Source organism: Pseudomonas sp. PDM02 (assembly GCF_014852285.1).
Lineage (GTDB): Bacteria > Pseudomonadota > Gammaproteobacteria > Pseudomonadales > Pseudomonadaceae > Aquipseudomonas > Aquipseudomonas migulae.
Window position 1 is genome coordinate 399156 of record NZ_JACVBL010000002.1, and the last position, 57671, is coordinate 456826.

Sequence of the window (57671 nt, forward strand, 5' to 3'; positions counted from 1 at the left end):
CTTGAGCGTATCCAGCGATGGCGTCGGTACGCTGAAGCTCTGCGCGCGGCGCTGTGGCACGAAGCCGCCCAGTGCAGTGCGGCGCTCGCTCAGGTAGCGGGCTTCGGCGCTGTTTGGTTCTGGCTTGAAGAACGGCAGGTTTTCCAGCTCGTCGTCTTTGACCGGGATGTCGAAACGATCACGGAACAACTTCAGGCTGTCGACGTCGACTTTCTTGGTGTTGTGCGCAGTGTTTTTCGCTTCGCCGGCACCGGTGCCATAACCTTTGATGGTCTTGGCCAGGATGACGGTCGGTTGTTCTTTGTGGTTGACCGCTTCGTGGTACGCCGCGTAGACCTTGTACGGGTCGTGGCCGCCACGGTTGAGTTTCCAGATCTCGTCGTCGGACAGGTCTGCAACCATCGCCTTGAGTTCTGGCGTGTTGAAGAAGTGTTCACGCACGAACGCGCCGTCTTTGGCTTTGTAGTTCTGGTACTCGCCGTCGATGACTTCGTCCATGCGACGTTGCAGGATGCCGTCGACGTCTTTGGCCAGCAGTGGGTCCCAGAAACGGCCCCAGATGACTTTGGTCACGTTCCACTGAGCACCGCGGAACACGCCTTCGAGTTCCTGGATGATCTTGCCGTTGCCGCGAACCGGGCCGTCGAGGCGCTGCAGGTTGCAGTTGATGACGAAGATCAGGTTGTCGAGCTTCTCGCGGCCAGCCAGCGAGATCGCGCCCAGGGATTCCGGCTCGTCGCACTCGCCGTCGCCCAGGAAGCACCAGACTTTCTGCTTGCCTTCCGGAATGAAGCCACGGGCTTCCAGGTACTTCATGAAGCGCGCCTGGTAGATCGCCTGGATCGGGCCCAGACCCATGGATACAGTAGGGAACTGCCAGAAATCAGGCATCAGCCAAGGGTGCGGGTAGGACGACAGGCCCTGACCGTCCACTTCCTGGCGGAAGTTGTTCATCTGGTCTTCGGTGATGCGGCCTTCCATGAACGCACGGGCGTAAACGCCTGGCGAGGTGTGGCCCTGGAAGTAGATCAGGTCGCCGCCGTGTTCGTCGGTCGGGGCCTGGAAGAAATAGTTGAAGCCGATGTCGTACAGGGTTGCGCTGGAGGCGAAGCTGGAGATGTGACCGCCCAGGTCAGAATCTTTCAGGTTCGTGCGCATCACCATGGCCATCGCGTTCCAGCGTACCAGCGAGCGAATGCGGCGTTCCATGAACAGGTCGCCAGGCATGCGTGCTTCGTGGGTAACGGGAATGGTGTTGCGGTATGGCGTGGTGATGGCGTAAGGCAATTGCGAACCGCTGCGGGTTGCGAGTTCGCCCATACGGGTCATCAGATAGTGAGCACGGTCTTCGCCTTCTTTGTCGAGAACCGATTCCAGGGCGTCCAGCCATTCCTGGGTTTCGACGGGATCGAGGTCTTGCATGGCTTGCTCCAGGGCGGAAAGGCTTCCAGAATCGGTTGCCTGAGTTTGCGACTGGCCTTGTGGGCAGACGATATAAATTCTTGGATTGCCGAGAGGTAGGATTCGGCGGCGTGTAGTTTTACTACAAATCATCGGGCATTTCAGCTATTCGAATGTATATACGAGTAGTAAAACTACAGATGAGCGGCTTGTGGCCTCCGGCTACGTTGTGAGAATAATCGTTAAGGTTGGTCTTTTGCCAACCGAAAAAGGTGAAAGCTTGATGCTGCCTGCCAAAAATAAAGAAATTTCAGCTATTTCTAACCTTTGTTCGACAGTCGATCAGGTAGTGCAATTTGAAAATTCACTACATGCAGCCTCCTACACGCCGATCAAGGATAGACCATGAGCCTCCCTACGCTTGCTGAACTGCCCGGCATTCTCCTGCCGTTTGTCACCCGCGCCGAGCAGTCGTTCCGTGCGGCCGTCGAGGCTCTTGATGATGATCATGGCCTGTCCGCCTGGACGCCTGAGCGCTGGGCGCAATTCGCCCGCGTCACCGCCGCCAGCGACTTCGTGATTGAACAGAGCGTACGTGACCCTTTGATGTTGCTGGCGCTGGTGCAGTCCGGTGAGCTGGATCGTGGCTATGCTCCCGGCGAGCTGTGCGCGCAGATTGCGGCAGCGGTGAACGCGGCTGAAACCGAAGACGAGCTCGGTCGCGCCCTGCGCCGCCAGCGCACCCGACATCAAGTGCGGATCATCTGGCGCGACCTGACCCGTCAGGCCGATCTGGTCCAGACCTGCCGCGACCTCTCGGACATGGCCGATGCCAGCATCGATCAGGCCTATCAGTGGTTGTACTCGCGGCATTGCCAGCAGTTCGGCGTGCCCACCGGCCGGCGCAGCGGCGAGCCGCAGCAGATGGTCATCCTCGGCATGGGCAAGCTCGGCGCGGTCGAGCTGAACCTGTCGTCGGACATCGACCTGATCTTCGCCTACCCCGAGGGCGGCGAAACCGTCGGCGTGAAACGCTCGCTGGATAATCAGGAATTCTTCATCCGCCTCGGTCAGCGCGTGATCAAGGCGCTGGACCCGATGACCGTCGACGGCTTTGTGTTCCGCGTCGACATGCGCCTGCGCCCTTACGGTTCGTCGGGTGCGCTGGTGTTGAGCTTCAACGCGCTGGAGCAGTATTACCAGGATCAGGGCCGTGACTGGGAACGCTACGCGATGATCAAGTCGCGGGTGGTGGCCGGCGACCAGGTGGCTGGTGCGCAGCTGCAAGACATGCTGCGCCCGTTCGTTTACCGGCGTTACCTGGACTTCTCCGCCATCGAAGCGCTGCGCACGATGAAGCAGTTGATTCAGCAGGAAGTCCGGCGCAAGGGCATGGCCGACAACATCAAGCTCGGTTCCGGCGGTATTCGCGAAGTCGAGTTTATCGCCCAGGCGTTCCAGCTGATCCACGGTGGCCGCGACCTGAGCCTGCAACAACGTCCTCTATTAAAAGTACTGAGCACGCTGGAAGGTCAGGGTTACCTGCCGCCGGCGGTGGTCAGCGAGCTGCGCGAAGGCTACGAATTCCTGCGTTACACCGAGCACGCGATTCAGGCGATTGCCGACCGCCAGACGCAGATGTTGCCGGACGGGGCGCAGGATCAGGCGCGCATTGCCTTTATGTTGGGCTTCGCCGATTGGAACGCCTTCCATGAGAAGTTGATGTATTGGCGCGGTCGCGTGGCCTGGCACTTTGGCCAGGTGATCGCCGACCCTGATGAAGAGGAAGGCACCGAAAGCGAAGTGGTGGTCGGCGGTGAATGGCTGCCATTGTGGGAGGAGGCGCAGGACGAAGAGGCCGCTTGTCGCCAATTGGAGGAGGGCGGTTTCGCCGATGCCACCAAAGCGCTGAAGGCCTTGGCCAGCCTGCGCAGCAGCCCGCAATTGCGCGCGATGCAGCGTCTGGGGCGCGAACGCCTTGATGCGTTCATTCCACGGTTGCTGGCCCAGGCGGTCGAGCACGCCAACCCGGACCTGGTGCTGGAGCGCGTGCTGCCACTGGTCGAAGCGGTGGCCCGACGCTCCGCGTACCTGGTGCTGCTGACTGAAAACCCCGGCGCGCTGCGACGTTTGCTGACCTTGTGCGCCGCGAGCCCGTGGATCGCTGAACAGATCACGCGCTTCCCGCTGCTGCTCGACGAATTGCTCAACGAAGGCCGGTTGTTCAAGCCGCCCTTGGCGCCGGAACTGGCCGCCGAGTTGCGCGAGCGCCTGACACGAATCCCCGAGGACGACCTCGAACAACAAATGGAAGCCCTGCGCCATTTCAAACTGGCGCACCGTTTGCGCGTCGCCGCGTCGGAAATCGCCGGCAGCCTGCCGCTGATGAAAGTCAGCGATTACCTGACCTGGCTCGCTGAAGCGATCCTCGAACAAGTGCTGGCCCTGGCCTGGCGCCAGACCGTGGCCAAGTACGGCACGCCGCAGCGCACCGATGGCACCTTGTGCGATCCCGGCTTCATCATTGTCGGTTACGGGAAAGTCGGCGGTCTGGAACTCGGGCATGGTTCGGACCTGGACCTGGTGTTCATTCATGACGGCGATCCGCAGGCAGAAACCGACGGGCCGAAACCGATCGACGGCGCGCAATTTTTCACCCGGCTGGGGCAGCGGATCATTCACTTGCTCACCGCCCAGACCAACTCTGGTCAGCTGTATGAGGTGGACATGCGCCTGCGACCATCCGGTGCTTCGGGCCTGCTGGTAAGTTCGCTCGGGGCGTTTGCCCGTTATCAGGAAAACGAAGCCTGGACCTGGGAGCATCAGGCGCTGGTACGGGCGCGGGTGCTGGTGGGCAGCCAGGATGTCGGCCAGGCGTTCGAGAAGGTCCGCGCGGCGATATTGGGCAAAGTTCGGGATTTGCCGACCTTGCGTCAGGAGGTCAGCGAGATGCGCGCGAAGATGCGCGATAACCTTGGCAGCAAGAGCACCGCGGCCGGCACGGGGGCGAATGCCTTCGAAGCCACGGCGCCGTTCGATCTCAAGCAGGACGCGGGAGGTATCGTCGATATTGAATTTATGGTGCAATACGCGGCTCTGGCGTGGTCCGAAACACACCCGCCATTGCTGCGCTGGACCGACAATATCCGCATTCTGGAAGAGCTGGAACACGAAGGGCTGATGCCCGCCGAAGACGCCAGCCTGTTGCGCGAGGCCTATAAAGCCTACCGCTCCGCCGCGCACCGGCAGGCCTTGCAGAAGGACGCCGGGGTGATACCGGGCGACCAGTTCGCGGACGAGCGGCGGCAGGTATTGCGGATCTGGCGCGAGCTGGGATTGAGCTGAAACCGGACAGTGGCAGCACCGAATACCCCTGTAGGAGCAAGCGTGCTCGCGATGGCGGAGTGTCAGTCACCACCAATGCTGGATGTGATGGCCTCATCGCGAGCAAGCTTGCTCCTACAGTAGATCTGCGTTGTTTTGTAAATTGAGGCAGCTAAGCTGCACCGCACTGGATGTGCACCATTACCCAATGTGGGAGCAAACTCCCACAGTAGATCTGCAGTGTTTTGTAGAATTCTCGAGGCGGGGAGGCGTATGCCTCCCCGGTTCGTTTTTGGAAACCACATGAAAATTCTGATCGTTGGGCCCAGTTGGGTCGGTGACATGGTGATGGCGCAGACACTGTTTCAGTGTCTCAAGCAACGCCACCCGCAATGCGAAATCGACGTGCTGGCCCCCGAGTGGAGCCGGCCGATTCTTGAGCGCATGCCCGAAGTTCGCCAGGCCTTGAGCTTTCCGCTCGGCCACGGCGCGCTGGAACTGGCGACGCGTCGGCGCATCGGCAAATCCCTGGCCGGTCAGTACGACCAGGCGATCCTGCTGCCCAATTCCCTGAAGTCGGCGCTGGTGCCGTTCTTCGCCGGCATTCCGAAACGCACCGGCTGGCGTGGCGAGTTCCGCTACGGCTTGCTCAATGACGTGCGCACACTGGACAAAGAACGTTACCCGCTGATGATCGAGCGCTTCATGGCGCTGGCGTACGAGCCCGGCCTTGAACTGCCGAAACCGTATCCGCGCCCGAGCTTGCAGATCGATCCGGTCACCCGCGAAGCGGCGCTGGCCAAATTCGGCCTGAGCCTCGACCGTCCGGTGTTGGCGCTGTGCCCCGGTGCCGAGTTTGGCGAGTCCAAACGCTGGCCGTCCGAGCATTACGCCCAGGTCGCCGAAGCGAAGATTCGCGAAGGCTGGCAAGTCTGGCTGTTCGGTTCGAAAAACGATCACGCCGTGGGCGAAGACATTCGCGCGCGGCTGATTCCCGGCCTGCGTGAAGAGTCGGTGAACCTCAGCGGCGGCACGTCCCTGGCCGAGGCCATCGACCTGATGTCCTGCGCCGATTCGGTGGTGTCCAACGATTCCGGCCTGATGCACGTCGCGGCGGCACTGAACCGCCCGTTGGTGGCGGTGTACGGCTCGACGTCGCCGGGCTTCACGCCACCGCTGGCCGAACATGTCGAGATCGTGCGCCTGGGCATCGAATGCAGCCCGTGCTTTGATCGCACGTGCCGTTTCGGTCATTACAACTGCCTGCGCCAGCTGATGCCGCAAGCAGTGAACGAAGCCTTGCAGCGGTTGCAGGGCACTGTGGTCGAGGTCAAATAGTTTGCGGGTTCTGCTGATCAAGACTTCTTCGCTGGGCGACGTGATTCATGCGTTGCCGGCGTTGACCGACGCATCCCGGGCGATTCCCGGCATCACGTTCGACTGGGTGGTGGAAGAAGGTTTCGCCGAGATCCCGACCTGGCACCCGGCCGTGGGCAAGGTGATTCCGGTGGCGATCCGTCGCTGGCGCAAGAACATCTGGCAAACCATCAAAAGTGGCGAGTGGAAGCGCTTCAAGCAAAGCGTTCGCGCCACCAAATATGATCTGGTGATTGACGCGCAAGGCCTGTTGAAAAGCGCGTTGCTGACCCGCTACGTCAAGGCGCCGGTGGCGGGCCTGGATAAAGGATCTGCGCGCGAGCCGATTGCTGCGCGTTTCTATGATCGACGCCTGGCGGTCGCCCGTGGTCAACACGCGGTGGAGCGAGTGCGTCAGTTGTTCGCCATCGCCCTGGGTTACGACTTGCCGAAAGGTCTGGGCGATTACGGTCTGAACGTCGAGCGCCTGGTGGAATTGCCGCGCAAGAATCCTTACGTGCTGTTCCTGCACGGCACCACCTGGGACACCAAACACTGGCCTGAAGCCTATTGGCGCGAACTGGCCGAGCGCGTTGGCTATCTGGGCGTCGGCGTGAAGCTGGCGTGGGGCAATCCGGCCGAGAAGGCCCGGGCCGAACGCATCGCCAAAGACATGCGTCACGTTGAAGTGCTGCCCAAGTTGAACCTGGCGGGCATCGGCAAAGTGCTGGCCGGTGCGCAAGCGTGCGTGGCGGTGGACACCGGTCTCGGTCACCTCGCGGCCGCACTCGATGTGCCAACGCTGTCGCTGTTCGGTCCGACCAACCCTGGCTTGACCGGCGCGTATGGCAAGGCACAAATTCACATGGCCAGCGATTTCCCCTGCGCACCCTGCCTGCAAAAGAAATGCACCTATCAACCGACGGCCGAAGATGCCCGCCGGTTTGACCTGAAACGCGAGTCGCCGCTGTGCTTCACGCGTTTGAATCCCGAGCGTGTCGCGACCCGACTGAGCACGTTGTTACTGGCTGAGGAGCTGCGCTGATGCAATTGGCATTCGTCTTGTACAAGTACTTTCCGTTCGGGGGCTTGCAGCGCGATTTCATGCGCATTGCCCTGGAATGTCAGCAGCGCGGTCATCAGATTCGTGTCTACACGCTGATCTGGGAAGGCGACATTCCGCCGGGTTTCGAAGTACTGGTGGCGCCGGTCAAGGCGTTCTTCAATCACCGTCGCAACGAGAAACTCAGCGAGTGGATGGAGGCCGATCTGGCCAAGCGTCCGGTGGACCGCCTGATCGGTTTCAACAAAATGCCAGGCCTGGACGTCTACTACGCCGCCGACGGCTGCTTTGAAGACAAGGCGCAGAACCTGCGCAACTCGCTGTACCGTCGTTGGGGCCGCTACCGGCACTTCGCCGAGTACGAGCGCGCGGTGTTCGCCAAGGACGCCAAGACTGAAGTACTGATGATCTCCGAAGTCCAGCAACCACTGTTCATCAAACATTACGACACGCCGCTGGAACGCTTCCATTTGCTGCCGCCGGGCATTTCTCAGGACCGTCGCGCGCCACCGAATGCGGCTGAGATTCGTGCCGGGTTCCGTCGTGAATTCAACCTGCAGGACGACGAGTTGTTGCTGGTGCAGATCGGCTCCGGGTTCAAGACCAAGGGCGTGGATCGCAGCCTCAAGGCGCTGGCCGCATTGCCCGCTGACCTGAAGAAACGCACCCGGCTGTTTGTAATTGGCCAGGATGACCCCAAGTTATTCCAGGTGCAGAGCGCCACCTTGGGGCTCGGTGATAACGTGACGTTCCTCAAGGGCCGCAGCGATATCCCGCGTTTTCTGCTGGGCGCCGACCTGTTGATCCACCCGGCGTACAACGAAAACACCGGGACCGTGTTGCTCGAAGCCCTGGTGGCCGGGTTGCCGGTACTGGTCAGCGCCGTGTGCGGTTACGCTCATTACATCGCCGAGGCCGACGCCGGCCTGGTGCTGGATGAACCCTTCGATCAGGCGCAACTGACGCAATACCTGACCAGCATGTTGAACGACGCTCAAGCACGGGCGGCCTGGAGCCGCAACGGTCTGGCTTTCGCCGAGACAGCCGACCTCTACAGCATGCCGCAACACGCGGCCGATGTGATTCTGGCGGAGCACGCTAAATGAAGTTGATGCTGGCTGAACCGTTCAAGAGCCTTTGGGCCGGGCGCGACCCGTTCGCCGAAGTCGAAGGCTTGCAGGGCGAGGTTTATCGCGAGCTGGAAGCGCGCCGGACCTTGCGCACCGAAGTGAACGGCCATGGTTTTTTCGTGAAGATCCACCGTGGCATTGGCTGGGGCGAGATCTTCAAGAACCTGCTGACCGCCAAACTGCCGGTGCTCGGTGCGGGCCAGGAGTGGAAAGCCATTCAGCGCCTGCAAGAAGTCGGCGTGCCGACCATGACCGCCGTCGCCTACGGTGAAAAGGGCAGCAACCCGGCGGACCAGCATTCGTTCATCGTTACCGAAGAGCTGGCGCCGACCGTCAGCCTCGAAGATTTCAGTATCGACTGGGTCAAGCAACCGCCGGAGCCCAAACTCAAGCGCGCGCTGATCGCCGAAGTCGCGCGCATGACCGGCATGATGCACCGCGCCGGGGTCAACCATCGCGACTGCTACATCTGCCACTTCCTGTTGCACACCGATAAGCCGGTGACCGCCGACGATTTCAAACTTTCGGTGATCGACCTGCACCGTGCCCAGACCCGTCCGACGATTACCCAGCGCTGGCGTAACAAGGATCTGGCGGCGCTGTACTTCTCGGCCCTGGACATCGGCTTGACCCAGCGCGACAAATTGCGTTTCCTCAAGGGCTACTTCCAGCAACCGCTGCGCCAGGTTCTGTCGGAAGAAGCGGGGCTGCTCGCCTGGCTGGAAGGCAAGGCCAACAAACTCTATGACCGTAAACAGCGATACGGGGATGCGCTCTGATGTCGGGCTGGAAACTGGAACCTGCTTATAGCGAGCTGGCAGAAGATTTCGGCAGCCTTGAAGCGGTGTTTGCGCTTAAGGGCGAGCGACTGACTCACGACCCGTTGTCCGAAGTCATCCGCGTCAATCGCAATGGCGTCAACTATTACGTCAAGCGTTACGTCGGCGCGGGCAAGGGCTTGCGCCGTTATCTGGGCAAGCCACGGGTGAAAATGGAGTGGCAGAACCTCAAGCGCTTCGCCAAATGGGGCATTCCCACTGCTGAAGTGGTGGCCTGGGGGCTGGAGCGGCGTGGTGCGGCGTACGCTCGCGGGGCGATGATTACCCTTGAACTGCCGCATACCGTAGACCTTTCCATTCTGGCTGAACGGCATGATCCAAAACTGGCGGACCGCGCCTGGGTCGATCATGTCAGTCGGCAATTGGCCGGTTATACCCGGACCATGCACGACCACCGTTTCACCCATAACGATCTGAAGTGGCGCAACCTGTTGATCGACGACCAGGCCCGGCTGTTCCTGATCGATTGCCCCAACGGTAATTTCTGGCGCGGCTTCTGGCTCAAGTACCGTATCACCAAGGATCTGGCGTGCCTGGACAAGGTCGCCAAGTATCAGCTGTCGGCGACTCAACGCCTGCGCTTTTACCTGCAATACAGCCAACGGACACGACTCAATGCCGCCGACAAAAAACGGATCCGGCACGTGGTTAGATTTTTCGAGGGACGCGAATGACTGATTTTCTGGCTGCTGAAGACCGTGCGCTACTGGAGCGCCACGGCCTCGGCAACTTCGATGCGCTTTGGGCCAGGCAGCTTGATGCTGTGGATGAGCCCAACACCGTGCGCGGTGGCTGGAGCAGCGTGTTTCGGCTGGATCTCGAAGGTCACGGCTTCTACCTCAAGCGGCAAAGCAACTACCAGATGCGCACGTTGCATGCACCGTTTGGCGAACCCAGTTTTGCCCGGGAATTTCGCAACATCAGTCGTTATGAAAAGCTTGGCATTCCGGCGCTGAAAGCGGCGTTCTTCGGTGAGCGCAAAGTCGATGGCGAAGTCCGGGCGATTCTGCTGACCCGTGCGCTGGACGGTTGGGATGACCTGGATTCGCTGTTGCAGCGCTGGTCGGAGTTAAGTGGCGCGCAGCACTCGGCGATTTTGCAGGCGTGTGGCGAGCTGGCTCGGCGCCTGCACGCGGCGCGTCAGGTTCATGGCTGCTTCTATCCCAAACACATTTTCCTGCGGGCCACCGGCGACGGTTACCAGGCCCAATTGATCGACCTGGAGAAAACCCGGCCGCTGCTGTGGGGCCGACGTGACCGGGTCAAGGATCTGGAGCCGTTGACGCGGCGGGCGCCCGAGTGGAGCGATGCGCAGGTACGTGAATTGCTGGCCGCTTACCTGGATCAATCGCAGGACAGTTCGCTGATCGACAGCTGGCTGGCGCGACTGACCGCGCGGCGCAGCCACAAGGAGGCGCGCTGATGCGTTTGTCCGAACTGAAAAACACCGGCCGTAGCCCGGCTCTGCCGCTGAGCGTTTCACTGGCCGATGCCGCCGGCCCTGCCGAGTTGCAATTGTTGAGCCTGTTGCGGGTGTTGCCGGGCCAGCGTTATGTCGGCGCCGGTGTCTGGCGTGGCCGTCCGGTGCTGGCCAAGTTGTTGGTCGGCCCCAAGGCGGCCCGGCATTTTCAGCGAGAACTGGACGGTGTGCGCTTGCTCGCCGCTCAAGGTCTGACCACGCCGCAACTGCTGGCCGACGGCTTGAAGGACGGCGAGGGCGGCTGGCTGCTGTTCGATTTCCTTGAAGGCGCCGAGAGCCTGGGGGATACCTGGAAACAGGTCGAGCACCTGCCGGTGCTCGCGGATGGGCAAGGGGCCGTGTTGGCCGAGGCGTTGGGCGCGATCGGCCAGATGCACCGCAAAGGGCTGTGGCAGGAAGACCTGCATCTGGACAACCTGCTGCGCCAGGGCGGTCGACTGTATCTGATCGACGGCGCGGGGATCTGCAGCGAAACCCCCGGCCAGCCATTGTCGCGGCAGAAAGTCCTGGAAAACCTCGGGGTGTTTTTCGCCCAGTTGCCCAAGGCGCTGGAGCCTTTCACCGAAGAATTGCTGGTCTATTACCTGCTGAGCAATGGCGAGCATGCCTTGCCCATGGAAGCGTTGCAGAAGCAGATCGACAAGGTCCGCAGCTGGCGCCTCAAGGACTTCCTGATCAAGGTCGGACGCGAATGCACGCTGTTCAGCGTGCAGCGCGGGGCCTTCGGGTTGCGGGCGATTCGTCGCGAGGAAGAAGCAGCGATGTTGCCGGTGCTGGAGCAGGCCGATGCATTGCTCGATCAGGGCCATCTGTACAAGACCGGCGGCGCGGCGAGTGTCGGAAAAGTCGCGGTGGACGGTCGGACGCTGGTAATCAAGCGCTACAACATCAAAGGCTTTGCCCACTGGCTCAAGCGCTTCTGGCGCCCGAGCCGTGCCTGGCACTCATGGCGCGAAGGCAATCGGCTGGCATTCCTTGGTATTGCCACGCCGAAACCGCTGGCCGTGCTGGAAAAACGTTTTCTCTGGTTGCGCAGCCGGGCGTATCTGGTGACCGAGCATTTGGCGGGGCCGGACATCATCGAGCGGTTTGCGCCGTACGTTGAAAGCGGTGAAGCGCCCGAGGCAGAGCTGGTGGCACTGGATCAGTTGTTTGCAGAGCTGATTCGCGAGCGGATCAGCCATGGCGACTTCAAGGGCCACAACCTGTTCTGGCAGGAAGATCGCTGGGCGCTGATCGATCTGGACGCGATGCGTCAGCACGGCTCGCTCGCCAGCTTCGCCCCGGCGTATGCGCGGGACCGGGCGCGGTTCATGCGCAATTGGCCTGAGAGCAGCGCGCTGTATCAGGTTATCGATCAGCGGCTGCCCAAAGAGATTTCCAGCGCTGCTTGAATCGGACCTGCGGTCCTATCGTCGGAACGCCGCCCGGAGCCGGCTCGCTCCCACATTGAAGTGCTGTGAACACAGATCCATTGTGGGAGCGAGCCTGCTCGCGATGGGGCCGGCACAGCCACCGGAGATCAGGCGGACAAGTTCTTATGAAATGTCCTACATGATCCCCAGACCCCATGAACTGTGCCCTGAATAGCCGCAATGCTAGTTTGCCTGACGTTCATGGAGGGCAAATCTTGACGATTAAAACGGCTGTTCTGCTCGGCACATTCTCACTGGCGCTATCTGGCTGCGGCACCGCCGTCACCGTCCTGCAAAATGACGAAGACGCGGCGCGTGACCTGCGCAAACAAAAAACCTACTGCCAGTCCATCCCGCGAATCTACAGCGGGATGGCCTACGATTTTTGTGTGCTGAATGCACCGCCGGACCCCACGGGTTTTCTTGTACCACTGGTTTTGCTGGACCTGGCGTTGTCCGGTGCACTGGACACCGTTGCCTTGCCGTACACGATTTACCGGCAGGGGGCCGATGGCAATCTCAGGATTTACTGGCGGCCGGGTCGCGGATGATCCTGGCCATGCGTCCTGGCCTTGGGTCATGTTTACGCCGCTGATAACCGTAGGGTCATTCCCGGCATGTTTACGCTATAATCCCGCCCTTTAGCTGTCTCTCGCCCCTTGCGAGGGCACATTAATTTTTGAGGCGCGTTGCGCCTGCATGCAGACTAAAGAGGCTAGACCCCTGTGGCATTGACGATTCTTGGCCTGTCCGGCGCCCTTAGCCATGATCCTTCCGCAGCCTTGTACATCGACGGCAAGCTGGTCGCGGCGGCTGAAGAAGAGCGCTTTGTGCGCGATAAACATGCAAAGAACCGCATGCCATACGAATCGGCGAAGTTCTGCCTCGAGCAGGCGGGCATCAAGCCGTCCGACGTTGACGTGGTTGCGATTCCGTTCGCGCCGATCAGCCTGTTCGGCAAGGCACGCTGGCATTACGCCAAGCGTTACTGGTACGCCCCGGACCGCGCCCTCGACGCGATCCTGATGGGCAACCGTCGCTACAAGCGCTATCGCAACAAGATCGTCTGGTGCCTGGAGCAACTGGGCTTCGACCCGAAAAAAATCAAGATCGAGCCCGTCGAGCATCACCTGGCTCACGCTTCCAGCGCTTACCACTGCTCCGGTTTCAAAGAGAAAACCGCGATCCTCGGCATCGACGGCAAGGGTGAGTACGCCACGACCTTCTTCGGTTACGGCGAAAACGGCAAGATCCACAAGATCAAGGAATTCTTCGATCCGGATTCCCTCGGCGGCCTGTACGGTGCGATCACCGAGTTCCTCGGTTTCGAGATGCTCGACGGCGAGTTCAAGGTCATGGGCATGGCGCCGTACGGCGACGCCAGCAAATACGACTTCTCCCGCCTGGCCTCGTTCGAGAACGGCGAGCTGGTGATCAACACCGACTACGCCAACGTCATCGGCCTGCGCCGTTATAAAGAGAAGGGCAAGGGTTTCTACTTCTCGCCGAAGCTGATCGAGTGGCTGGGTCCCAAGCGCGAAGGCGACATCGCCGACGAGCCGTACATCCACTACGCCGCGAGCATGCAAGCGCTGTTCGAGAAACTGGCGTTGCAGATGATCGACCATTACCTGGGCGACGTACTCAAGGAAACCGGCAAGCTCGCCTTCGCCGGCGGCTGTGCGTTGAACGTCAAGCTCAACCAGAAAATCATCGCCCGTGACGACGTCAAAGAGCTGTTCGTCCAGCCTGCGTCCGGCGATGCCGGCACCGCGGTCGGCGCGGCGGCTTACGTGTCTCACGCCCGTGGCGTGCCGGTCGAGAAGATGGAACACGTCTACCTCGGCCCGTCGTACAGCAACGAAGACGTGCTGGCAGCATGCGCCCGTCACCCGAGCAAGCCGGTATGGCGCAAGCTCGATAACATGCCGGAAAACATTGCCAAAATCATGGTCGATGGCAACCCGGTTGCGTGGTTCCAGGGTCGCATGGAGTTCGGTCCGCGTGCCTTGGGCGGTCGTTCGATCATCGGTTGCCCGAGCGCGACCGGCGTGGCTGACCGCATCAACCACCAGATCAAGTTCCGCGAGCGCTGGAGGCCTTTCTGCCCGTCGATGCTCGACACCGTCGCACCGCAGATGATCAAGATCGATCACCCGGCGCCGTTCATGACCTTCACCTTCGAAGTGGCTGAAGAGTGGAAAACCCGCGTGCCGGAAGTCGTCCACGAAGACGGCACGTCCCGGGCCCAGGTGCTCAAGCGCGAATACAACCCGCGCTACTACGACATGATGAAGGCGCTGGAAGTGCTGACCGGCAACGGCGTGTCGCTGAACACTTCGCTCAACCGTCGTGGCGAGCCGATGATCTGCTCGCCGACGGATGCCCTGAACATGTTCTTCGGCTCCGACCTGCAGTATCTGATCATGGAAGACATCCTGGTGGTCAAAGAGGGCGCGGACGCATATGACACGCTCGGCTGAACGCCATGTGCTGCAGTTCTGTCACGGCTATGACGGGCCGTTTCTGGACTGCGCCCGGCAGTACGCCAGCCTGTTCGCGGGGACCGGATATCGAGTGACCACGGTGTTTCTGACCGGGGTTGCAGACAGCGAGGTTGCCGCGGGCTGTGCTTCCGATGAAGTGTTGTTCATGGAATACAGCTCCAAGGCCATTCGTGGCCTGAAGCTGGGTGCCATCGGCGATCTGCGCAAGATCGCCGCTTCGCGCAACTTCAGCTTCTGCATCGCTCATCGTTTCAAGCCGATCTACATCGCCTTGTTGGGCACTTCGTTGCCGGTCATCGGTGTGCATCATGCGTTTGATGACTACAAACGCGGCACTCGCAAGCTCTTCGCCCATATTTTCCACAAGCGCCTGAGCCTGCTCGGGGTTTCCGACGCGGTGCGCGATGACATGCGCGGTTGCTTGCCGAAATGGCCGGCCGGGCGGATTCAGACGCTCTATAACCGCATCGATGTGCAAACCTTGCAAGACAGCCAGGTGTCCGTTCGTGAAGCCCGGGAAACCCTGGGGTTGTCGATGGATGCCTGGGTTGTCGGCAACGTCGGGCGGCTGCATCCGGACAAGGATCAGGCCACGTTGCTGGAAGGTTTTGCGACGGCTCTGCCGGGTTTGCCGGCTAACAGCCAACTGGTCATTTTGGGTACCGGTCGGCTGGAGCAGGACCTCAAGGCCCAGGCCCGCGAGTTGGGCATTGGCGATCGCGTACTGTTCCTTGGGCAGGTACCCGAGGCTCGGCGTTATTTCCGTGCCTTCGATGTTTTTGCCCTGAGTTCCGATCACGAGCCGTTCGGCATGGTGTTGCTGGAGGCCATGGCTGCCGGCGTGCCGTTGCTCGCCACGGCGTGTGGCGGCGCGAAGGAAGTGGTGGAAGGCGTTGGCATTCTGTTCCCGTTGGGCGATGCCGGGCACCTGGCTCAAGGGCTGCACCATCTGGCCGCAATGGATGAGCAACAACGTCGCCAGTGCGCCGAGCTGATGCTCGACCGCCTGCGTGAGCGCTTCTCCGACCGTGCCGTACGCGATGCTTTCTGGCGTTTGCCACACGTTACCGAACTGGCGCCGAGGGGCTGATGCTCAACCGACTACAAGGCTGGCGCGAGCGTGGCTGGGCGGTGGTCGATGCCTCGACATACGCCGAGGCCTGGCACCGTTATGGCGGCAGCGTCGCGACGCATCCGATGGTCGTCGAACGACTGGCTCATTTGGCCGGCATTCCCGTGCGCTATCTGGCCTGGGCGCAAAACGGTGACGTCCAGGCGGCCATCCCGACCTGGGGCCGCGACCTTGCCTTGTCCAAGGACGTGCTCAAGCGCAACGGTAAAAAAGGCCTGTTCGACCTCGGCAATGCCGAGCTCATCCTGCCGGCCGCTGCTGATACGCAAGCGCCCCTGCGCCATCGCGCCCGTTATCTGTCAGCACTGAATGAAGGCCGCTTCGCAGGCATCAGGTTGCAGGCTGAACAATTGGCCATGGCCCGCACTCCGGAAGAGCTGTCGAAGAAGTTTCGCTACAACCAGCGCCGCGAATTGCGCTTGCTGGAGGAGGCGGGCGGCGTGGTGCGGCCGGTCAGCGAGTTTTCCAGCCGCGAACTGGCCGCGATTTATTGCGACCTGTTTCAGCGTCGCTGGGGCTTTGCGGCCACCGGCGCCGAGCGCATGGGCGAAGTGATCGAGTTGTTGCGTGATTTGTTGATCGGCTCGGTGATTTTCCTCAACGACGCGCCAATCGCGATTCAACTGGTTTACCGCGTCGAAGCGCCGCAATGGATCAGTGTCGAGTACATCAATGGTGGCGTGGACCCGCAAACCCGTGAATTCAGCCCTGGCAGCGTGCTGAGCTTTCTCAATACGCAAAGTGCCTGGGAGCATGCGCGAGCGCTGGACAAGCCCCTGCGCTTCTCCTTCGGTCGCGCCGATCGTGAATACAAGGATCGCTGGTGCAATCCTGTGCCAGTCTTCACCGTATGAGCCAATCCATGAGCCGTAAACAGCAATTGCTCAAGCGCCATCGGCGCCAGAAACGCATCGGCCTGCTGGTCGCGCTGGTGCTGTTGATTGCCATCGGCGTGCTGGTGGCCTGGTGGTTGCCGCTGATTCTGGCGGTCCTGGGCTGGATCGCTCACGAAGCATGGTTTGCCGACCATTTGTTTTATTCGCCCAAAGACGATTACGAGTACAGCTTTCCGCCCTATACCCAACAACCCAAGGTTCACCTGGACGGTGAGCATTTGCGGCTGGATGACGGCGTCATGCTGGTGGACGACGCGACCCTGGTGCTGGCGTTACGGATCAAAAGCACCTGGCTGGGGCGCTTTCTCGACCCGATAGTGGAATTGTCGGGTGGCGACAGTCCGGACCGGCAAGTCTTTGAGCGTGGTGTGAGCGGTCTGCGTTACCTCAATCTCAGCGGCCAGGCGCAGGTTCTGTCCAAAGGCGAGTTGCGTTTGCGCGGGCGTTTCTGCCGATTGCTCGGCGAACCGGTACTTTGGGCGTTCGAACATCCGGATTACAGCAATCGGCGGGTGATGGTGATCGCGCCCCATGCCGACGATGCCGAATTGGCCGCGTTCGGCTTGTACAGCAGTGCCAGCGAAAGCTGGATCGTGACCTTGACCGCCGGTGAAATCGAGGCCGAACACTATCAGCAGATGGGGCTCAAAGGCGTCGAAGCATCCCGCTTGAAAGGTTCGCTTCGCGCCTGGGACAGTATCAGCGTGCCATTGTGGGGCGGCGTACCCCAGGAACGCTGTGTCCAGCTGGGCTACTTCTGTCTACAGTTGCCTGCCATGCAAAACGCGCCGGCCGAGGCCGTGTTGTCCCGCGAGGCGCAACTGGGCGATACCCGTTATTTTCGCCGATTCAATCCGTTCGCCCTGGGCAGTGACGTGGATGGCGTGCCGTCCTGGAACAACCTGCTGGCCGACCTGAAAGAGCTGATCGAGCGCATTCAGCCCCAGGTCATTGTCTTGCCGCATCCGCGCTTTGACCCGCACCCGGACCACCTGTGTTCGCAACAAGCAGTGATGCAGGCGCTGGGCGGTACAGCCTGGCAGCCCGAGACTTTGTTGCATTACGCCAATCACCTGCACGATAACGATCGCTGGCCAATGGGCGATGCCGGTGCGGGTGTGGCGATGCCTCCGCAGATCAGTGCCGAAGAGCCATTGCGCCCCTGGTCGCTTTGTCTGTCGACCGAAAAACAGTGGCACAAGGCCATGTCGTTGGGCATGATGCACGACCTTCAGCCGCGACTTCCCCTCAAGCGTTTACTCCGCCGGGCGATACAACGTTGCCTGGCTGCCAGGCAATGGCCGGCTTTCGGCGAAAACGAGTTCTTCCGTAAAGCGGTGCGACGCCATGAATTATTCTGGGTCCATGAGCTGTCGGGAAAGAGAGAGACCAATTGAAAGTTCTGTTTTTGGTGCAGAAAGAGCAGCGAGCGATCCTCGACCGGCTGTATGACGGTATCGCTGAGCAGTGCGAGTGTGACAAGCGCGAATTGACCAGTGAGGAACAGGACGACTTGCGTGGCTACTTTCGCAAGCACGTAGATGTCTCTCGCTATGACCGGATCGTGTTCTTCCTGCGCTTCAAAAAAGAAATCAGACAGGTGAGGTTCATACAGACCCTGCCCAATCTGGTTATTCTGGAACACGATGCGTACCAGAATTACATTCCGTGCAAGTACACCGGAAAGTTCAGCGCCCATTACCGCAAGTTGCCCTGGGCGCGGGTGATCAGCTCGGGTTACATGGTCAGCCAGCGCCTGTGCGATGAAGGCTTTGACGCGCATTTCGTGCCCAAGGGCTACGATCAGGCGCTGTTGCAGAACCGTCAGCGTGAACGTGACATCGAGTTGGGTTTCGTCGGCAGCCTGAACAGTGTTGCCTATGCCGGACGCAGGGCGATGCTCGAGTCCGTGGCCGAAGTCGAAAACCTGCTGATCACGCGCACCAAGTCGGGTGAGGAATACTGCGAGACGTTGAGCCGGATCCGTTGTTTCGTGAGTGCCGATGTCGGCATGGGCGAATACATGATCAAGAATTTCGAGGCTATGGCCTGTGGTTGTGTGTTGTTTGCTTACGATCAGGGCGAAGAAGAGAATCGCGCACTGGGCTTTGTCGATATGCACAACATTGTGCTTTATCGAACGCGCGAGGAGCTGAGGGAAAAACTTGCGGTGTTGCGTGAGTCCCCGCAACTGACCGAGTCCATTTCATTGGCCGGGCAGGCTCTGGTAGAGCAGCGTTACACCTTCCGCGCCGTTGGGCATGCGATTGTCGACGCCTTGCGCGCGCCGCTGCGCGAGCACGTTCCGCTGGGCTGGAAAGAAAAAATACGCTTAACGCTCGGGCTGTGAAGCCGGCGGTAAAACCACTAATGGAGCGGTGTAAATAAATGCTGTTCAGCGAGACTAGCGACATTTCGGTCGTCATCACCAGTTGCGGTCGCTTCGATCTGTTGAAGCGAACCCTGGAGACGTTTGACCGGTTCAATACGGCTCCCATCCGCAGGGTATTCATTACCGAGGACTCCGGCGACAGTGCCGTCGAGGCCTGCATTCCGGAGCACTGGCGGGCGCATACCCGGTTCTTCATCAACAATCCGCGACTGGGCCAGCTACGATCCATCGATGCGGCCTATGCCGAGGTGCAGACCTCGTGGATTTTCCACTGCGAAGACGACTGGGACTTCTACCGCGAAGGCTTTATCGAAGAGTCCCAATGCTTGCTGGAAGAAGATCCGCAAGCCTTGCAGGTGTGGCTGCGCAGCTTCAATCATGACCTCAAGGTTCACAGCCCTTATGTGTTTTTGAACGAGCGCAAAGTCAGCCACGGCATTCCTTTCTATGTGCTGGGCTCGCACAAGGCCGACTGGCAGGGCTTCTCCCTGAACCCGGGCTTGCGACGCCGTGCCGATTACCTGATTCATGCACCGTACTCCGCTTTTTCCGGAGAGAAAGACCTGTCGCGCCTGTATGCCGGCGAAAACCGCTATGCGCTGATTCTGGAGAACGACGCGGTACTGCACACCGGTTTCGGTGAGCACGTGGTGGTTCCACAGGAGCGGCAAAACAAGTTAAGGCGTAAACGTCTCGATCGAATCAAGCTGGTCGTGGCCCTGATTCTTGGTGTGGCAATAGGTTGGGTAGTCAATGGAATTTAGCGGCATGAAGCCAGGAAAAATCACCATCACGTCGTACTTCGGGGCAGCACTTTGCTTGTTCCTGTTGAGTTTTGTGGTGGGCTGGTCTTCGAAGTGGACCAACAACCTGTATTACGGCCTGATGGTTTTGCCTGGGCTGGTCTTTCTGGTCAAGGAGCGCGGTGCAGGCCTGTTCAAGCTCCCGTTGGCGCTGGGGTGGCTGGCTTTCCTGTTGTGGTTTCTGGTTCCGGCGACGATTGCCGGACATGCGCAGTTCTTCAAGCACATTTTCTATGTGCTGATGTTCGTGATGGTCGTGGGCGCCCTCACCAATCCACAGTTTTTCCGCAGCTCGGCCTTCGTTCGTGCGCAGTTCTGGGTCCTGACGTTGTACGTGTTCAGTTCGGCGATCTACGCCTGGGTGACCGGTGAGTATGCCGTCGGCATCCGTGTCGGACTGCTTCCAGGGCGTCTGGAAAATGTCATCTATGCCAGTATCTGGCTGTTCTGCGCATTGGGGCTGGCGCTGCCGATGTGGGTCAAGGAGCGGAGGCTGATCGAAGGTGGCCTGGCTGTCTTCCTGGCGGTGTTCGCCGTGGTCTTTGTCATGCAGACACGCACCGCGTTGGTGGGCGGAGCCTTCCTGCTGGGCGCCTGGCTGCTTTACGCGCTTTACAAGAAGCCGCGGCTGGTGGGCAGTGCGATGGCGGTTGGCCTGGTGATTCTCGGTCTGTTGTTCTGGATGGTGCACAACGAGCTTTGGTTCCTGTCCCTGTGGAACCGGGGTGATTCGTACCGCATCGAAATCTTCCACATCATGATCGGCGAGTGGCGCAACTGCGGTTGGGCGCTGGGCTGCGGCATCGGTTTCCATACTGAACAGTTGCTCGATGGCACGATGCCGATCCAGCATCCGCACAATATCTTCGTGGCCATGGGGCTTTACGGCGGTGCGGTGGCGTTGCTGCTGTTTGTCGGGTTGATGGTGGCTTCGCTGTGGCAAGCCTGGCGTCTGCGCGATGCGTGGGGTGTTTACCTGGCGTGTGCGTTGGTGATGCTGAACTTCGATGGAAGTTTGCTGATCGGCAACCCGGACGAGTTGTGGCCACTGGTGTTGCTGCCTTCGGCGATGATTCTCTCGCGTGTATTGAAAGCGCGACGCCAGGCACTGGCGTAATGCCTGACCTTCGCCTCCTCCCCGGAGGCGAAGGTGTCCAGATCATTTTTGCAGGGCGATGCTCAGTTCTTCCGCAGAGCAAACGCTCTGGGTCTGGCCATAATTCTGCATGAACACCTCACCGCGATCGTCGAGCAACCACTGGCGATCCTGCGGGTAACGCACCATATGCTTGAAGTTGCGCAGCCGCAGGGTCTTGCGCAGCGGACGGCGATAGACCCGCATATCGGCAATGTCGATCAAACCCAATTGATGCTCGGGCGTCAGCACGATGTTGCCCAGGTGCGCCGAGCGGAAATAGATCCCGCGCTCATGCAGGGTCGCCATGAAGGCCCCCAACTGGCCGCGCAGCGGATCAGCGTCGCCTTCGTCGTCCAGCAACTGGCGCAGGGTCTGACCCGGTAACGGATCGTAGTGCACGGCATCGCGCTCGATACTCGCGATGCGGTAGACCTGACGAATCGACGGGCAGGGAATGTGCCGTTCACGCAATGCATCACAATTGTCGGCAAAACGTTTGGCGTACGGATACCAGGCGGCCGACGTCAACAGACGCTTGCGGCGGAACAGCTTGAGGATCGAGCCGTCCGTCAACCGCAGCACCTTGTCTCCCGAACCATCCGCTTCAAGGACTTGTGCACCCTCGCGCAGGGCGAGGTATCGGGTGTGGTCAAGCGCTTGCATCAATACTCCGGGGTCGACGCCGTGAGGCATGGATAGCCGGCCATATTACCGCAGCTCAGCGACTAAAATGGCCTGTGTTACACTCGCGGGCTCTTTTCTCATACAACGGGTTCTCATGACTAGCCCTGATTCGCCTGCGCCGTCGAGCTTGAAGATTTACCTGCGCCTGCTGTCGTATGTGCGCCCGTACTGGGGCCTGTTTGCCATCAGTATCATTGGCTTCGTGATTTTTGCCTCGACACAGCCGATGCTGGCCGGGATTCTCAAATACTTCGTCGACGGCTTGAGCAACCCCGAAGCGGTGCTGTTCCCGAATGTTCCCTACCTAAAAGACTTGCAGTTGCTGATGGCCGTGCCGCTGCTGATCATCCTGATCGCGGCATGGCAAGGCCTGGGGTCGTTCCTGGGCAACTATTACCTGGCCAAGGTCTCCCTCGGTCTGGTCCATGACCTGCGCGTCGAGCTGTTCAACAAATTGCTGGTGCTGCCCAACCGCTATTTCGACACCCATAACTCCGGGCACCTGATTTCGCGCATCACCTTTAACGTGACCATGGTCACCGGTGCTGCCACGGATGCCATCAAAGTGGTCATTCGCGAAGGCCTGACCGTGGTGTTCCTGTTTGCCTATCTGTTGTGGATGAACTGGCAACTGACCCTGGTGATGCTGGCGATCCTGCCGATCATCGCGATCATGGTCAGCAGCGCCAGCAAGAAATTCCGCAAGCAAAGCAAGAAGATCCAGGTGGCGATGGGCGACGTGACACACGTGGCGTCCGAAACCATTCAGGGCTATCGCGTGGTGCGCAGCTTCGGCGGTGAAAGCTATGAAGAGCGGCGCTTTGCCGAAGCCAGTCAGGGCAACACCGACAAGCAATTGCGCATGACCAAGACCGGCGCGGTCTACACGCCGATGCTGCAGTTGGTGATCTACACCGCCATGGCAGTGCTGATGTTCCTCGTGTTGTTCCTGCGCGGCGATGCCACCGCAGGTGACCTGGTGGCTTACATCACCGCCGCCGGCCTGTTGCCGAAACCGATTCGCCAGTTGTCGGAAGTCAGTTCGACCATCCAGAAAGGCGTCGCCGGTGCCGAAAGCATTTTCGAGCAACTGGACGTCGAGCCTGAGATCGACACCGGCACCGTCGAGCGCGATCGCGTCAGCGGTCACCTGGAAGTGCGTAACCTGAGCTTCACCTACCCAGGTACCGACCGTGAAGTGCTGAAGAACATCAGCTTCACCGCGGCGCCGGGGCAAATGATCGCGCTGGTGGGGCGTTCCGGCAGCGGCAAGTCGACCCTGGCCAGTCTGATTCCGCGTTTCTATCACCATGAAACCGGCGAAATCCTGCTCGATGACGTTGAAATCGAAGATTACCGTCTGCGTAATCTGCGTCGCCATGTGGCGCAAGTGACGCAGCATGTGACCCTGTTCAACGACTCCATCGCCAACAACATTGCCTACGGCGACCTCGCCGGTGCGCCGCGTGAAGACATCGAAAAGGCCGCCGCGGACGCTTATGCGATGGACTTCATCTCGCAAATGCCGCAAGGCCTGGACACTCAGGTCGGCGAAAACGGCGTGTTGCTGTCCGGTGGTCAGCGTCAGCGTCTGGCGATTGCCCGGGCCTTGTTGAAGAACGCACCGTTGCTGATTCTCGACGAGGCGACCTCGGCGCTCGATACCGAATCCGAGCGGCACATTCAGGCGGCACTGGATCAGGTCATGAAAGGTCGCACCACGCTGGTGATCGCTCACCGCTTGTCGACCATCGAGAAGGCCGATCTGATCCTGGTCATGGATCATGGGGAAATTGTCGAGCGCGGCACCCACGCCCAGCTTCTGGCGCAAAACGGCTACTACTCGCGCCTGCATGCGATGGGGCTCGATGCACCGGCAGAAAACATCGCCTGACCCGACGCGAGGGTGAGCCTGGCTCACCCTCGCGCTCATCGACGTGCAATGCGTCCGGTGAATTGTATCCAGACCTTTACCTTTCTTGACCAAACCTGAATAAATCTCGGCAACGCGCTTGTTAAGGTTCCTGAACGAACTTTGACTTCAATCGAGGGGGCCATCCCCTTCGCGCGGGTGCTGCAATGTTGCAACGTTATCTCTGGAAGCTGTTGCCCAAGGCGCAACGGCAATTCTTGCTGGGGCGTCTGTCGGTCGTGGACCGTCAGGTGGTCAATCGGTCGATGTCGGCCAACCTGTGTTATCCCCAGCCTTTCACACAGCGTTCCTGTCTGTTCATTCACGTCCCCAAATGCGCCGGGAGCAGCGTCTGTGCGGCGCTGTTCGATGGCTGGAGCCCGGGGCACTTGCCCTTGTACTGGTACGAACAGCAATTTCCCGAGCAGTTTGCCGACAGTTTCAAGTTTGCTTTTGTTCGCGATCCGCTGGAAAGGGCGTACTCGGCCTACGCTTTTCTGCGGGGCAACGAGCTGAGCCTGCGCGACCGGCCCGCGCAGAAACTGGTCAGCCACTACCGCGACTTCGACGATTTTGTCGCACGTTGGCTGCACCCGGAAACGATCCACCGGCAGCTGCATTTCGCTGCGCAAACGGATTTTCTCACCGATTCCTTCGGGCACCTGGCTCTGGATTTCATTGGCTATCAGGAGCATCTGGAGCGCGACTTTCAGCGCGTGTGCGAGCAGGTGGGCGACGCGGTGCCGCTGCCGCACATCAACAGCTCGCAGCAGCGGCGCACGGCGCCTGCCCGTGACTTCTGCTCGGTGCGCACCCGCCGGTTGGTACGGCGGGTGTACCAGCGCGATTACGAGATGCTCGGTTATGAATGAGGCGCTGTCGATGTCAGTCCCCGGGATCAGGCCTTATGCGTTGTCGCTGTCGATCAACGATCGTGCCGCGATCAAATCGCAGCGGCCGCGCTGCCTCTGGCTGACGGGGTTGTCCGGTGCGGGCAAGTCAACGCTGGCCAATGCCCTAGAGCTACAACTCAACGAGCTCGGGCGGCATACCTTTGTGCTCGATGGTGACAATCTGCGCGCCGGTCTGTGCCGTGACCTGGGGATGGGGGCTGAATGTCGTCGGGAAAATATCCGGCGCATGGCCGAGGTGGCGAGGCTGATGGTCGATGCCGGCCTGATCGTGATTGTTGCGGCGATTTCGCCGTTTCGGGCCGAGCGTGAAGCGGCGCGGCGCCTGTTCGCCGAGGGCGATTTTATCGAGGTGTATGTGAGCACCTCGTTCGCGGTGTGCGCGCAGCGCGACCCAAAAGGCTTGTATCGGGCGGCCCGGCAAGGACGGATCAAGGATTTCACGGGGATCGACAGTCCCTACGAGGCACCGTTGTGCGCCGAGTGTGAAATCGACACGCAAACGCTGGAGATGGCAGACGCTTGCCGGCGGTTATCGGGTTTATTGCTCAATAAATGAGCAATAAACCCTGCAAAATCATCCCGTTGCAGCCGCCACACAAGCCCACGCCAACCCTGTGTTAATATCCCGCCCCTGTTCATTCTGTATGTGGGTTGCTCCATGAAGTTGTCCATGCCGCGATTCGATCAAGCCCCTGTCTTGGTGGTCGGCGATGTCATGCTCGACCGTTACTGGCATGGTGGTACCTCACGGATTTCCCCTGAGGCGCCGGTACCCGTCGTCAAAGTCGAGCAAATCGAGGACCGCCCGGGCGGTGCCGCGAACGTTGCCCTGAACATTGCCGCCCTCGGCGCACCGGCCTCACTGGTCGGCGTGACCGGCGACGATGAAGCCGCCGACAGCCTGGCCAACAGCCTCAAGGGCGCTGGCGTACGGGCGTTGTTCCAGCGCATCGCGCACCAGCCGACCATCGTCAAGCTGCGGGTCATGAGCCGTCACCAGCAACTGCTGCGTATCGACTTTGAAGAACCCTTCGCCACCGACGCGTTGGCGCTCAGCGAGCAAGTCGATGAACTGCTCGAAGGCATCAAGGTGCTGGTGCTGTCCGACTACGGCAAAGGCGCGTTGAGAAATCATCAAGTGCTGATCCAGGCCGCCCGTGCCCGTGGCATTCCGGTGCTGGCCGATCCCAAGGGCAAGGATTTCTCGATCTACCGGGGTGCGAGCCTGATCACTCCGAACCTCAGCGAATTCGAGACCATCGTCGGCGGTTGCGCCGATGAGCATGAACTCGTGAGCAAGGGCGCGCAGCTGATGCACGACCTCGACCTCGGCGCGTTGCTGGTGACCCGCGGCGAACACGGCATGACCCTGTTGCGCCCGGATCATCCGGCGTTGCACCTGCCGGCTCGGGCCCGTGAAGTGTTCGACGTGACCGGTGCTGGCGATACGGTGATTTCCACCCTGGCGGCGGCGATTGCCGCGGGCGAGGAATTGCCTCACGCCGTGGCCCTGGCCAACCTGGCGGCAGGCATCGTTGTCGGCAAGCTCGGTACGGCGGCCATCAGCGCCCCGGAACTGCGTCGCGCCATCCAGCGTGAAGAAGGTTCCGAGCGCGGTGTGCTGGGTCTTGAGCAGTTGTTGCTGGCGGTCGATGATGCGCGTGCGCATAAAGAGAAGATCGTCTTCACCAATGGCTGCTTCGACATCCTGCACGCCGGCCACGTGACGTACCTCGAACAGGCGCGAGCTCAAGGCGATCGTCTGATCGTTGCGGTCAACGACGATGCTTCGGTCAGCCGCCTGAAAGGGCCAGGTCGTCCGATCAACAGCGTCGACCGTCGCATGGCGGTACTGGCAGGTCTGGGTGCGGTGGATTGGGTGATCAGCTTCCCTGAAGGCACCCCGGAAAACCTGCTGCGCGAGGTCAAGCCGGACGTGCTGGTCAAGGGTGGGGACTACGGGATCGACCAGGTCGTCGGTGCGGACATCGTGACGGCGTATGGCGGAACGGTAAAAGTGCTGGGGCTGGTGGAAAACAGTTCCACGACCGCGATAGTCGAAAAAATCCGCAAGTCCGAGTGATACCAAACTTTTGTAGGAGCTGGCTTGCCAGCGATGGGCTCAAGGGCGCCGCGTTTACTCAGTAGACACGCGTCATCGTTAACGACCATCGCTGGCAAGCCAGCTCCTACAGGGTTAGGTGTACGCATGCTGGGTTTTTAGGAACTGACCTTCTTGCGCGGCACGATCTTTTTCAGCAATTGCTTCGCCTTCCCGCGCAACCGCGCCAAACCGGAATCTTTCCCCGGCGGGTTCAAGCCTTGCTGGCGCACCCAATCCTTCCAGCGAATCCGCTCATCGCGCACCAGCCAGCCTTGCTGCTGGGCAAAACTCTCTGCCAGATACAAGCCGCGCGTGCTCGCCGGGTAAAGGTGATCCTTTTTCAGGGTATACAACTCGGCCATCGGCTGGCCGTCCTGCAACGGCATCAGGTACAAGTCGGGACGCTTGCGGTCTAGTCGGGCCACCAGTTGATCGCCCTCCAGTCGTTCGTCGACATGAAACAGGCTCAGGGATTTGGCTTCCTTGGGCACGTCCAGGCGCAAGTCATAGATCAGTTGCAGCGACGCGGTCGGCAGGTGCACATAGGCGCGCGGTCGTTCGATCAACTGCAGGTTGGCGCAGCGCACCGGCCGCGCCGAGCCTGATAGCGGCGTCAATCGAAACGGCAACGCCTCGCGATAGTGCAGCGCGGCGGAGTAGGGCGCCGGCAGCCAGGTGTCGTTGAAGCGCCCGCCGAGCCAGCCTTCCGGCGTTTCCAGCAGGCACTCTTCGGCAATCTCCTGGATGGCGGTGTGCAGCGGCAGGTTCAGTTCGTGGGCCGGCACGTAACCGGAGATCAGCTTGAGCACCACATCGCCACGGTCTTGCCGACGCTGACGTACCAACACCCAGTAATCGCGATTCTGCCAATGCAGGGTCAGGCGTACCGAAACCCCGAGATTGGCCAGCTCCACGGCGAACCGTTCGCTGTCAGCCACCGTCACCGGGCGGCGACGTTGCAAGGTCTGGGAAAAATTCAGCGGCATCCCGACGCTTTGATAACTCAGGCCTTCGGGAGTCGCTTCGACGAATAACGGCAGGGTCTTGAAGTTGCTCGGGTTCTTTCTAATGAGCGTACGCGGCATGTCGGCTCCTGCTTAAGGCCGCGTGGGGCGGCATCAGTTGCTACGTAGGACCTGGGCAACGGTCGCGACGTTGTGGGCGAGGTGCAGCGGATTGATGGTCCCGACAATAGCACTGGCCACACCCGGATGTTCAAACAACAACTCGAAACTGGCGCGCACCGGATCCACACCTGGACTCAGGCAGACGTGACCGCTGGCGAGGGCTTTTTTGACCAGGATGGCTTTACCGTGATCAGCAGCATAGTCAATGACCGGCTTCTCGTTTCGTTCGTTCAGATTGTAGGTGACCATCGCGCAATCACCTTGTTCCAGAGCCTTCAAACCGCCTTCGACGGTTTTGCCGGAGAAACCATAGCCGCGAATCTTGCCTTCGGCCTTGAGCGCGGCGAGGGTTGCGTAGACTTCGCTGTCGTTGAGGATCGCCAGATCGTTGCCGTCGGAGTGCACCAGCACCAGATCGATAAAATCGGTTTCCAGGCGTTGCAGGCTGCGTTCCACCGAGAGCCGGGTATGCGCGGCGCTGAAATCGTGGCGGGACTGGCCGTCGGCAAACTCTTCGCCGACCTTGCTGACGATCACCCAGTCCTGGCGTTGACCGCGCAACAACGGGCCGAGTCGTTCTTCACTGCGGCCATAGGCCGGGGCGGTGTCGATCAGGTTGATGCCCAGGTCGCGCGTGAGTTTGAGCAGCATGCGCGCTTCGTCATCGTCGGGGATCTGGAAGCCGTTGGGGTATTTCACGCCTTGATCACGGCCGAGTTTGACGGTGCCCAAGCCCAGGGGCGAAACCATCAGGCCGGTGCTGCCCAGCGGGCGATGCAAGTCGTGCAGGGTCGGTTGGCTCATGGCAGCAGTTGCTCCCAGGCCGGGACGCCCATCGGCGGCTTTGGCAACTCGGGCAGCGGCGCGGGATGGCTTGGCTGGATGCCGTCACGTTGCAATGAGCTGATGACACGGTCGGCAAAGTCCGGCGCCAGCGCCAGTTTGGTCGGCCAGCCGACCAGCAAACGGCCTTCTTCGGCAAGGAAGGCGTTGTCCGGTCGCGTCAGGCCCGATTGCAGCGGCTCGGCGCGGTCCACGCGCAAGGTCGCCCATTGCGCGGTGCTCAAGTCGATCCATGGCAGCAATTGGCCGAGTTCTTTTTGCGCGGTGGCGATTTGCTCGGCGGGTTCGCGGGCAACCCCTTCGGCCTCGGCGATATCGCCACCCAGGTACCAGACCCATTGGCCATCGGCGGCCGGATGGGTGGTCACGGTGATGCGCGGCTTGGTGCCGCCCCCCAGGCAATGGGCGTACAGCGGTTTGAGGCCGGGCCCTTTGGCGATGATCATGTGCAGCGGTCGACGTTGCATGGCGGGCTTGGTCAGCCCCAGGGCTTCGAGTAGCGCTGCCGTCCCGGCACCGGCGCTCAAGATGATGCGTTGGGCGCGGATTTCACGCTCGTCGACCTTCAGGCCGACCAGAACGCCAGCGTCCAGCAACGGCTCGATCGTCTTACCGGCGAGCAAGCCGTCACCGGCCAGGTCGGCGAGGCGCTGAATCAGGCTTGGCACGTCGATCACCAGTTCTGCCAGGCGATAGACCTTGCCCTTGAAGCGCTTGTCTTGCAGGGCCGGCGGCAATTGGTCGCCCTTGACCTGATCGACGCGACCGCGCACGGCTTTGCTGGCAAAGAAACTGGTGAGGTTGCCGGCGATCGTGCCGGGGGACCAGAGGTAATGGGCTTCGGACAACAGGCGCACACCGGACAAATCCAGTTCACCGTCACCGGCCAGGGCTTCACGCCAGCGGCGCGGCATGTCGGCGATGGCTTCCGAGGCGCCGGTCAGGGCGCCATGCAGCGCGTACTTGGCGCCGCCGTGGATGATGCCTTGGGACTTCAGGCTCTGCCCGCCACCGAGGGTGGCGCTTTCCACCAACACGGTCGAAAAACCCTGGCGGCGCAGGCGCGCATTCAGCCAGAGGCCGGCGACACCAGCGCCGACAATCAAAACGTCGGTGGAAATAACGGATGGCATGCAGCGACCTCAGTGTTCAAGACGAGGGCGCAGTATACAGACTCGAAGAAGTGGGGATTTGTTGGTGATCAAACTGTGGGAGCGGGCTTGCTCGCGAAGGCGGTGCGTCAGGCAACTTTTATATTGCCTGACACGCCGCCTTCGCGAGCAAGCCCGCTCCCACAATGGGATTGTGTTTCAGGGCTTAGTGCCCGGCGGTTTTGGAGAAGAGCTGGATGACCACAACGCCAAGCACGATGAGCGCCATCCCGAGCATCGCCGGTACATCCAGCTTCTGCCCGTAGATAAACAGCGCCGCGACGCTGACCATCACGATCCCCATGCCGGCCCACACCGCGTACGCCACACCCACCGGCACGCTGCGCACCACCAGCGTCAGCATCCAGAAGGCAATGCCATAACCGACGATCACCAGAATCAGCGGCAACGGTGTGCTGAAGCCTTTGACCGCTTTCATCGAAACAGTGGCGATCACTTCGGCGCAGATGGCGATGGCCAGGTAGTAGTAAGCGGTCATGGGTGCATCCTCGTGTGAAGTGTTGCTTTATGAGGTCGGCATTTTAGAGGTTGCTCAGATGGGGTAAAGTCATTACCTATCTGTATGGGAGATGGGTTGTCCATGAACATTCAATGGAATCTGGAGCAGTTGCGTTTGTTCGTCAGCGTTGCCGAGCAGCGATCGTTTTCCGCGGTGGCGCGGGACCAGCGCAAGGCGCAGTCGGCGGTCAGCAGTTCGATAGCGCTGTTGGAAGAGGACCTGGGTGTGAGCCTGTTCGACCGCAGCAGCGGCCGGCAGCCCAAACTCACTGAGGCCGGCAATGCGTTGCTGGATGAGGCGCGGGAAGTGCTGCGTCAATGCGAGCGCCTGAATGGCCGTGCGCTGGCAATGACGCGTGGGCAGGAAGCTCGCCTGCGCGTGGCTCAGGATGAGGCGATGCCGTATCAGCCGATCATTGAAAGTTTCGAAGCCCTGGCGGAACAGTTTCCCAGCCTTGAAGTGCAATTGACCAGCGCTGCCCAGGGCGATGTGGCGCGCAAGCTGGTGGAGCGCCGGGCCGATCTCGGTCTGTTGTTTTATCACGATCAGATTCCCGAGGCGCTCGAACGGCGAGTGCTGGGCAGCGTCGAAATGGTCACGGTGTGCGGCGTCGGGCATCCATTGGCAACGCAGGCTCCGGTCGATTGTCAGCAACTGGCGCAGCATCGGCAGTTGCTGATGTCGACCCAGTCCAGTGTGTATCCCGGCAGCGAGCCGGCCAGCCCGCAGGTCTGGCGGGCCGACAGTTTCTACGTGATGGCCGAATGGCTGGTGCGAGGCCTCGGCTGGGCCTGGCTGCCACGGCACGTGGTGCAGTATCCGGCGTATCAGGGGTTGATGGTCGAACTGGCCAGCGAATGGACGCCGCCGGCGCTGGTGGTGGAGCTGGTCTGGCGCCGTGATGAGCCGCTCGGCCCGGCAGCCCGTTGGCTGGCGGAACGTTTTGCCGTGCACTTGCAGGCGATCGGCGAAAAAACCGATAAACTCCGCCGCCATGAATAGAACTCTCTACACCGCGCTGTTTTACCTGGGGCTGCCACTGGTAGCGATTCGGCTGTGGCTGCGCTCGCGCAAGGCACCGGCGTATGCCAAACGCATCGGCGAGCGTTTCTCCTTCGGGCTGCCGGCGATGAAGCCAGGCGGCATTTGGGTGCACGCGGTGTCCGTGGGCGAGAGCATTGCCGCAGCGCCGATGATTCGCGCATTGCTGCAACGTTATCCCGCGCTGCCGATCACCGTGACCTGCATGACGCCGACGGGCTCCGAACGCATCCACGCCTTGTTCGCCAACGAGCCGCGCATCCAGCACTGCTATTTGCCTTACGACTTGCCATGCGCGGCGGCGCGGTTTCTTGACCGGGTCCGGCCAACACTGGCGGTGATCATGGAAACCGAGCTCTGGCCCAACCACATTCATCAATGCGCCAAACGCGGGATTCCTGTGGCGCTGGCCAACGCACGACTGTCCGAGCGTTCCGCCAAAGGCTATGGCCGCTTCGGTAAATTGACTCAGCCGATGCTCGCCGAAATGAGCCTGTTCGCCGTGCAGACCGAAGCCGAGGCCCAGCGCTTCCGCGATTTGGGCGCCCGTGCGGAAACGGTTGAAGTGACCGGTTCGATCAAGTTCGACCTGACCATCGACCCGCAACTGCTCCAGCGTGCGACCGAGTTGCGTGGGCAATGGCGGGCGCAGGAACGTCCGGTGTGGATCGCCGCCAGCACTCACGACGGCGAAGACGAAGTGGTGTTGGCGGCGCATCGTCAGTTGCTTGCCGGTCATCCTGATGCGTTGCTGATTCTGGTGCCACGTCATCCGGAGCGTTTCAACGCGGTGTTCGAGCTTTGCAGGCAGCAGGGTTTCGCCACGGTGCGTCGTTCCTCCGGCGAGCCGGTTACCGCCGATACGTCGGTGTTGCTCGGTGACACCATGGGCGAGTTGCTGTTTTTGTACGCCCTGGCCGACAGCGCTTTTGTCGGCGGCAGTCTGGTGCCGAACGGTGGCCATAACTTGCTGGAACCCGCCGCGCTGGCGAAACCGGTGCTCAGTGGGCCGCACCTGTTCAACTTCCTCGAAATCGCCGCGCAATTGCGCAGCGCCGGGGCGTTGCAGGAAGTGGAAGATGCCGAGGGGCTGGCGCTGGCGGTGCAGCGGTTGTTCGAATTGCCGCGCGATGCGCAGCGAATGGCAGACGCGGGGCTGAAAGTGATGCGCACCAATCAGGGCGCGTTGCAGCGGTTGCTGGATGGGTTGGATCGATTGATCAATCGCTGACTTGTAGGAGCCCGGCTTGCCGGCGAAGGCTTCCTTGAAATCGCCTTCGCCGGCAAGCCTGGCTCCTACGGGTTTTGCGTGAACCCAGAAGCTCCGTCATCCCCGATTCTGTAGGAGCCAGCTTGCTGGCGATGGCGTCTTCGGAATCGCCATCGCCGGCAAGCCGGCTCCTACAAAGAGTCGCGTCGAATACTATTGCCCCGGTTTTGCCTTTAACTGCTCAGCCGCAGCCTTGGCCAGGTCCGGTGGCAGGAAGTCCTTGTCCGGGTTGTAGTCAGCCTTGAGATAGCGTTTCAGGTCCTGCAAATCCCCCGGGTTCAGCGTGCCGGCGGCTTGCTTCAGGCGCAGGTTGTCGAGGATGTAGTCGTAGCGGGTGTTGTTGTAATTGCGCACCGAGGTGTACAGCTGACGCTGCGCGTCGAGCACATCGACGATGTTGCGCGTGCCCACCTGATAACCGATTTCGGTCGCTTCCACCGCGCTCTGGTTGGAGATGATCGACTGCTTGCGCGCCTGTACCTGCTCGACATCGGTGTTCACCGCGCGGTGCAGGTTGCGGGTGTTTTCCACCACTTGCCGACGCAGGCCTTCGCGCTGTTGTTCGGTCTGATCCAGGCGCGAGTACGACTCGCGAACCTGCGAACTGGTCAGCCCGCCGCTGTAGATCGGGATGTTCAATTGCAGTGCCAGCGTGCGTTGCTCGACGGGACCACCATACGGCTGGCCGAAGCCGTTCGGGTTGCTGAAGCCCAAGGCATCGTTGTCGCCTTTCTCATACTTGGCCACCGCATCCACCGTTGGTGCGTGGCCGGCCTTGCGCTGCTTCAGGGTTTCTTCGGCGGCGCTGACCGCGTAGTTGCTGGCCAGCAGATTCAGGTTCTGTTTGGCGGCGGTGTCGACCCAGGCCTTGGCGTCGTTCGGCGCCGGCGGCAGGATCGGCAAGGTGTGAACGATGCCCTGAATCGAGTTGTACTGACGGTTGGTCAGAGTGATCAACGCTTCAAACGCATCATCCACCTGACGCTGCGCAACGATCCGGTTGGCCCGTGCGGTGTCGTAACTGGCTTGCGATTGCAGCACGTCGGTCTTGTCCGACAGGCCGACATCGAAGCGTTCGTTGGACTGGTCGAGCTGACGCTTGAACGCCGCTTCCTCGGCCTTGGTCGAGGCCAGGTTGTCCTGGCTGCGCAGCACGTTGAAGTAGTCCTCGGCGGTTTGCAGGATCAGGTTCTGCTCGGTCGCCGAGAGTTGCAGGGCGGCTTGCTCATTGACGTCCTTGGCGGCCTGGTACTGGAACCAGCGATCGGCACGAAACAAAGGCTGAGCCAACGTTGCCTGATAGGAGTTGGCGCTACGGTTGGCAACGGACGACGGTTGATCGATATCGGTGCGCACGTTGGCCAACTGGGCGCCACCGGAAATATTCGGCAGCAAGCCGGCGCGCGCCTGGGGCACGACTTCTTTCTGCGCGCCATATTGGGCGCGGGCGGCGGCCAGGTCGGCGTTGTTGTCCACCGCTTCCTGGTAGACGCTGACCAGATCGGTCTTGGTCGATAAGGGCGCTTCTGCTGCCCAGGCCATTCCATTGGAAGCACAAGACACGGCAAGGGCCAGTGAGAGTTTGCGCAGCATGAGGCCATCCCTAAAAATTACACTGATAATTTGAGCGCCAAAGGTACGGCGCAGCCCATTCAGCGTCAATGCGCGACATGGCCGTTGCGAGTGTAGTTGCGCATACGTGCGGCAACAATCGTCTGATTGCGCCATTCATCATGGTGTTTACTGCGGTGTTGGCGTTCTTTGTCAGTTGTGTCTAGACTGGCCGGGTTCTTGTCGGGGTGCCTTGCTATGAGGCTGAGATCGAATAATTTCGGATCCCGTTGAACCTGATCAGGTTAGCGCCTGCGTAGGGAACAAGATTTCTCGTCACCCGGCGAGTCCTCTTGTGCTTCGTCCGGGATGTTGTTCGACAATCGAACACCCCTCGAGCACTGAGCACAGCACTGCTGGTTTTCCCAGCGCCCGTGCGTCCATTCGATTACAGGTTCGCTCCGACAAAAAATCCACTGCCTGGATGTGTTCGGAGAGCCCGTGATGACGATAAAACCAAAAAACATAACGAACCTGAGTGACTCGGCCCAAGTCGATCAACAATCGGTTCAACCGTTTACCCGCTCGCAAAAAATCTACGTTCAGGGCTCCCGCCCGGACATCCTCGTGCCGATGCGCGAAATCAGCCTTGATGTGACCCCGACCGACTTCGGCGGTGAGATCAACGCGCCGGTTGTCGTGTACGACACCTCGGGTCCGTACACCGACCCCAACGTGATCATCGACGTGCGCAAAGGCCTGGCCGACATCCGCTCGCCGTGGATCGAAGCCCGTGGCGACACCGAGCGCCTGCCCGGCCTCAGCTCGAACTTCGGCAAGGAACGCCTCGCCGATCCGGAGCTGACCAAGCTGCGATTCGCTCACGTGAACAACCCGCGCCGCGCCAAGGCCGGTGGCAACGTCACGCAAATGCACTACGCGCGTCAGGGCATCATCACGCCCGAGATGGAATTCGTCGCCATCCGCGAAAACATGAAGCTTGAAGTCGCCCGTGCCGCTGGCCTGCTGGATCAGCAACACGCCGGCCACAGCTTCGGCGCCAGCGTGCCGAAAATCATCACCCCCGAATTCGTTCGTGAAGAGATCGCCCGCGGTCGCGCGATCATCCCGGCCAACATCAACCACACCGAACTGGAACCGATGATCATCGGCCGTAACTTCCTGGTGAAGATCAACGGCAACATCGGCAACAGCGCACTGGGTTCGTCCATCGAAGAAGAAGTGGCGAAACTGACCTGGGGCATTCGCTGGGGCGCGGACAACATCATGGACTTGTCCACCGGCAAGCACATTCATGAAACCCGCGAGTGGATCATCCGCAACTCGCCAGTGCCGATCGGCACCGTGCCGATTTATCAGGCGCTGGAAAAAGTCGGCGGCGCTGCCGAAGACCTGACCTGGGAGCTGTTCCGCGACACGCTGATCGAACAGGCCGAGCAGGGCGTCGATTACTTCACCATCCACGCCGGCGTGCTGCTGCGCTACGTGCCGCTGACCGCCAAACGTGTGACCGGCATCGTTTCCCGTGGCGGTTCGATCATGGCCAAGTGGTGCCTGGCGCACCACAAAGAAAACTTCGCTTACACGCATTTCGAAGAGATCTGCGAAATCATGAAGGCCTACGACGTCAGCTTCTCGCTGGGCGACGGCCTGCGTCCGGGCTCGATTGCCGACGCCAACGACGCCGCGCAATTCGGTGAACTGGAAACCCTCGGCGAGCTGACCAAGATCGCGTGGAAGCACGACGTGCAAACCATGATCGAAGGCCCGGGCCACGTGCCGATGCAGTTGATCAAAGAGAACATGGACAAGCAACTCGAGTGCTGCGACGAGGCGCCGTTCTACACCCTCGGCCCGCTGACCACTGACATCGCGCCAGGCTACGACCACATCACCTCGGGTATCGGTGCGGCGATGATCGGCTGGTTCGGTTGCGCGATGCTCTGCTACGTGACGCCGAAGGAACACTTGGGCCTGCCGAACAAGGATGACGTGAAGACCGGGATCATCACCTACAAGATCGCCGCACATGCCGCCGATCTGGCGAAGGGACACCCGGGCGCGCAGATTCGCGACAATGCCTTGAGCAAGGCGCGATTCGAATTCCGTTGGGAAGACCAGTTCAACCTGGGCCTCGATCCGGACACCGCCCGTTCGTATCACGATGAGACGTTGCCGAAGGATTCGGCCAAGGTCGCGCATTTCTGTTCGATGTGCGGGCCGAAATTCTGCTCGATGAAAATCACCCAGGAAGTCCGCGAATACGCGGCCAACCAGCGGATCGAAACCGTCGACGCCGAAGTCGCCCGGGGATTGGCGGAACAGGCTGAGCGGTTCAAGCAGGAAGGCAGTCAGCTGTACAAGAAGGTTTGATCTGATCCGCAGCGTCAGTGCTTCTTGACTGGCGCATACCCTGTAGGAGCGAGGCTTGCCCGCGAAGGCGTTTTACCTGACACACCGCCTTCGCGGGCAAGCCTCGCTCCTACAGGTGCAGTTCAACACAACAACAAATGTTCCTCTGAGATAACACCCTTGAGCATTCAACCCAGCACTTATTCACCCGACATCGCGGTGCCGACCGACAAACGTGTCTTCGGCGGCCGTGATCTGTTTTCCCTGTGGTTCTCCCTCGGCATCGGCCTGATGGTCTTGCAGACCGGCGCATTGCTCGCGCCAGGTCTTGGCCTGTCCGGTTCGCTGCTGGCGATCTTCCTTGGCACGCTGGTCGGCGTTCTGCTGCTGGCCGCTGTCGGCGTGATCGGCAGTGACACCGGCCTGTCGTCGATGGCCGCGCTCAAACTCAGCCTCGGTGCGAAAGGCGCGAGCCTGCCAGCGGTGCTGAACCTGCTGCAACTGATCGGTTGGGGCTCGTTTGAAATCATCGTCATGCGCGACGCTGCCAGCCTGCTCGGCGCGCGTGCGTTCAGCGAAGGCAGTCTGTTCTCCAGTCCGCTGCTCTGGACGTTGTTCTTCGGAGCCTTGGCGACCTTGCTGGCCGTCAGCGGTCCGTTGACCTTCGTGCGCCAGATCCTGCGCAAATGGGGCATCTGGCTGCTGCTGGCCGCGTGCATCTGGCTGACCTGGAACCTGTTCGCCAAAGCCGATCTCGCCGCGTTGTGGGCGCAGGCCGGGGACGGTTCGATGCCGTTCGCCGTGGGCTTCGACATTGCCATCGCGATGCCGCTGTCGTGGCTGCCGCTGATCGCTGACTACTCGCGTTTCGGCAAGCGTGCGAAAAACGTGTTCGGCGGGACGGCGATTGGCTTCTTTATCGGTAATTTCTGGCTGATGAGCCTGGGCGTGGCTTACACCCTGGCGTTCGCGCCGAGCGGTGAAGTGAATGCCTTGCTGTTGGCGCTGGCCGGTGCCGGCCTGGGGATTCCGCTGCTGCTGATTCTGCTGGATGAGTCGGAAAACGCCTTTGCCGACATTCACTCGGCGGCCGTTTCCAGCGGGATTTTGCTGCGCTTGAAAGTCGAACACCTGGCGTTGGCCATCGGTGTGGTCTGCACCCTGATCGCCTTGTTGGCGCCATTGGCCCAGTACCAGAACTTCCTGCTGTTGATCGGTTCGGTGTTTGCGCCGCTGTTCGGCGTGGTGCTGGTGGATCACTTCATCCTGCGCAAGCGTTCGGCTCAAGTGGCCTCCGCCGCATTGCGCTGGCCGGCGCTGCTCGCCTGGCTGGGCGGGGTCAGCACCTATCACTTGCTGGCCAATCTGTATCCGGACATCGGCGCAACCCTGCCGTCGTTGATTCTGGCAGGGCTGCTGCAACTCGTGCTGGGTCGGGCCTTCAGTTACGGCCGGGAAACAGCTCGGGCTTGATGATGCCGTTGAGGCGAGGGTAGGGGATCTTCAGTTCGACGTGGCCCAGCGCGTAAGGCGCGATGGTGCTCACGTCGTACTTGAGGATCACCCCGCCGTAGGTCAGCGCGATGTTCTGGGTTTTCTGGAACGGCCAGCTCTTCACGAACTCCGGTTCCTGATCGAGCTTGGTGCTGATCAACCAGCTGTTGTGCGCGACCTGCGCCGCTTTCCAGAATGCCTCTTCCTGACCTGGCACCAACATGTCGGACAAGGTCAGCACTTTATGCTGCTGGCGCGAATAGTTGATGAAGCTGCGGCCCGGCGTGCCATGTGCACCGCCGGTGTCCAGGTAGCTGGAAAATTCGACAATCACCAAGCCGTCATGCTGCTCACGTACTTTGGCTTGCAAGTAGCTGCTGTAGCGCGGGCCGGCGGTGCGCAAAAACTCATCGCGATAGGCCGCCAGCGTCGGTGCCACCGGGGCATCGGGCGAGGTGCGGGTCATTTGCAGCAGACGTTTTTCGACAATGCCGTCCAACTGCGGCTCGGCGGGGAAGCGCAGCGTATCGATGTTCACCAGCGGGCAGTCAGGTGTCGTGCAACCCGGTTTCAGCTGTTCGGAAGCATCGCGGGTAGTCTCCAGCGGCGCCCGGTAGTTGGGCTGGAACAGGCTTTGGCAAGCGCCCAGGGTCAGGGCGATTGCGGCCACGGAGGCGATTTTAAAAAGCGACATGGGCGTCCTTCGTAAAACAGGGGAAGGCAAAAAGTTATCCGCTTCGACTCTCAACGAAGCAGTCAGTTCGCCACTAAGCTAATTAGAGTTGGTTTCGCCCTCACCGTCTATCCCGCTGACTGGAAAGGGGCTGCATCAAACGGCGCGGGCGCGTTAGGATGGCGCGAAGTCGAGGTTGCAAGTAACCAAAAGGAGCCTCGGATCGGACTAGCAGTAAACGAGGATTGTCATGACTGATTTTGCCAACGCCATTCCGACCGCCGTTGATATCGTTCGGCGCGAAAAGTGCTACGAGGGCTTTTACAAGCTCGATCGCGTGCACTTGCGCCACGAGTTGTTCGCCGGTGGCATGAGCCGCGAAATCAATCGTGAAGTGTTTGTTCGCCACGATGCGGTCTGCGTGTTGCCCTACGACCCGCAGCGCGATGAAGTGGTGTTGATCGAGCAGTTTCGCGTCGGCGCCATGGGCAAGACCGACAATCCCTGGCTGATTGAACTGGTCGCTGGTCTGATCGACAAGGATGAAGTGCCGGAAGAAGTTGCTCACCGCGAAGCGCAGGAGGAAGCTGGGCTTGTATTCGGGGCGCTCTGGCCGATGACCAAGTATTTTCCATCGCCGGGTGGCAGCAATGAATTCGTGCATTTGTTCCTGGGGCGTTGCGAGACAACCGGGGTCGGCGGCCTGCATGGGCTGGAGGAAGAAGCTGAAGATATCCGCGTCACGGTCTGGGCGTTCGAGGATGCCCTGCAAGCCGTACGCGACGGACGAATTGCCAACGCGGCCAGCATCATTGCCTTGCAATGGTTAGCTTTGAACTGCGCTGAAGTGAGGGGGTTATGGTCGTAAACAAGTTGCGCGATCGCTACCGGGTGGACCTCGTGGGGCTGCAAGCCTCTTGCGAGGCCAACTACGCGCGCCTGATGCGACTGCTGCCGGACATGCGCAACGAGCCGGCGGCGCGGCGCATTGCCGTGACCCACGGCGAGCAGATGCTCGGCGTGCTGGCCCTTGAAGTGCTGCAGGTCTGTCCATACACCACGACCCTGCAAGTGCGTCAGGAACACAGTCTGCCGTGGCTGCCGGTACCGCAACTGGAAGTGCAGGTCTATCACGACGCCTGCATGGCCGAAGTGGTCAGCGCCGAACATGCGCGACGCTTTCGCGGGATCTATCCTTACCCGAACGCCTCGATGCACCAGCCGGACGAAAAGGCCCAGCTGAACATGTTCCTGGGTGAATGGCTGAGCCATTGCCTGGCGTGTGGGCACGAATACGCCGTTGTGCGTTGAGCTCGCTAGATGTGAACTGCGTCAGCTTCTCGGATTTCCTCTTTCGTTCGTCCCCCAGCATAATCGCGGCATTCCACTTATCCCGTGTTTAGCCCAGGGAGAACGCCTTGCCGAGCGTATCCACTTTGACCCCCGCCGATTCGGCGTTGCTGGTGCAACTGTCCGACAGCCATCTGTTTGCCGAAGCGGACGGCACGTTGCTGGGCATGAATACGCGCGACAGCCTGCAAAAGGTCATCGAGCTGGTCAGGCAGCAACAGCCGCAGATCGATCTGATCATTGCCAGCGGCGATCTTTCCCAGGACGGGACGCTGGAGTCGTATCAGCAGTTTCGCGACCTGACCCGGCAACTCGATGCGCCGGCGCGCTGGATTCCCGGCAATCACGACGAACCGCAGATCATGGCCGCAGCCGCCGTGCACAGCGCGCTGCTGGAACCAGTGGTGGATGTCGGCAACTGGCGCGTCACGTTGCTCGACTCGGCGGTGCCGGGGTCGGTGCCCGGGTATTTGCAGGATGAACAATTGCAGTTGCTGGCGCGCTCGCTGAGCGAGGCACCGGAGCGCCATCATCTGGTGTGCTTCCACCATCATCCGGTGTCGATCGGGTGTGCGTGGATGGAGCCGATCGGGTTGCGCAATCCCGAAGCACTGTTCGCCGTGCTGGACCGGTTCCCGCAAGTACGTGCCGTGCTTTGGGGGCACGTGCATCAGGAAATCGATCAAGTGCGTAACGGCGTACGCCTGATTGCATCGCCATCAACCTGTATTCAGTTCGAGCCGGGCAGTGAGGATTTCAAGGTTGGCGAGCAGGCGCCAGGGTATCGGTGGTTGCGGCTGTTGCCCGATGGTCGGCTCGAAACCGGCGTAGAGCGCGTGACCGGGTTCGACTTTCAGGTCGACTACGGTTCCAACGGCTACTGAATATCTGCTGTGCTGCCATCGCCAGCAGGCTGGCTCCCACAATGAATCCGCGTCGTGCACAAATCCCTGTGGGAGCCAGCCTGCTGGCGATGGCGGCCGCTCAGACGACATGAATTCCACGGATATCCCCGATTCCCCCGACACCCTGTAAACTCCGCCTTCTTTACCCGACGCACAGGGAGTTCAAATGTCCGGTTCGATCCTTTATATCCACGGTTTCAACAGTGCGCCTTCGTCAAAAAAGGCCACTCAGTTGATCGAAGTGATGGAGCGTCTGGGCTTGAGCGATCAACTGCGCGTTCCGGCCCTGCATCACCATCCGCGCGAGGCCATCGGTCAGCTTGAGCAGGCGATTCTGGAGCTTGGGCGGCCACTGCTGGTCGGCAGCTCACTCGGCGGCTACTATGCGACTCACCTGGCCGAGCGCCATGGCTTGAAAGCCCTGTTGATCAACCCCGCCGTCAGTCCGCACCGGATGTTCGACGGGTATCTGGGGACGCAGAAAAACCTGTATACCGATGAGGCCTGGGAATTGACCCACGACCATGTGACGGCCCTGGCCGAGCTGGAAGTGCCGGCGCCCCAGGACCCGCAGCGGTATCAGGTGTGGTTGCAGACGGGCGACGAAACGCTGGATTATCGCCTCGCCCAGCAGTATTACCGGGCCTGTGCCTTGCGCATTCAGGCCGGCGGCGACCATAGTTTCCAGGGTTTTGCCGGGCAATTGCCGGCAATGCTGAGTTTTGCCGGCATCGGCGCAGATTTGTATCAGGCGATTGATTTCACTGCACTGTGAGTCATCGCCTCTATTTAATAGAACATTTGACGACGAGACCCCATGGCCACTCCCAGCGCTAGCTCTTATAACGCAGACGCCATCGAAGTCCTCTCGGGCCTCGACCCGGTGCGCAAACGCCCCGGCATGTACACCGACACCAGTCGGCCGAACCACCTCGCCCAGGAAGTCATCGACAACAGCGTCGACGAAGCCTTGGCCGGGCATGCGACGTCGGTGCAGGTCATCCTGCACGCCGATCACTCCCTGGAAGTCAGCGATGACGGCCGTGGCATGCCGGTGGACATTCACCCGGAAGAAGGTGTGTCGGGCGTCGAACTGATCCTCACCAAGCTTCATGCGGGCGGCAAGTTTTCCAACAAGAACTACCAGTTCTCCGGCGGTTTGCACGGGGTGGGTATTTCGGTGGTCAACGCCTTGTCGACCGAAGTCCGGGTGCGCGTGAAGCGCGACGGCAACGAATACCAGATGACCTTCGCCGACGGTTACAAGAAGACCGAGCTGGAAGTGGTCGGCACCGTTGGCAAGCGCAACACCGGCACCAGCGTGTTCTTCGCGCCAGACCCGAAGTACTTCGACTCACCGAAATTCTCCATCAGCCGCCTCAAGCACGTGCTCAAGGCCAAGGCCGTTCTGTGCCCGGGGCTGCTGGTCAGTTTTGAAGACAAGGCCACCGGCGAGAAAGTCGAATGGCATTACGAAGACGGCCTGCGCTCCTACCTGGTGGACGCGGTCAGCGAATTCGAGCGCCTGCCGGACGAGCCGTTCTGCGGCAGCCTGGCCGGTAACAAAGAAGCGGTCGACTGGGCGCTGCTGTGGTTGCCGGAAGGTGGCGACAGCGTGCAGGAAAGCTACGTCAACCTGATCCCGACGGCCCAGGGCGGTACGCACGTCAACGGTTTGCGTCAGGGCCTGCTCGATGCCATGCGCGAGTTCTGCGAATTCCGCAGCCTGCTGCCACGCGGCGTGAAGCTGGCGCCGGAAGACGTCTGGGAACGCATCGCCTTCGTCCTGTCGATGAAAATGCAGGAGCCGCAATTCTCCGGCCAGACCAAAGAGCGTCTGTCGTCCCGCGAAGCGGCGGCGTTCGTCTCCGGCGTGGTCAAGGACGCGTTCAGCCTGTGGCTCAACGCTCACCCGGAAACCGGCATGCTCCTGGCGGAGCTGGCGATCAACAACGCCGGCCGTCGTCTGAAGGCCAGCAAGAAGGTCGAGCGCAAGCGCATTACCCAAGGCCCGGCACTGCCAGGCAAGCTCGCCGACTGCGCCGGGCAGGACCCGATGCGTTCCGAGCTGTTCCTGGTGGAAGGTGACTCCGCCGGCGGTTCCGCCAAGCAAGCGCGGGACAAAGAGTTTCAAGCGATCCTGCCGTTGCGCGGCAAGATCCTGAACACCTGGGAAGTCGACGGCAGCGAAGTGTTGGCCAGCCAGGAAGTGCACAACATCGCCGTGGCCATCGGTGTCGATCCGGGCGCGGCGGACATGAGCCAACTGCGTTACGGCAAGATCTGCATCCTCGCCGACGCCGACTCCGACGGTCTGCACATCGCCACGCTGCTGTGCGCGCTGTTCGTCCAGCACTTCCGCCCGTTGGTGGATGCCGGTCACGTCTACGTCGCGATGCCGCCGCTGTATCGAATCGATTTGGGCAAAGAAATCTACTACGCCCTCGACGAAGCTGAGCGTGACGGCATTCTCGATCGCCTGGTGGCCGAGAAGAAACGCGGCAAACCGCAGGTCACCCGATTCAAAGGTCTGGGTGAAATGAACCCGCCGCAACTGCGCGAAACCACCATGGACCCGAACACCCGACGTCTGGTGCAACTGACCCTGGAAGATTTCGAAGCGACCTCGGAAATGATGGACATGTTGCTGGCGAAGAAACGCGCCGGTGATCGTAAATCCTGGCTGGAATCCAAAGGCAACCTGGCCGAGGTTCTTGGCTGATGCGGGTTGGCTTTGCCCTGGCGTGTGCGTTACTTCTGACCTCGGCTTCGGCGTTTGCCGAGCCGGCACCAGAGTTGCGCCTGTTGTCCGAGCATCCCGTGGAGGGCATGCGCGGCGGCAACCTGTCGGGGCTGGCCCAGTGTGGCAAGAATCTGTGGGCGGTTTCCGATCGCGACGACGATCAGATCTACCGGCTCGAAACCGGCGACACGGTCTGGCAGGCTGAAACCGTGCGCATCGGTGTACCGCCGGTGCCGGACAGCGATTTGCCGTGGGGTTTGCGTTCGCGAACCTGGGTGGCGTCGTTCGCGCGCGGCGGGGACCTGGATTTCGAAGGCATCACCTGCGACAGCGCCGGCAATCGCTACATCGTCAGCGAGTCCCATGCGGCGATTCTGCAAGTGCCGCCCGTTGGGCCGACGTCCTGGCTGAAGATTTCGCCGATGCTGGTTCGCGAGGCGCGGGCCAGCGGCATGTTGTTGCACTTCAATGCATTGTTCGAGGGCCTGGCGATCAATCCGGAGGGCGACCAGTTATGGTTGGCCGCCGAGCGTGAGCGCCGAGGTCTGCTGTTGATCAAGCGCCAGCAAACGGTCTGGGATTGCGACGGCGGCTGCGTGCTGCTGAGCGAAGCCGGGATGGAAATGCAGCCGGCGAAATTTCCCAAGGCCAGAGCCGTGTCGCGGGATTTCGCCGATCTGTCGTTGTTCAACGGCAAGCTGTTCACCCTTGAGCGCAACGCGTTCGAGATTTGTCGCCGTGACGCGGTGACGGCCAAAGTCGAGCGTTGCTGGTCGTTTGCCGACGAGGCATTGCAGGAGAACCGTCGTTATCCACAGGGCTATGGCCTGACGGAAGCGCTGATCGTCGACGCCGATGGCGCCTGGGTCGGCATTGATAACAACGACGGTGCCCGTGCTGATGGCGAGTATCGCCCGGTCGTCTGGCGCTTTGCCGCGCCGGAAGGTGGCTGGAGTGCCAAGCCATGACGCCGCAAACACCTGGAAAACGCGCCGGTCGGGTGTTCATGGTGCTGGCCTGGTGCGCAGCGCTATTTCTGGCGACACGGTTTTTCGGCCAATGGGAGGAGCGTCAGCAAAATCCCAACGTCGTCGTCAGCTCGGAACAGGGCGAAGGTTTTATCGAAGTGAAACTGGCCAGCAACACCCAGGGGCACTTCGTCGCCAGCGGCCAGATCAACGGTCAGTCGGTGGATTTCATGCTGGATACCGGGGCGACCGATGTGGCGATCCCGGCAGAAATGGCCGAACGGCTGAAACTTGAACAAGGCTTCGGGGTGACCCTGAGCACCGCCAACGGTCGCACCGAGGGTTATCGAACCCGTGTCGACCGGCTGCAACTGGGCGACATTGTGCTGCGTGATGTGCGCGCCATCGTCGTGCCAGGCCTGGATGGCAAGCAAGTGCTGCTCGGTATGAGCGCGCTGAACAAACTTGAATTTACCCAGCGCGGTGGCACCATGCTGCTGCGCCAGACAACGAACCGATGAGGCCCGCATGAGCGACTCCCTTGATCTCAGCCTGGACGGTGTAGAGCGCCGGTCACTGGCTGACTTCACCGAAAATGCCTACCTCAACTACTCCATGTACGTGATCATGGACCGTGCCTTGCCGCATATCGGCGACGGCCTGAAACCGGTACAGCGCCGCATCGTCTACGCGATGAGCGAGTTGGGGCTGGACGCCGATTCCAAGCACAAGAAGTCGGCGCGTACCGTCGGTGACGTGCTCGGTAAATTCCACCCGCACGGCGATTCGGCCTGCTACGAAGCCATGGTCCTGATGGCCCAGCCGTTCAGCTACCGCTACACGCTGGTCGACGGCCAGGGTAACTGGGGTGCGCCGGATGATCCCAAGTCCTTCGCCGCCATGCGATACACCGAAGCGCGGTTGTCGCGTTATTCCGAAGTGCTGCTCAGCGAACTGGGCCAGGGCACTGCGGACTGGGGGCCGAACTTCGACGGTACACTCGACGAGCCGTTGGTGTTGCCGGCACGTTTGCCGAACATCCTGCTCAACGGCACCACCGGCATTGCCGTGGGCATGGCCACCGACGTTCCGCCGCACAACCTGCGCGAAGTCGCGACCGCCTGCGTGCGTTTGCTCGATGAGCCAAAAGCCACGGTCGAACAGCTCTGCGAACACATTCAGGGCCCGGATTACCCGACCGAAGCGGAAATCATCACCCCGCGCGCCGACCTGCTGAAAATGTACGAAACCGGCAAGGGCTCGGTGCGCATGCGCGCCGTGTACCACATCGAAGACGGCGACATCATCGTCACCGCGCTGCCGCATCAGGTGTCTGGCGCCAAGGTGCTGGAGCAGATCGCGGCGATGATGCAGGCCAAACCGTCCAAGGCCCCGCAGATCGCTGACCTGCGCGACGAATCCGACCACGAGAACCCGTGCCGGATCGTGATCATTCCGGGCGCACGGAAAAACTTCGACCACGACGCGCTGATGCAGCACCTGTTCGCCAGCACCGAGCTGGAGTCGAGCTACCGGGTCAACATCAACATCATCGGCCTGGATGGCAAGCCGCAGCTGAAGAACCTGCGTGCGTTGCTGGTTGAATGGCTGGAGTTCCGCGTTCAAACCGTGCGTCGTCGCCTGCAATTCCGCCTCGACAAGGTTGAGCGTCGCCTGCACCTGTTGGACGGTTTGTTGATTGCCTACCTCAACCTGGATGAAGTGATCCACATCATCCGCACCGAGGAGCATCCGAAAGCCGCCCTGATCGCGCGTTTCGCCCTGAGCGAAATCCAGGCCGAGTACATTCTCGACACCCGTTTGCGTCAGTTGGCGCGACTGGAAGAAATGAAGCTGCGCTCCGAGCAGGATGAACTGCTCAAGGAACAAGCCAAGCTGCAAGCCCTGCTGGGCAGCGAAGCCAAGCTGAAAAAGCTGGTGCGCACCGAGCTGATCAAGGACGCCGAAACCTACGGCGACGACCGTCGTTCGCCAATCGTCGAGCGCGCCGAGGCCAAGGCCTTGACCGAACACGATCTGCTGCCGAACGAGAAAGTGTCCGTAGTGCTGTCGGAAAAAGGCTGGGTCCGCTCCGCCAAAGGGCACGAAATTGACGCCACCGGGCTTTCCTACAAGGCCGGGGACGGTTTCAAGGCCTTGGCGGCCGGGCGTTCCAACCAGTTTGCTGTGTTTATCGACTCCACCGGTCGCAGCTATTCGGTAGCCTCGCACACCTTGCCTTCGGCCCGTGGCCAGGGCGAACCGTTGACCGGTCGTCTGACACCGCCGCCAGGCGCGACGTTCGAATGCGTGCTGATGCCAGAAGACGATTCGCTGTACGTGATCGCCTCCGATGCCGGTTACGGTTTCGTGGTCAAGGGCGAAGACTTCCAGGCGAAGAACAAGGCGGGCAAGGCGCTGCTGAGCTTGCCGAACAACTCGAAGGTCATTCTGCCGCGTCCGGTGGCGGATCGTGAGAACAACTGGCTGGCGTCGGTGACCACCGAAGGTCGCTTGCTGATCTTCAAAATCAGCGATCTGCCACAATTAGGTAAGGGCAAAGGCAACAAGATCATCGGGATTTCCGGTGAGCGTGTGGCCAGTCGCGAAGAATATGTCACGGACATCGCTGTGCTGCCGGATGGAGCCACCTTGGTGCTGCAGGCCGGAAAACGTACCTTGTCACTGAAAGCGGACGACCTCGAACACTACAAAGGTGAGCGTGGACGTCGTGGTAACAAACTTCCACGGGGCTTCCAGAGGGTAGATGCGCTGCTCGTCGAAAACCTCAATTAACCGCGCTAGAGCGCTCGATCTACGATTTAACGCGTAGATCGACGCTTTGCCGCTGGAGTCGGAACGCATATTCACGGATGATATGGCCTTTCCAAGCGCCGGCGTGGCCGAGCGTTCTTCATATTTATTGAGTATTTTCACTGTGGTGTGCCTTGTGGCAACCACCTGGATGGGACGATGACTGCTCTGCGCCTTCCTTTTATTTTGATGCTCGCTGGCGTTCTTGGCCTGGCGGGTTGCAGCGTTCACCAACCGGTGTCGCTGTATCAGCTGGACAGCGGAAGTCCGGCTCAGCCTGCGCAAAGCGCGGGCATGGCGGTATTGCTCGGCCCGGTAACGGTTGCCGATTACCTGCAGCGTGAAACGCTGTTGCAGCGTCAGCCGGATGGCAGCCTTCAGGCCTCGACCGATGGTCGTTGGGCCGGCAGCCTTTCTTCCGACATCGATCAACTGTTGCTGCGTCAGGTAGCGGGTCATCTGGACAGTCAGCGTGTGGTGCTGGCGCCGGCGAGCGTGGGCTTCACGCCGGATGTTCAGGTACTGCTGACCATCACGCGCCTGGACTCGGGCGAGTCGCAACCGGCGATCCTCGATGCTCAATGGCGTTTGATCGACCGTCGCGGGCAAGTTCGCGATAACCGCATCGTTCATCTGCAAGAACAGCACGCGGGCGGTACGGCGGCGCAGGTTCAGGCTCAGGGTGTGTTGCTGCAGAAACTCGCCGAACAGCTGTCTATCGCGCTCAAGCCATTGGCCAATCAGCCACCGATTGCAGAAGCGCCAAAAAAACCGGCGGCCAAGCCTGTGGCTCCGGCGACAGAGCAAGAGAAACAGCCGAAGATCCCGATGGCTGCGCCGATTCGTACGGATATGGAAGTGTTCAGGTTCTAAGGCCTGGATAGATTCAGAACAAGGCCCGCATCAATGCGGGCCTTTCTGTTTCTGTCAGTTGGAATCTCCATTGCTTGTTCTGGCCCCATCGCCAGCAGGCTGGCTCCCACAGGGGGCTTGTGTCTGCCACAGATCCAATGTGGGAGCCAGCCTGCTGGCGATGGGGCCGGGGCAGGCAACAAAAAAGCCCGCAGACAATCACTTGTCTGCGGGCTTCTTCACATCCGGGCTAAGGCTTACGCCCGACGCTCATGCATCCGCGCCAACTGTCGCTCCAGCATCGACGGATAAGGCTCCATCAACCGCTCCACGCAGCACGCACCCTCAGGGCTGGCAATCGGGCGGATTCGCGCACGTTGGCGAATCAGCGCGTCGTCACTGATCTTGCGCTCCACCAGCAGCAGATTGCGGCTGTGTTGCGAAAGGGCCAGGGCGTCCTGGGCGGTTTCGGTCAGCAACAGGTCGATCTGGCTCAGACCGAACAGCTCATCACCCAAGGTCACGCCCAGCTGCAATTGCAGGGTGATGCCGCTGTCGGCGACTTCGATCTGCAACTGATGGCCCAGGGCACGCAGCAACTCGCCGCAGCAGATGGCGTTGGTCAGGTAGTCGTCGCCGCTGTCCTCGGTGTGGAACACCATCAGCGTGCTGCCATCGTTCAGGCTGTGCAGCTCGCCCTCATAGAGCGAGGCCGCCTGATCAAGGCAATCGCGATAACGTTTGAGCAGTTCTTCGAGGCGCGCCCGTGGCAGGCGGCGCAATTGATCCTGGGCGCCCAGTTGCACGGCCAGCACTGCGCTGTGTTGCGGCACGTTCGATACCGGCGCTCTGACTACTGGTTTCGCGGCTGTCGATTCGTCACGCAAATCGGCAAACGCATCGTCGTCATCTTCGTCTTCGACGGTGCTGACGATGTGCCGTGGCGCAGGTTTGAGGCTGGCGACAGGCTTGGTCTCGTCGAAACTCGGGTCGCGCAGGTTGCGCACTTCGAAGGACGGCTCGGCGTCATCGTCGTAATCGACGTCGTCGAACTCAGGTTCTGGTGCGGGCTCCGGCTCGGACGGTTCCGGCGCGAAGTTGGCGTGCAGCTGGCGAGCCAGGTCGCCGATTTCATCCTGGCGGTCGGTGGCCGGGGTGTATTCGTCGATGTTGCGCAGCCACACGCGCAATTGCAGCAGCGGCGTGGAGATGTGCCGACCCAGGCGCAGGCTCAAGGCCAGGGACAGTGCCAACAGAATCGCACTCAAGATACCCATGCTTTGCAGGCTGATGGTCATCGGCTGCTGGAATTGATCCATGTCCAGGCTGATGCGCAGTTGCCCGGCGGTCACGTCCTGGAAGGTGATCTTGCTCTGGTACATGCCCTCGGCTTCGCCCAGCAGGCCGTGCTTGGGGCGCTGACCGGCTTCGGCGAGGATGCGGTTGTCCACGCTATAAATGGCGGCGTGGGCCACCAGCTTGTTCTTGGTCAGGTTGTTGAGCAGCACGTTGAGGCTGAGGATGTCGTTGGACACCAACAGCTCCGTGGCGGACGTGGCGGTCTGCGTGGTCAGGCTTTCGCCCAGCGCATCTGCCTGCTCGTGCATGGCCTGCTTGAACTGCAAACCCATCACACAGGCGTAGATCACCAGGGCCAGAGCGACCAGGATCACGTTATGGCTGGCGATGCGCAATGCAATCGGTACACGGCGGTGGCGCAGTGCACGGAAGATCAGCAGAAAGAAGTTATCGGTTTTAACTGGCGTGGGCCGGTTCACTTGAGCTCGGCTCTTTTGTCCGTGAAGTTGACGCGCAGTATAGCGACAGGCCCTAGACCGGCAAAGCGCTCACGGTGCCCGATGGTCACTGAAAGTGGGTAGAATGCGGTTTTTTTCCACCTGCGGGGGTGCGCCTTGCGCGAAATCGTCCTGATAAACATCACTGGTGAGGACCGTCCGGGTCTGACCGCGGCCATTACCGGCGTTCTGGCCCAGGGTGGTGTGAACATTCTCGACATTGGTCAGGCGGTGATCCACGACACCTTGTCGTTCGGCATCCTGGTTGAAATTCCTGACACCGAGCAAGGCAAGTCGGTGCTCAAGGACATCCTGTTCAAGGGCTATGAGCTTGACCAACAGGTGCGTTTCACGCCGGTGTCCGAAGAGGATTACCAGCAATGGGTCGGCAATCAGGGCAAAAAACGCCACATCGTGACGCTATTGACCCGCAAAGTGACTGCCGGGCAATTGCAGGCCGTGAGTTCGATCACCGCCAAATATGGCCTGAACATCGACCACATCGATCGCCTGTCCGGGCGCATGCCGCTGGATACCCCGGCCGATAAAGGCAAGGGCTGCATCGAGTTTTCCGTGCGTGGCGAAGCGGCGGATCCGCAAGCGCTGCGAGCGGAATTCCTCAGCGTCGCCCAGGAATTGAACGTCGACATCGCCTTCCAGGAAGATTCGCTGTTCCGCCGCAACCGTCGTCTGGCGGTGTTTGACATGGACTCGACGCTGATCGAGGCCGAAGTTATCGACGAACTGGCCAAGGCGGCCGGTGTGGGCGATCAGGTTTCGGAGATTACCGAGCGGGCGATGGCCGGCGAGCTGGATTTCCGTGCCAGCTTCAAGGAACGCCTGGCGTTGCTCAAAGGGCTGGATGTCAGCGTGCTGGATTCGATCGGTGCCTCGCTGCGCCTGACCGAAGGCGCCGAAACACTGTTCGCCGAACTCAAGCGTCTGGGCTACAAGACCGCGATTCTGTCGGGCGGCTTCACCTACTTCGCCAAGCAATTGCAGGCCAAGCTGGGCATCGACTACGTGTTCGCCAACGAGCTGGAAGTGGTCGATGGCAAGGTCACTGGCGTGGCGGTCGAGCCGATTGTCGATGCGCAGCGCAAGGCGGATCTGCTGAAGGAGCTGGCGCACAAGGAAGGCTTGCGTCTGGAGCAGACCATTGCGGTCGGCGACGGCGCCAACGATTTGCCGATGCTGGCGATTGCCGGGCTGGGCGTGGCATTCCGCGCCAAGCCGTTGGTCAAACAGTCGGCGAAGCAGGCGATCTCCACGTTGGGGCTGGATGGCGTGCTGTATCTGCTGGGCTTTCGGGATCGTGATGGGCAGCTCTGAGTCTTGTATTGACTGATAGGGCCTCTTCGCGGGCAAGCCTCGCTCCTACAGGTAATTGCGTACCCCTGTAGGAGCGAGGCTTGCCCGCGAAGGCGTCACCGCCGATTTAACGTCGGGCCCTCAAAGCGTCTGCCACAACGAATCAAACTCTTCCTCGACACCAACCACGCCGCTCCCCGCGGCGTTGTCGTTTCTGGCGATCTCCAGCGACCGATACGCAAACTGATTGAAGCTGTTGGTGCTCGACACCCGCCGATCCAGTCCGGCCCGGCGCTCCTCGCCGTTGGTATTGATCAGTACTTTGTGGCCTTCCTGGAACGGCAGGCGTGGAGCGAGCAGGGTGGCCGGTAAATCTATCGCGCTGATGGCCGGCAGTAACAGGCCGCGCAGGTAGTGACTGTGGTCGTCCCGGGTGCGCACCAGTTGCAGGCCGCAAGGTTCGGCGTATGGCGCGACTTGCTCGATACCCATCTGCGTTCCGCCGCCGCGAACCTGGCGAATCCAGCGCACCACCGCAATGCTCCAGCCTGCGCCCGCCGTGTCCTCGATGCCGACCATCTCGCCAGCCTGTAGCTCGGCAGGCACAGCGTCAGGCCAGGCCAGGCAATAACCGCCCGGGCTGTGATTGATCACGGGCAGGACGTACGTCGGAAAGTGGCGATTGCTGTCGCTGGCTTCGTGACTGTCGTCATTCTGCAGCTGCCGGTATTCGATTTCTTCGTAGGGCAGCAACGTGTCGGCGGTGCCGTGGGGCGCTGCGTCGAAGGCATGGCTCCATTGGTCCTTTTCCCGGAGCGCGGGCGATATCGCCGTGAACTGCGCACGGCGGGCGCCGGGGTTTTTCAGGATTTCGCTGAACGGGCGCTGCCCGCCCAGATAGAAGTGCAGCGCGCTCATGCCCACGCACAAGGTCAAGGTGCCTTGACTGGCGGTGCGCTGGAAACTGCGCTCGACCGCCTGCCCCCACGCGGCACTCAGGTGTTGCAGCGTATCCAGGCTCAGGCCCGCCGGCACCGGAAGTGGCGACTCGCCGTCGTTTTTTTCCAAATGGGCGTCGATGGCTGTTACCAGCGGCTGCGGATCGAACCCCAGCAAACGCTCTTGTTGCCCGGGCCGGAATTTCGAGCGGTAACGCGGCCCGATGTCGAGTTCCGGGGCGATGGCAAACAACCCATCGGCCGGTGTTTCCGGTTGCAGCTTGATCAGTTTGCTCCACGGCTCCAGCACTTCGGCGAGCCGCGCGATCTGGTTCTGGCGCAGTTGATTGCAACGTGCGGCGCCCACTAGCAGGGCGACCACGTACGTCTGTTCGATGCTCAGGTTTTGCGTCTGGCTCGCCAATTCATCGCGCAAGTTCAGATGCTGCAGCCGAAGGCTACAGGCGATTCGATACAGCTGGTGCAGCTCCAGCCACACGCCTTCCGGCACCGGGCAATAGAGTTGGGTGGCGCGGATCAGTGACCCGTTGAGGCAATGCATCGCCCGTTGCAACGCCTGGGCCAGCAGTGGCGTACGGTCCTTGCTGAAGCGCGGCGTGATGCGCACGACGATCTGTTTGTAGCCGATCGCCAAGTGGCTTTGCAGCGCCTGGCAGAGGTTGGCGATCTTGCTTGAACGCTCGTCGAGGGCAATCGACTGGTGCAGGAAATGCCGCTCCAGGTGCTTGCAGACGTAATACACCTCGGGCCTTAGCAGTTCGAGCAATTGCAGGCGATTGTCGCTGGGTGTCAGTAACTGGTTCAGTTCGCTCAAGCCCTGATAGAGCTGGCGAGCGGTTTCGCCGATGTTGGCTTTGGGCAGGTTGGCGATCCAGCGCTTGAGGTCGCGCGGGGTGGCTTCGCAGAACGACAGGCGCAACTGTGCGGGGACAGGGGCGCGCAGCAGAAGGTGGGGACTGGTCTCATTCATGCGGTGGACAAACTCCAACCGGGAAATGGGCAGTGAATGACCAGACTTTAGCAGCTATGACTAGGGCGCGCGCATTGCAATGCCTGTTCACTGTAGGAGCGAAGCTTGCTCGCGAAGAGCCGGAGGACGCCGCGGATCATCAGACAGATCCCGGTTGTCATTGACGACCTTCGCGAGCAATCGAGCGTCGACCGGCTGCTCCTACAGTAAAGCGGCGTTGGATCAGGCTTTCGGCAGGCCCATGCCCTGGCCCATCTGCACCGGCGAACCGGCCGCCAGTTCTTCAGCCCACTGCACCTGATCCGGGCCGAACAGCACAACAGCCGTCGAACCCAGTTTGAAACGACCCAGTTCCGCACCTTTCTCCAGGTGGATCGGTGCACGGGCAGCTTCGTCGTAGCGGAAGGTTTTCAGCTCGCGTTTCGGTGGAGTTACCAGACCCGCCCACACGGTTTCGATCGACGCCACGATCATCGCGCCCACCAGTACCACGGCCATCGGCCCGCGCTCGGTGTCGAAAATGCACGCCACACGCTCGTTGCGGGCGAACAGCTCCGGAACGTTTTCCGCAGTGGTCTGGTTGACCGAGAAAATCCGCCCCGGAATGTAGACCATCTCGCGCAGGGTGCCGGCCAGCGGCATGTGCACGCGGTGGTAGTCCTTCGGCGACAGGTAAATCGTCGCGAAATCACCGCCCATGAACGGCGCGGCGTTGGCCGCGTCACCGCCCAGCAGTTCCAGCACGCTGAAGCTGTGGCCCTTGGCCTGGAACACGCGACCGTGCTCGATCGGTCCAAGCTGGCTGACGGCGCCGTCGGCCGGGCTGAGGATGGCGCCCGGTGTTTCGTCCAGCGGACGAGCGCCGTCTTTCAAGGCGCGAGTGAAGAACGCGTTGAAATGCTCGTAGGCGGTCAGGTCTTCGACCAGGGCCTGGGACATGTCCACCTGATAACGCTTGGCGAACCACGCGGTGAACGCATTCTTGAACCAGCGCACACGGCATTCGGCGATGCAGCCAGCCAGTCGCGAGAGCAAGTGGTGGGGCAGCAGGTATTGGCTGAGGATAAACAAACGCTTATTCATTAACTGTCCTTAAAAACCTTAAATCTCTACAGGCGTATCGGGATGGTTACCCCATTCGCCCCAGGAGCCGGCGTAGCCTTTGACCCGCGGATAACCGAGGGACTTGGCCACCAGATAGGTGAAGCCAGAACGGTGGTGAGTCTGGCAGTGGGTAATCACTTCTTTGTCTTTGCTGATCCCGAGTTGTTCGAGGATCTGCGGCATGTCCGTGCGGATGCGCAGGTTGCGCGTCCGGTCCATGCCCGCGGTCCATTCGAAATTGACCGCGCCGGGAATGTGTCCGCCCTTGGCCGCCAGGACTTTCTCGCCGGAGTATTCCAGCGGCCCGCGCGCATCCCAGATCGCCAGGTCGGCGGCGCCGAGACGGCTTTGCAGGTATTCGCGGGTGGCGGTGGGTTCGTCGTGCAGGGTCAACGCAACCGGGCCGCCGACCGCGGGCGGGATCTGGATCGACATCGGCGAGCCTTCCGCCAGCCATGCCGTCAGACCGCCGTCGACATAGTGATACTTGTGGTGGCCGATGACATCCAGCAACCAGATAAAACGCCCGGCCCAACCGCCGCCTTCGTCGTCATACACGACGTAGACCGCATCGGGGTTGTGGCCCAGCTCGCCGAACAACGCTTCGAGAGCCGCTTGCGGCGGCATCAGGCCCGGCGCCGGTGGCTGGCCGAGTTGCGTGCGTTTCGGATCGACGAAGCGCGCGCCGGGAATATGCCCTTCGGCATAGCGGGCGCTGCTGGTCAGGTCCACCAGAATCAGATCGCGGGCGTCGAGGCGAGAGAGCAAGTCGCTCGGTTCGATCACCAGCGGCAAGCCAGAGAAGTCAGACATGTGAGGTCTCCAGAGCACAAAGGGGAGGATTGTAGCGGGTCATTGGCCGCGATGGCTAAAGGTGTGCAGGGCTTTCTCGATGCACTGCGCGGTTTTGCCAAAGGCTTGCACGGTAATTTCGGAGAACGGCCCGCCGCCCTGGTCCGCCACCACGATCATGATCACGCGGCCGTTGTTGACCAGCGAGCGCAACAGCAGGTGTTCGCCACCGAACTGCGAGCGCAGGCTGGCCGGCAGCAGTGCCGAAAATTGTGCGTTGTTGGCCGGGGTCAGGCGTACCTGGGCTTGCTGCGAGAGCAGGCGTTGCAGCACGGTGCTTTGGCTGACAACGAAATTCAGGCCGGCCGTTTCTTTCGGCAACCCGGCAATCTGGTGCACGCGCAGATTGGCGTGCGTGCGGTCGGCCATCAGGATCATCACCCGGCGCATGCCACATGCAACCAGTGCGTCGCGGGCCGAGTTGGTCAAGTGCATGGCATTAGTGAAACGACTCGGCTCCACCAGCAGCTCGGCGCATTGTTTGCGCCACTTGGCCAGGTCCTCGGCGGTCGGCGCCGGGGCTGGCAGCAAACCGGCGTGCACACGGTTCATGCCCTGCGGCCAGAGCAGCGCGACGGCGGGGTGCCAGAGGTCTGGCATGGTGTGCTGGCGCGCACTGTTGGCGGCCTGCTGGTGAAGTTGCTGCTGCACTTCGTCCATCGGCATTTGCAGGTAAAGGCTGGTCAGGTACTGCCAGCGTTCACTGTGCGGACAGTCCCAGGCGTGCTGTGCCGACAGCGCCAGACCGTTGGCCAGCAACACCGTGTTGGCCGGCTGATTGAGCCAGCGGCGTAACGTCGGATCGTCATCGAGACGGTTCTGCTGGCGCAATGGATGATCGCTGTCGCGCGCGATGCGCAGGACTTTCACCAGTTCCCGTTGCTCATTGAGTAACAGCTTGTAACCCTGCTGCACCCAGTTCGGCAGGTGCCAGATTTCCACCAGTGCCTGACCGATTTCCAGCAGGCGTACGCCGAATAATTGTTTCTCGACTTTACGTGCGGACTCGCCCTTATGGATGACCCGCAGCTCCCATTCTTCGAGCAATTGCGGATGGGTCAACGCCAATGGCCACAGCGGCGATAAAAACAGCAGGCTGCCCCAGTGGATGTCCTGCCACAGCCGCGCCAGGCGAGCGGCGAAAAAGCCGTTGGCCTGTTGCGTCGCGTGCTGGCTGATCATCTGCAACTGGCGCAGGGCCACGGGAATGTCCGATTCCGGCATCGCGGGCAGCCGTGCGAGCAGTTCTTCGGTGCGCTTCAAACCGAGGCGATTGATCGCCACCTCAAGGTTTTCCGCAGGTTCGGTCATGCTGCCGTGGGTGTGCCGGTTGGCTTCGCGAATCACGCTCAAGGCCAGGGCGGGGCTGTCCTGCATCAGCTCGGCGATATCGCGCAACGAGCTGCGGTTGTCGCCGATGGCCTTGCAGACCCGGTCATGACTGCCTTGCGGAACGGGCAGGTGCACGCCGTCCAGAAGCTTTACCCAGCCTTGGAGAGTGTTTGGTTTTGGAGTTGGAACGTTCGTTTCGTTAGCCATGGTTGGACGCGATCATCGTCTGCATTACCTATGCCCGAAGTGGGCCAAATTGGCTTTTCGCCTGAACTGGCTATAGTCTGGCGCAGTTTTGCCGATAAGTAGAAGAAGAGATTTTTTAACTTCCGAATATGACCTTGAACCCGACTCAGTAAGTGCTCTCCTACCTATGGCTAAAATAATCGGCATCATCGTCGTATTCGCGAGCGTGCTCGGCGGATACGTGCTTTCCCACGGCAAGATTGCCGCCCTGATTCAACCCTTCGAGGTGATGATCATCGGTGGCGCGGCCCTTGGTGCATTCCTCCAGGCCAACCCCGGTTACATGACCCTGCACGTGCTCAAGAAGTCCTTGAGCATGTTCGGATCGCGTTTCAATCACGGCTACTATCTTGAAGTGTTGGGGCTGATCTACGAGATCCTCAACAAGAGTCGCCGCGAAGGCATGATGGCCATCGAAGGCGACATCGAAGATGCCGCCGCGAGCCCGATCTTCGCCAAGTACCCGTCAGTGCTCAAAGACGAGCGCATGACCGCGTTCATCTGCGATTACCTGCGCATCATGTCGTCCGGCAACATGGCTCCCCATGAGCTGGAAGGCCTGTTCGACATGGAACTCTACAACCTCAAGGAAGACCTCGAACACCCGTCCCACGCGGTGAACGGCATTGCCGACGCCATGCCCGGCTTCGGTATCGTCGCGGCGGTATTGGGTATCGTGGTGACCATGGCGTCCCTGGGCGAAGGCGACCAGAAATCCATCGGTCTGCACGTGGGTGCGGCACTGGTCGGTACCTTCTTCGGTATTCTCGCGGCGTACGGTTTCTTCGGTCCGCTGGCCCACTCCCTGGCCCACGATGCCAAGGAAGAGCTGAACGTCTACGAAGCCATCAAGGCCTCGCTGGTGGCTTCGGCTTCCGGCATGCCGCCATCGCTGGCGGTAGAGTTCGGACGCAAGGTTCTGTACCCGGCGCACCG

49 protein-coding genes and 1 riboswitch (2 of these 50 cut by a window edge) are annotated in these 57671 nt (G+C 60.9%); of the genes, 36 read left to right on the forward strand and 13 right to left on the reverse strand.

Translation table 11 applies throughout. The features are described 5' to 3' along the window. Window positions 1-1422, reverse strand: the 5' portion of a protein-coding gene (aceE, locus tag IB245_RS05300; protein ID WP_008027850.1) for a pyruvate dehydrogenase (acetyl-transferring), homodimeric type. Its footprint begins 1224 nt before the window's first position; 1422 of the gene's 2646 nt are visible here — the first part of the coding sequence; it begins with the start codon at window positions 1420-1422; its stop codon lies beyond the left edge, outside the window. Window positions 1423-1612: 190 nt separating this feature from the next. Here aceE and IB245_RS05305 point away from each other — a divergent pair, with 190 nt between their 5' ends. The 17 genes from IB245_RS05305 to IB245_RS05385 all read left to right on the forward strand — a co-directional run bounded on the left by IB245_RS05305 (window position 1613) and on the right by IB245_RS05385 (window position 20855). Next, the gene (locus tag IB245_RS05305) at window positions 1613-1810 is read left to right on the forward strand and encodes a hypothetical protein (RefSeq protein ID WP_157214357.1); all 198 of its coding nucleotides are present in this window, start codon (window positions 1613-1615) and stop codon (window positions 1808-1810) included. Further along, entirely contained in the window at window positions 1807-4746 is a 2940-nt protein-coding gene (gene glnE / locus IB245_RS05310; protein WP_192226898.1) for a bifunctional [glutamate--ammonia ligase]-adenylyl-L-tyrosine phosphorylase/[glutamate--ammonia-ligase] adenylyltransferase, read from the forward strand. The genes IB245_RS05305 and glnE overlap by 4 nt, the downstream gene beginning before the upstream one ends. A gap of 282 nt (window positions 4747-5028) precedes the next feature. Further along, on the forward strand, window positions 5029-6063 hold the full coding sequence (waaF, locus tag IB245_RS05315; RefSeq protein WP_192226899.1) for a lipopolysaccharide heptosyltransferase II: 1035 nt from the start codon (window positions 5029-5031) through the stop codon (window positions 6061-6063). Window position 6064: 1 nt separating this feature from the next. Continuing rightward, the gene (waaC, locus tag IB245_RS05320) at window positions 6065-7126 is read left to right on the forward strand and encodes a lipopolysaccharide heptosyltransferase I (RefSeq protein ID WP_008027853.1); all 1062 of its coding nucleotides are present in this window, start codon (window positions 6065-6067) and stop codon (window positions 7124-7126) included. Beyond that, a complete protein-coding gene (locus tag IB245_RS05325; RefSeq protein ID WP_008027854.1) occupies window positions 7126-8250 on the forward strand; it encodes a glycosyltransferase family 4 protein in 1125 nt (374 codons plus the stop codon). The genes waaC and IB245_RS05325 overlap by 1 nt, the downstream gene beginning before the upstream one ends. After that, window positions 8247-9053 (forward strand): lipopolysaccharide core heptose(I) kinase RfaP, encoded by an 807-nt coding sequence (gene rfaP, locus IB245_RS05330; protein WP_008040354.1) that lies wholly within the window; start codon window positions 8247-8249, stop codon window positions 9051-9053. The genes IB245_RS05325 and rfaP overlap by 4 nt, the downstream gene beginning before the upstream one ends. Next, on the forward strand, window positions 9053-9787 hold the full coding sequence (locus IB245_RS05335) for a lipopolysaccharide kinase InaA family protein (protein WP_008027856.1): 735 nt from the start codon (window positions 9053-9055) through the stop codon (window positions 9785-9787). The genes rfaP and IB245_RS05335 overlap by 1 nt, the downstream gene beginning before the upstream one ends. Then, window positions 9784-10536 carry a lipopolysaccharide kinase InaA family protein gene (locus IB245_RS05340; RefSeq protein WP_192226900.1) on the forward strand — a complete coding sequence of 251 codons (753 nt, stop codon included), beginning with the start codon at window positions 9784-9786 and terminating at the stop codon, window positions 10534-10536. The genes IB245_RS05335 and IB245_RS05340 overlap by 4 nt, the downstream gene beginning before the upstream one ends. Further along, window positions 10536-11987, forward strand: coding sequence for a lipopolysaccharide kinase InaA family protein (locus IB245_RS05345; RefSeq protein WP_192226901.1), 1452 nt, complete (start codon window positions 10536-10538; stop codon window positions 11985-11987). Before IB245_RS05340 ends, IB245_RS05345 begins: the two co-directional genes overlap by 1 nt. A 236-nt stretch (window positions 11988-12223) precedes the next feature. Further along, a complete protein-coding gene (locus tag IB245_RS05350) occupies window positions 12224-12559 on the forward strand; it encodes a YceK/YidQ family lipoprotein (protein ID WP_192226902.1) in 336 nt (111 codons plus the stop codon). A gap of 174 nt (window positions 12560-12733) precedes the next feature. Further along, on the forward strand, window positions 12734-14491 hold the full coding sequence (locus tag IB245_RS05355) for a carbamoyltransferase (protein WP_008040362.1): 1758 nt from the start codon (window positions 12734-12736) through the stop codon (window positions 14489-14491). Continuing rightward, complete coding sequence (locus tag IB245_RS05360) at window positions 14475-15605, forward strand: glycosyltransferase (RefSeq protein ID WP_192226903.1); 1131 nt, start codon at window positions 14475-14477, stop codon at window positions 15603-15605. The genes IB245_RS05355 and IB245_RS05360 overlap by 17 nt, the downstream gene beginning before the upstream one ends. Then, a complete protein-coding gene (locus tag IB245_RS05365; RefSeq protein WP_192226904.1) occupies window positions 15605-16501 on the forward strand; it encodes an antimicrobial resistance protein Mig-14 in 897 nt (298 codons plus the stop codon). The genes IB245_RS05360 and IB245_RS05365 overlap by 1 nt, the downstream gene beginning before the upstream one ends. 8 nt (window positions 16502-16509) lie before the next feature. Then, window positions 16510-17940, forward strand: a complete 1431-nt coding sequence (locus IB245_RS05370; protein WP_192226905.1) for a PIG-L deacetylase family protein — start codon at window positions 16510-16512, stop codon at window positions 17938-17940. Beyond that, the gene (locus IB245_RS05375; RefSeq protein WP_192226906.1) at window positions 17937-18893 is read left to right on the forward strand and encodes a glycosyltransferase; all 957 of its coding nucleotides are present in this window, start codon (window positions 17937-17939) and stop codon (window positions 18891-18893) included. The genes IB245_RS05370 and IB245_RS05375 overlap by 4 nt, the downstream gene beginning before the upstream one ends. A gap of 38 nt (window positions 18894-18931) precedes the next feature. Further along, window positions 18932-19699: a glycosyltransferase family 2 protein gene (locus IB245_RS05380; protein ID WP_192226907.1), complete on the forward strand. Its 768-nt coding sequence runs from the start codon at window positions 18932-18934 to the stop codon at window positions 19697-19699. Between the two features lie 4 nt (window positions 19700-19703). Next, a complete protein-coding gene (locus IB245_RS05385; RefSeq protein WP_008040383.1) occupies window positions 19704-20855 on the forward strand; it encodes an O-antigen ligase family protein in 1152 nt (383 codons plus the stop codon). A gap of 42 nt (window positions 20856-20897) precedes the next feature. Here IB245_RS05385 and IB245_RS05390 read toward each other — a convergent pair whose 3' ends face one another. Then, entirely contained in the window at window positions 20898-21539 is a 642-nt protein-coding gene (locus IB245_RS05390) for a hypothetical protein (protein ID WP_008040384.1), read from the reverse strand. Between the two features lie 115 nt (window positions 21540-21654). On the opposite strand from IB245_RS05390, the gene msbA reads away from it, so the two are divergent. The 4 genes from msbA to hldE all read left to right on the forward strand — a co-directional run bounded on the left by msbA (window position 21655) and on the right by hldE (window position 26469). After that, window positions 21655-23454, forward strand: a complete 1800-nt coding sequence (gene msbA / locus IB245_RS05395; protein WP_008040387.1) for a lipid A export permease/ATP-binding protein MsbA — start codon at window positions 21655-21657, stop codon at window positions 23452-23454. Window positions 23455-23639: 185 nt separating this feature from the next. Continuing rightward, window positions 23640-24344: a sulfotransferase family 2 domain-containing protein gene (locus tag IB245_RS05400; protein ID WP_192226908.1), complete on the forward strand. Its 705-nt coding sequence runs from the start codon at window positions 23640-23642 to the stop codon at window positions 24342-24344. Next, window positions 24337-24942 (forward strand): adenylyl-sulfate kinase, encoded by a 606-nt coding sequence (gene cysC / locus IB245_RS05405; protein WP_192226909.1) that lies wholly within the window; start codon window positions 24337-24339, stop codon window positions 24940-24942. The genes IB245_RS05400 and cysC overlap by 8 nt, the downstream gene beginning before the upstream one ends. A 102-nt stretch (window positions 24943-25044) precedes the next feature. Continuing rightward, on the forward strand, window positions 25045-26469 hold the full coding sequence (gene hldE / locus IB245_RS05410) for a bifunctional D-glycero-beta-D-manno-heptose-7-phosphate kinase/D-glycero-beta-D-manno-heptose 1-phosphate adenylyltransferase HldE (RefSeq protein ID WP_008040393.1): 1425 nt from the start codon (window positions 25045-25047) through the stop codon (window positions 26467-26469). Window positions 26470-26606: 137 nt separating this feature from the next. On the opposite strand, the gene IB245_RS05415 is transcribed toward hldE, so the two are convergent. From IB245_RS05415 to IB245_RS05430, 4 genes are all read right to left on the reverse strand, one after another. Further along, window positions 26607-27575: a hypothetical protein gene (locus IB245_RS05415; protein WP_008040396.1), complete on the reverse strand. Its 969-nt coding sequence runs from the start codon at window positions 27573-27575 to the stop codon at window positions 26607-26609. A gap of 33 nt (window positions 27576-27608) precedes the next feature. Beyond that, window positions 27609-28421 (reverse strand): aldo/keto reductase, encoded by an 813-nt coding sequence (locus IB245_RS05420; RefSeq protein ID WP_008027882.1) that lies wholly within the window; start codon window positions 28419-28421, stop codon window positions 27609-27611. Further along, window positions 28418-29593 carry an NAD(P)/FAD-dependent oxidoreductase gene (locus IB245_RS05425; RefSeq protein WP_192226910.1) on the reverse strand — a complete coding sequence of 392 codons (1176 nt, stop codon included), beginning with the start codon at window positions 29591-29593 and terminating at the stop codon, window positions 28418-28420. The genes IB245_RS05420 and IB245_RS05425 overlap by 4 nt, the downstream gene beginning before the upstream one ends. 184 nt (window positions 29594-29777) lie before the next feature. Next, the gene (locus IB245_RS05430) at window positions 29778-30110 is read right to left on the reverse strand and encodes a DMT family transporter (protein WP_008027887.1); all 333 of its coding nucleotides are present in this window, start codon (window positions 30108-30110) and stop codon (window positions 29778-29780) included. A 102-nt stretch (window positions 30111-30212) separates the two neighbouring features. Between IB245_RS05430 and IB245_RS05435 the strand changes: the two genes are divergently transcribed. Both IB245_RS05435 and waaA read left to right on the forward strand, forming a co-directional pair. Continuing rightward, a complete protein-coding gene (locus tag IB245_RS05435) occupies window positions 30213-31133 on the forward strand; it encodes a LysR family transcriptional regulator (protein WP_008040402.1) in 921 nt (306 codons plus the stop codon). After that, window positions 31126-32403 (forward strand): lipid IV(A) 3-deoxy-D-manno-octulosonic acid transferase, encoded by a 1278-nt coding sequence (gene waaA / locus IB245_RS05440; protein ID WP_192226911.1) that lies wholly within the window; start codon window positions 31126-31128, stop codon window positions 32401-32403. Before IB245_RS05435 ends, waaA begins: the two co-directional genes overlap by 8 nt. Before the next feature lie 192 nt (window positions 32404-32595). Here waaA and IB245_RS05445 read toward each other — a convergent pair whose 3' ends face one another. Beyond that, window positions 32596-34035, reverse strand: a complete 1440-nt coding sequence (locus IB245_RS05445; RefSeq protein ID WP_008027893.1) for a TolC family outer membrane protein — start codon at window positions 34033-34035, stop codon at window positions 32596-32598. Between the two features lie 192 nt (window positions 34036-34227). Further along, window positions 34228-34333: riboswitch (TPP riboswitch) on the forward strand. Between the two features lie 164 nt (window positions 34334-34497). Between IB245_RS05445 and thiC the strand changes: the two genes are divergently transcribed. Both thiC and cytX read left to right on the forward strand, forming a co-directional pair. Continuing rightward, window positions 34498-36387, forward strand: a complete 1890-nt coding sequence (gene thiC / locus IB245_RS05450; protein WP_008027894.1) for a phosphomethylpyrimidine synthase ThiC — start codon at window positions 34498-34500, stop codon at window positions 36385-36387. Window positions 36388-36546: 159 nt separating this feature from the next. Next, on the forward strand, window positions 36547-37839 hold the full coding sequence (gene cytX, locus IB245_RS05455; RefSeq protein WP_008027897.1) for a putative hydroxymethylpyrimidine transporter CytX: 1293 nt from the start codon (window positions 36547-36549) through the stop codon (window positions 37837-37839). Here the strand turns inward: cytX and IB245_RS05460 are convergent. Then, a complete protein-coding gene (locus IB245_RS05460; RefSeq protein WP_008040407.1) occupies window positions 37808-38554 on the reverse strand; it encodes an RsiV family protein in 747 nt (248 codons plus the stop codon). The two genes, cytX and IB245_RS05460, sit on opposite strands and share 32 nt — an antisense overlap. 229 nt (window positions 38555-38783) lie before the next feature. On the opposite strand from IB245_RS05460, the gene IB245_RS05465 reads away from it, so the two are divergent. The 9 genes from IB245_RS05465 (at window position 38784) to IB245_RS05505 (ending at window position 48186) form a co-directional block, all read left to right on the forward strand. After that, a complete protein-coding gene (locus tag IB245_RS05465; protein WP_192226912.1) occupies window positions 38784-39401 on the forward strand; it encodes an NUDIX domain-containing protein in 618 nt (205 codons plus the stop codon). Continuing rightward, a complete protein-coding gene (locus tag IB245_RS05470) occupies window positions 39392-39844 on the forward strand; it encodes a DUF1249 domain-containing protein (RefSeq protein WP_008027902.1) in 453 nt (150 codons plus the stop codon). Before IB245_RS05465 ends, IB245_RS05470 begins: the two co-directional genes overlap by 10 nt. Window positions 39845-39951: 107 nt before the next feature. Further along, complete coding sequence (gene cpdA, locus IB245_RS05475; RefSeq protein WP_192226913.1) at window positions 39952-40767, forward strand: 3',5'-cyclic-AMP phosphodiesterase; 816 nt, start codon at window positions 39952-39954, stop codon at window positions 40765-40767. A gap of 187 nt (window positions 40768-40954) precedes the next feature. Then, on the forward strand, window positions 40955-41563 hold the full coding sequence (locus IB245_RS05480; RefSeq protein WP_192226914.1) for a YqiA/YcfP family alpha/beta fold hydrolase: 609 nt from the start codon (window positions 40955-40957) through the stop codon (window positions 41561-41563). A gap of 42 nt (window positions 41564-41605) precedes the next feature. Then, on the forward strand, window positions 41606-43510 hold the full coding sequence (gene parE / locus IB245_RS05485) for a DNA topoisomerase IV subunit B (protein WP_008027908.1): 1905 nt from the start codon (window positions 41606-41608) through the stop codon (window positions 43508-43510). Further along, complete coding sequence (locus IB245_RS05490) at window positions 43510-44499, forward strand: esterase-like activity of phytase family protein (RefSeq protein ID WP_008027910.1); 990 nt, start codon at window positions 43510-43512, stop codon at window positions 44497-44499. The genes parE and IB245_RS05490 overlap by 1 nt, the downstream gene beginning before the upstream one ends. Then, on the forward strand, window positions 44496-45020 hold the full coding sequence (locus IB245_RS05495) for a TIGR02281 family clan AA aspartic protease (protein WP_008027912.1): 525 nt from the start codon (window positions 44496-44498) through the stop codon (window positions 45018-45020). Before IB245_RS05490 ends, IB245_RS05495 begins: the two co-directional genes overlap by 4 nt. A gap of 7 nt (window positions 45021-45027) precedes the next feature. After that, on the forward strand, window positions 45028-47295 hold the full coding sequence (gene parC / locus IB245_RS05500; RefSeq protein ID WP_008027914.1) for a DNA topoisomerase IV subunit A: 2268 nt from the start codon (window positions 45028-45030) through the stop codon (window positions 47293-47295). Between the two features lie 177 nt (window positions 47296-47472). Beyond that, window positions 47473-48186, forward strand: coding sequence for a membrane integrity-associated transporter subunit PqiC (locus tag IB245_RS05505; protein WP_008027916.1), 714 nt, complete (start codon window positions 47473-47475; stop codon window positions 48184-48186). A 236-nt stretch (window positions 48187-48422) separates the two neighbouring features. On the opposite strand, the gene IB245_RS05510 is transcribed toward IB245_RS05505, so the two are convergent. Continuing rightward, complete coding sequence (locus tag IB245_RS05510; protein WP_192226915.1) at window positions 48423-49943, reverse strand: AhpA/YtjB family protein; 1521 nt, start codon at window positions 49941-49943, stop codon at window positions 48423-48425. A 135-nt stretch (window positions 49944-50078) separates the two neighbouring features. Between IB245_RS05510 and serB the strand changes: the two genes are divergently transcribed. After that, window positions 50079-51293, forward strand: a complete 1215-nt coding sequence (serB, locus tag IB245_RS05515) for a phosphoserine phosphatase SerB (RefSeq protein WP_008027919.1) — start codon at window positions 50079-50081, stop codon at window positions 51291-51293. 120 nt (window positions 51294-51413) lie between these two features. On the opposite strand, the gene IB245_RS05520 is transcribed toward serB, so the two are convergent. From IB245_RS05520 to IB245_RS05535, 4 genes are all read right to left on the reverse strand, one after another. After that, a complete protein-coding gene (locus IB245_RS05520; protein WP_192226916.1) occupies window positions 51414-53201 on the reverse strand; it encodes a molecular chaperone in 1788 nt (595 codons plus the stop codon). Between the two features lie 222 nt (window positions 53202-53423). Continuing rightward, window positions 53424-54284 carry an archaetidylserine decarboxylase gene (gene asd / locus IB245_RS05525; RefSeq protein ID WP_008040415.1) on the reverse strand — a complete coding sequence of 287 codons (861 nt, stop codon included), beginning with the start codon at window positions 54282-54284 and terminating at the stop codon, window positions 53424-53426. Window positions 54285-54302: 18 nt separating this feature from the next. Further along, complete coding sequence (locus IB245_RS05530; RefSeq protein ID WP_008040417.1) at window positions 54303-55118, reverse strand: rhodanese-like domain-containing protein; 816 nt, start codon at window positions 55116-55118, stop codon at window positions 54303-54305. 39 nt (window positions 55119-55157) lie between these two features. Next, window positions 55158-56696, reverse strand: coding sequence for an HDOD domain-containing protein (locus IB245_RS05535; protein WP_192226917.1), 1539 nt, complete (start codon window positions 56694-56696; stop codon window positions 55158-55160). 166 nt (window positions 56697-56862) lie between these two features. On the opposite strand from IB245_RS05535, the gene motA reads away from it, so the two are divergent. Beyond that, window positions 56863-57671, forward strand: partial view of a flagellar motor stator protein MotA gene (motA, locus tag IB245_RS05540; RefSeq protein ID WP_008027935.1) — the 5' portion only. The gene runs 43 nt beyond the window's last position; the window shows 809 of its 852 coding nt (coding positions 1-809); the start codon lies at window positions 56863-56865; the stop codon falls past the right edge of the window.

Coding starts and splice junctions, on each gene's coding strand:
- IB245_RS05370 (WP_192226905.1), top strand. CDS start 16,510: ATGAGCCGTAAACAGCAATTGCTCAAGCGCCATCGGCGCCAGAAACGC.
- IB245_RS05535 (WP_192226917.1), bottom strand. CDS start 56,696: ATGGCTAACGAAACGAACGTTCCAACTCCAAAACCAAACACTCTCCAA.
- IB245_RS05360 (WP_192226903.1), top strand. CDS start 14,475: ATGACACGCTCGGCTGAACGCCATGTGCTGCAGTTCTGTCACGGCTAT.
- IB245_RS05325 (WP_008027854.1), top strand. CDS start 7,126: ATGCAATTGGCATTCGTCTTGTACAAGTACTTTCCGTTCGGGGGCTTG.
- IB245_RS05435 (WP_008040402.1), top strand. CDS start 30,213: ATGAACATTCAATGGAATCTGGAGCAGTTGCGTTTGTTCGTCAGCGTT.
- IB245_RS05340 (WP_192226900.1), top strand. CDS start 9,784: ATGACTGATTTTCTGGCTGCTGAAGACCGTGCGCTACTGGAGCGCCAC.
- msbA (WP_008040387.1), top strand. CDS start 21,655: ATGACTAGCCCTGATTCGCCTGCGCCGTCGAGCTTGAAGATTTACCTG.
- cysC (WP_192226909.1), top strand. CDS start 24,337: ATGAATGAGGCGCTGTCGATGTCAGTCCCCGGGATCAGGCCTTATGCG.
- IB245_RS05415 (WP_008040396.1), bottom strand. CDS start 27,575: ATGCCGCGTACGCTCATTAGAAAGAACCCGAGCAACTTCAAGACCCTG.
- IB245_RS05365 (WP_192226904.1), top strand. CDS start 15,605: ATGCTCAACCGACTACAAGGCTGGCGCGAGCGTGGCTGGGCGGTGGTC.
- IB245_RS05490 (WP_008027910.1), top strand. CDS start 43,510: ATGCGGGTTGGCTTTGCCCTGGCGTGTGCGTTACTTCTGACCTCGGCT.
- IB245_RS05505 (WP_008027916.1), top strand. CDS start 47,473: ATGACTGCTCTGCGCCTTCCTTTTATTTTGATGCTCGCTGGCGTTCTT.
- IB245_RS05380 (WP_192226907.1), top strand. CDS start 18,932: ATGCTGTTCAGCGAGACTAGCGACATTTCGGTCGTCATCACCAGTTGC.
- waaA (WP_192226911.1), top strand. CDS start 31,126: ATGAATAGAACTCTCTACACCGCGCTGTTTTACCTGGGGCTGCCACTG.
- IB245_RS05425 (WP_192226910.1), bottom strand. CDS start 29,593: ATGCCATCCGTTATTTCCACCGACGTTTTGATTGTCGGCGCTGGTGTC.
- IB245_RS05460 (WP_008040407.1), bottom strand. CDS start 38,554: ATGTCGCTTTTTAAAATCGCCTCCGTGGCCGCAATCGCCCTGACCCTG.
- parE (WP_008027908.1), top strand. CDS start 41,606: ATGGCCACTCCCAGCGCTAGCTCTTATAACGCAGACGCCATCGAAGTC.
- IB245_RS05480 (WP_192226914.1), top strand. CDS start 40,955: ATGTCCGGTTCGATCCTTTATATCCACGGTTTCAACAGTGCGCCTTCG.
- rfaP (WP_008040354.1), top strand. CDS start 8,247: ATGAAGTTGATGCTGGCTGAACCGTTCAAGAGCCTTTGGGCCGGGCGC.
- IB245_RS05520 (WP_192226916.1), bottom strand. CDS start 53,201: ATGAATGAGACCAGTCCCCACCTTCTGCTGCGCGCCCCTGTCCCCGCA.
- IB245_RS05345 (WP_192226901.1), top strand. CDS start 10,536: ATGCGTTTGTCCGAACTGAAAAACACCGGCCGTAGCCCGGCTCTGCCG.
- IB245_RS05390 (WP_008040384.1), bottom strand. CDS start 21,539: ATGCAAGCGCTTGACCACACCCGATACCTCGCCCTGCGCGAGGGTGCA.
- IB245_RS05530 (WP_008040417.1), bottom strand. CDS start 55,118: ATGTCTGACTTCTCTGGCTTGCCGCTGGTGATCGAACCGAGCGACTTG.
- IB245_RS05495 (WP_008027912.1), top strand. CDS start 44,496: ATGACGCCGCAAACACCTGGAAAACGCGCCGGTCGGGTGTTCATGGTG.
- asd (WP_008040415.1), bottom strand. CDS start 54,284: ATGAATAAGCGTTTGTTTATCCTCAGCCAATACCTGCTGCCCCACCAC.
- waaF (WP_192226899.1), top strand. CDS start 5,029: ATGAAAATTCTGATCGTTGGGCCCAGTTGGGTCGGTGACATGGTGATG.
- IB245_RS05420 (WP_008027882.1), bottom strand. CDS start 28,421: ATGAGCCAACCGACCCTGCACGACTTGCATCGCCCGCTGGGCAGCACC.
- IB245_RS05470 (WP_008027902.1), top strand. CDS start 39,392: ATGGTCGTAAACAAGTTGCGCGATCGCTACCGGGTGGACCTCGTGGGG.
- parC (WP_008027914.1), top strand. CDS start 45,028: ATGAGCGACTCCCTTGATCTCAGCCTGGACGGTGTAGAGCGCCGGTCA.
- IB245_RS05385 (WP_008040383.1), top strand. CDS start 19,704: ATGAAGCCAGGAAAAATCACCATCACGTCGTACTTCGGGGCAGCACTT.
- IB245_RS05335 (WP_008027856.1), top strand. CDS start 9,053: ATGTCGGGCTGGAAACTGGAACCTGCTTATAGCGAGCTGGCAGAAGAT.
- glnE (WP_192226898.1), top strand. CDS start 1,807: ATGAGCCTCCCTACGCTTGCTGAACTGCCCGGCATTCTCCTGCCGTTT.
- hldE (WP_008040393.1), top strand. CDS start 25,045: ATGAAGTTGTCCATGCCGCGATTCGATCAAGCCCCTGTCTTGGTGGTC.
- IB245_RS05465 (WP_192226912.1), top strand. CDS start 38,784: ATGACTGATTTTGCCAACGCCATTCCGACCGCCGTTGATATCGTTCGG.
- thiC (WP_008027894.1), top strand. CDS start 34,498: ATGACGATAAAACCAAAAAACATAACGAACCTGAGTGACTCGGCCCAA.
- IB245_RS05400 (WP_192226908.1), top strand. CDS start 23,640: ATGTTGCAACGTTATCTCTGGAAGCTGTTGCCCAAGGCGCAACGGCAA.
- IB245_RS05430 (WP_008027887.1), bottom strand. CDS start 30,110: ATGACCGCTTACTACTACCTGGCCATCGCCATCTGCGCCGAAGTGATC.
- IB245_RS05445 (WP_008027893.1), bottom strand. CDS start 34,035: ATGCTGCGCAAACTCTCACTGGCCCTTGCCGTGTCTTGTGCTTCCAAT.